General features: G+C 66.5%; 50 protein-coding genes and 1 other RNA gene (2 of these 51 only partly in view). 24 read left to right on the top strand and 27 right to left on the bottom strand.

Annotated elements, in window-relative coordinates; all coding sequences use genetic code 11:
* Positions 1-345 carry the 3' portion of an LON peptidase substrate-binding domain-containing protein gene (locus tag EDC31_RS04435; RefSeq protein WP_239641685.1) on the top strand. The gene continues 318 nt to the left of window position 1, outside the view, so only the last 345 of its 663 coding nucleotides appear in the window; the start codon falls outside the window, past its left edge; it ends in the stop codon at positions 343-345.
* The gene (locus tag EDC31_RS04430; protein WP_239641684.1) at positions 342-569 is read left to right on the top strand and encodes a Trm112 family protein; all 228 of its coding nucleotides are present in this window, start codon (positions 342-344) and stop codon (positions 567-569) included. The genes EDC31_RS04435 and EDC31_RS04430 overlap by 4 nt, the downstream gene beginning before the upstream one ends.
* A gap of 33 nt (positions 570-602) precedes the next feature.
* Here EDC31_RS04430 and EDC31_RS04425 read toward each other — a convergent pair whose 3' ends face one another.
* Together EDC31_RS04425 and hemA are read right to left on the bottom strand one after the other, a co-directional pair.
* Positions 603-3,071 carry a mechanosensitive ion channel family protein gene (locus EDC31_RS04425; RefSeq protein WP_158310328.1) on the bottom strand — a complete coding sequence of 823 codons (2,469 nt, stop codon included), beginning with the start codon at positions 3,069-3,071 and terminating at the stop codon, positions 603-605.
* Between the two features lie 182 nt (positions 3,072-3,253).
* Positions 3,254-4,477: a 5-aminolevulinate synthase gene (gene hemA / locus EDC31_RS04420; RefSeq protein ID WP_042059547.1), complete on the bottom strand. Its 1,224-nt coding sequence runs from the start codon at positions 4,475-4,477 to the stop codon at positions 3,254-3,256.
* A gap of 269 nt (positions 4,478-4,746) precedes the next feature.
* On the opposite strand from hemA, the gene EDC31_RS04415 reads away from it, so the two are divergent.
* Entirely contained in the window at positions 4,747-5,451 is a 705-nt protein-coding gene (locus tag EDC31_RS04415) for a pirin family protein (protein ID WP_042059545.1), read from the top strand.
* 26 nt (positions 5,452-5,477) lie between these two features.
* On the opposite strand, the gene EDC31_RS04410 is transcribed toward EDC31_RS04415, so the two are convergent.
* Positions 5,478-6,467, bottom strand: a complete 990-nt coding sequence (locus tag EDC31_RS04410; protein ID WP_132126922.1) for an EAL domain-containing protein — start codon at positions 6,465-6,467, stop codon at positions 5,478-5,480.
* 275 nt (positions 6,468-6,742) lie between these two features.
* On the opposite strand from EDC31_RS04410, the gene EDC31_RS04405 reads away from it, so the two are divergent.
* Together EDC31_RS04405 and EDC31_RS04400 are read left to right on the top strand one after the other, a co-directional pair.
* Positions 6,743-8,002, top strand: coding sequence for an MFS transporter (locus tag EDC31_RS04405; RefSeq protein WP_042059542.1), 1,260 nt, complete (start codon positions 6,743-6,745; stop codon positions 8,000-8,002).
* Entirely contained in the window at positions 7,999-8,811 is an 813-nt protein-coding gene (locus EDC31_RS04400) for a class I SAM-dependent methyltransferase (protein WP_042059539.1), read from the top strand. Before EDC31_RS04405 ends, EDC31_RS04400 begins: the two co-directional genes overlap by 4 nt.
* 30 nt (positions 8,812-8,841) lie before the next feature.
* Here the strand turns inward: EDC31_RS04400 and folE are convergent, their stop codons facing one another.
* The 5 genes from folE to thyX all read right to left on the bottom strand — a co-directional run bounded on the left by folE (position 8,842) and on the right by thyX (position 12,510).
* Positions 8,842-9,498 carry a GTP cyclohydrolase I FolE gene (gene folE / locus EDC31_RS04395; protein WP_042059537.1) on the bottom strand — a complete coding sequence of 219 codons (657 nt, stop codon included), beginning with the start codon at positions 9,496-9,498 and terminating at the stop codon, positions 8,842-8,844.
* Positions 9,495-10,370 (bottom strand): 2-amino-4-hydroxy-6-hydroxymethyldihydropteridine diphosphokinase, encoded by an 876-nt coding sequence (gene folK, locus EDC31_RS04390; RefSeq protein ID WP_239641683.1) that lies wholly within the window; start codon positions 10,368-10,370, stop codon positions 9,495-9,497. Before folK ends, folE begins: the two co-directional genes overlap by 4 nt.
* Positions 10,367-11,242 carry a dihydropteroate synthase gene (gene folP, locus EDC31_RS04385; protein ID WP_165920197.1) on the bottom strand — a complete coding sequence of 292 codons (876 nt, stop codon included), beginning with the start codon at positions 11,240-11,242 and terminating at the stop codon, positions 10,367-10,369. The genes folK and folP overlap by 4 nt, the downstream gene beginning before the upstream one ends.
* Positions 11,243-11,440: 198 nt before the next feature.
* The gene (locus EDC31_RS17635; protein ID WP_158310327.1) at positions 11,441-11,596 is read right to left on the bottom strand and encodes a hypothetical protein; all 156 of its coding nucleotides are present in this window, start codon (positions 11,594-11,596) and stop codon (positions 11,441-11,443) included.
* On the bottom strand, positions 11,593-12,510 hold the full coding sequence (gene thyX / locus EDC31_RS04380) for an FAD-dependent thymidylate synthase (protein ID WP_042059533.1): 918 nt from the start codon (positions 12,508-12,510) through the stop codon (positions 11,593-11,595). Before thyX ends, EDC31_RS17635 begins: the two co-directional genes overlap by 4 nt.
* 38 nt (positions 12,511-12,548) lie before the next feature.
* Here thyX and ssrA point away from each other — a divergent pair.
* The 4 genes from ssrA (at position 12,549) to EDC31_RS04360 (ending at position 15,792) form a co-directional block, all read left to right on the top strand.
* Positions 12,549-12,884: a transfer-messenger RNA gene (ssrA, locus tag EDC31_RS04375) on the top strand.
* A gap of 111 nt (positions 12,885-12,995) precedes the next feature.
* Positions 12,996-13,544, top strand: coding sequence for an SspB family protein (locus EDC31_RS04370; RefSeq protein WP_042059531.1), 549 nt, complete (start codon positions 12,996-12,998; stop codon positions 13,542-13,544).
* Positions 13,545-13,588: 44 nt separating this feature from the next.
* Positions 13,589-13,981: a VOC family protein gene (locus tag EDC31_RS04365; RefSeq protein ID WP_042059529.1), complete on the top strand. Its 393-nt coding sequence runs from the start codon at positions 13,589-13,591 to the stop codon at positions 13,979-13,981.
* Positions 13,982-14,178: 197 nt separating this feature from the next.
* Positions 14,179-15,792 carry a porin gene (locus EDC31_RS04360; RefSeq protein ID WP_042059527.1) on the top strand — a complete coding sequence of 538 codons (1,614 nt, stop codon included), beginning with the start codon at positions 14,179-14,181 and terminating at the stop codon, positions 15,790-15,792.
* 43 nt (positions 15,793-15,835) lie between these two features.
* Here the strand turns inward: EDC31_RS04360 and EDC31_RS04355 are convergent, their stop codons facing one another.
* Positions 15,836-16,060 carry a hypothetical protein gene (locus EDC31_RS04355; RefSeq protein ID WP_042059526.1) on the bottom strand — a complete coding sequence of 75 codons (225 nt, stop codon included), beginning with the start codon at positions 16,058-16,060 and terminating at the stop codon, positions 15,836-15,838.
* A gap of 122 nt (positions 16,061-16,182) precedes the next feature.
* Here EDC31_RS04355 and queA point away from each other — a divergent pair, with 122 nt between their 5' ends.
* The 4 genes from queA (at position 16,183) to EDC31_RS04335 (ending at position 19,622) form a co-directional block, all read left to right on the top strand.
* On the top strand, positions 16,183-17,238 hold the full coding sequence (queA, locus tag EDC31_RS04350) for a tRNA preQ1(34) S-adenosylmethionine ribosyltransferase-isomerase QueA (RefSeq protein WP_042059524.1): 1,056 nt from the start codon (positions 16,183-16,185) through the stop codon (positions 17,236-17,238).
* Positions 17,235-18,395 (top strand): tRNA guanosine(34) transglycosylase Tgt, encoded by a 1,161-nt coding sequence (gene tgt, locus EDC31_RS04345; RefSeq protein ID WP_042059522.1) that lies wholly within the window; start codon positions 17,235-17,237, stop codon positions 18,393-18,395. The genes queA and tgt overlap by 4 nt, the downstream gene beginning before the upstream one ends.
* Positions 18,392-18,634 carry a ribbon-helix-helix domain-containing protein gene (locus tag EDC31_RS04340; RefSeq protein WP_042059519.1) on the top strand — a complete coding sequence of 81 codons (243 nt, stop codon included), beginning with the start codon at positions 18,392-18,394 and terminating at the stop codon, positions 18,632-18,634. Before tgt ends, EDC31_RS04340 begins: the two co-directional genes overlap by 4 nt.
* A 208-nt stretch (positions 18,635-18,842) precedes the next feature.
* The gene (locus tag EDC31_RS04335) at positions 18,843-19,622 is read left to right on the top strand and encodes a hypothetical protein (protein ID WP_052511959.1); all 780 of its coding nucleotides are present in this window, start codon (positions 18,843-18,845) and stop codon (positions 19,620-19,622) included.
* 302 nt (positions 19,623-19,924) lie between these two features.
* Here EDC31_RS04335 and EDC31_RS04330 read toward each other — a convergent pair whose 3' ends face one another.
* Positions 19,925-20,119, bottom strand: a complete 195-nt coding sequence (locus EDC31_RS04330) for a hypothetical protein (protein ID WP_132126921.1) — start codon at positions 20,117-20,119, stop codon at positions 19,925-19,927.
* 47 nt (positions 20,120-20,166) lie between these two features.
* Entirely contained in the window at positions 20,167-22,599 is a 2,433-nt protein-coding gene (gene glgP, locus EDC31_RS04325) for an alpha-glucan family phosphorylase (protein WP_186819983.1), read from the bottom strand.
* Between glgP and EDC31_RS04320 the strand changes: the two genes are divergently transcribed.
* On the top strand, positions 22,598-23,074 hold the full coding sequence (locus tag EDC31_RS04320; protein WP_204366667.1) for a group II truncated hemoglobin: 477 nt from the start codon (positions 22,598-22,600) through the stop codon (positions 23,072-23,074). The two genes, glgP and EDC31_RS04320, sit on opposite strands and share 2 nt — an antisense overlap.
* A gap of 46 nt (positions 23,075-23,120) precedes the next feature.
* Here EDC31_RS04320 and ilvC read toward each other — a convergent pair whose 3' ends face one another.
* The 4 genes from ilvC to miaA are packed head-to-tail and all read right to left on the bottom strand — an operon-like array spanning position 23,121 to position 27,481.
* Positions 23,121-24,140 carry a ketol-acid reductoisomerase gene (gene ilvC, locus EDC31_RS04315; RefSeq protein WP_042059509.1) on the bottom strand — a complete coding sequence of 340 codons (1,020 nt, stop codon included), beginning with the start codon at positions 24,138-24,140 and terminating at the stop codon, positions 23,121-23,123.
* Positions 24,141-24,668 (bottom strand): acetolactate synthase small subunit, encoded by a 528-nt coding sequence (gene ilvN, locus EDC31_RS04310; RefSeq protein ID WP_042059507.1) that lies wholly within the window; start codon positions 24,666-24,668, stop codon positions 24,141-24,143. It abuts the gene before it with no gap.
* Positions 24,668-26,461 carry a biosynthetic-type acetolactate synthase large subunit gene (ilvB, locus tag EDC31_RS04305; protein WP_042059504.1) on the bottom strand — a complete coding sequence of 598 codons (1,794 nt, stop codon included), beginning with the start codon at positions 26,459-26,461 and terminating at the stop codon, positions 24,668-24,670. Before ilvB ends, ilvN begins: the two co-directional genes overlap by 1 nt.
* A 48-nt stretch (positions 26,462-26,509) precedes the next feature.
* On the bottom strand, positions 26,510-27,481 hold the full coding sequence (gene miaA, locus EDC31_RS04300) for a tRNA (adenosine(37)-N6)-dimethylallyltransferase MiaA (RefSeq protein ID WP_132126920.1): 972 nt from the start codon (positions 27,479-27,481) through the stop codon (positions 26,510-26,512).
* An 86-nt stretch (positions 27,482-27,567) separates the two neighbouring features.
* Between miaA and serB the strand changes: the two genes are divergently transcribed.
* Positions 27,568-28,458, top strand: a complete 891-nt coding sequence (gene serB, locus EDC31_RS04295) for a phosphoserine phosphatase SerB (RefSeq protein WP_042061502.1) — start codon at positions 27,568-27,570, stop codon at positions 28,456-28,458.
* A gap of 30 nt (positions 28,459-28,488) precedes the next feature.
* Here serB and fbaA read toward each other — a convergent pair whose 3' ends face one another.
* Complete coding sequence (fbaA, locus tag EDC31_RS04290; RefSeq protein WP_042061501.1) at positions 28,489-29,589, bottom strand: class II fructose-bisphosphate aldolase; 1,101 nt, start codon at positions 29,587-29,589, stop codon at positions 28,489-28,491.
* Positions 29,590-29,840: 251 nt separating this feature from the next.
* Between fbaA and EDC31_RS04285 the strand changes: the two genes are divergently transcribed.
* Positions 29,841-30,494, top strand: coding sequence for a TetR/AcrR family transcriptional regulator (locus EDC31_RS04285; RefSeq protein WP_042061499.1), 654 nt, complete (start codon positions 29,841-29,843; stop codon positions 30,492-30,494).
* On the opposite strand, the gene EDC31_RS04280 is transcribed toward EDC31_RS04285, so the two are convergent.
* On the bottom strand, positions 30,476-31,033 hold the full coding sequence (locus tag EDC31_RS04280; protein WP_042061497.1) for a hypothetical protein: 558 nt from the start codon (positions 31,031-31,033) through the stop codon (positions 30,476-30,478). The two genes, EDC31_RS04285 and EDC31_RS04280, sit on opposite strands and share 19 nt — an antisense overlap.
* Before the next feature lie 147 nt (positions 31,034-31,180).
* On the bottom strand, positions 31,181-34,747 hold the full coding sequence (gene putA, locus EDC31_RS04275) for a bifunctional proline dehydrogenase/L-glutamate gamma-semialdehyde dehydrogenase PutA (RefSeq protein WP_042061495.1): 3,567 nt from the start codon (positions 34,745-34,747) through the stop codon (positions 31,181-31,183).
* Positions 34,748-34,890: 143 nt separating this feature from the next.
* Here putA and EDC31_RS04270 point away from each other — a divergent pair, with 143 nt between their 5' ends.
* A complete protein-coding gene (locus EDC31_RS04270; RefSeq protein ID WP_042061493.1) occupies positions 34,891-35,343 on the top strand; it encodes an Lrp/AsnC ligand binding domain-containing protein in 453 nt (150 codons plus the stop codon).
* Here the strand turns inward: EDC31_RS04270 and EDC31_RS04265 are convergent.
* Together EDC31_RS04265 and EDC31_RS04260 are read right to left on the bottom strand one after the other, a co-directional pair.
* Entirely contained in the window at positions 35,320-36,381 is a 1,062-nt protein-coding gene (locus EDC31_RS04265; protein ID WP_042061491.1) for a threonine aldolase family protein, read from the bottom strand. The genes EDC31_RS04270 and EDC31_RS04265 overlap by 24 nt on opposite strands.
* A 23-nt stretch (positions 36,382-36,404) precedes the next feature.
* Positions 36,405-38,117 carry a M28 family metallopeptidase gene (locus tag EDC31_RS04260; RefSeq protein ID WP_081797872.1) on the bottom strand — a complete coding sequence of 571 codons (1,713 nt, stop codon included), beginning with the start codon at positions 38,115-38,117 and terminating at the stop codon, positions 36,405-36,407.
* 206 nt (positions 38,118-38,323) lie between these two features.
* On the opposite strand from EDC31_RS04260, the gene EDC31_RS04255 reads away from it, so the two are divergent.
* Positions 38,324-40,774: a TonB-dependent receptor gene (locus tag EDC31_RS04255; protein ID WP_042061488.1), complete on the top strand. Its 2,451-nt coding sequence runs from the start codon at positions 38,324-38,326 to the stop codon at positions 40,772-40,774.
* Between the two features lie 119 nt (positions 40,775-40,893).
* Positions 40,894-41,817 carry a LysR family transcriptional regulator gene (locus EDC31_RS04250; protein WP_042061486.1) on the top strand — a complete coding sequence of 308 codons (924 nt, stop codon included), beginning with the start codon at positions 40,894-40,896 and terminating at the stop codon, positions 41,815-41,817.
* Positions 41,818-41,866: 49 nt separating this feature from the next.
* Here EDC31_RS04250 and wrbA read toward each other — a convergent pair whose 3' ends face one another.
* The 3 genes from wrbA to ppdK all read right to left on the bottom strand — a co-directional run bounded on the left by wrbA (position 41,867) and on the right by ppdK (position 46,123).
* A complete protein-coding gene (gene wrbA, locus EDC31_RS04245; RefSeq protein ID WP_042061484.1) occupies positions 41,867-42,466 on the bottom strand; it encodes an NAD(P)H:quinone oxidoreductase in 600 nt (199 codons plus the stop codon).
* Between the two features lie 125 nt (positions 42,467-42,591).
* Complete coding sequence (locus EDC31_RS04240; RefSeq protein WP_042061482.1) at positions 42,592-43,452, bottom strand: pyruvate, water dikinase regulatory protein; 861 nt, start codon at positions 43,450-43,452, stop codon at positions 42,592-42,594.
* A gap of 4 nt (positions 43,453-43,456) precedes the next feature.
* Positions 43,457-46,123 carry a pyruvate, phosphate dikinase gene (ppdK, locus tag EDC31_RS04235; protein ID WP_042061512.1) on the bottom strand — a complete coding sequence of 889 codons (2,667 nt, stop codon included), beginning with the start codon at positions 46,121-46,123 and terminating at the stop codon, positions 43,457-43,459.
* An 88-nt stretch (positions 46,124-46,211) separates the two neighbouring features.
* Between ppdK and EDC31_RS04230 the strand changes: the two genes are divergently transcribed.
* Both EDC31_RS04230 and EDC31_RS04225 read left to right on the top strand, forming a co-directional pair.
* Positions 46,212-46,709 carry a UPF0262 family protein gene (locus EDC31_RS04230; protein ID WP_042061480.1) on the top strand — a complete coding sequence of 166 codons (498 nt, stop codon included), beginning with the start codon at positions 46,212-46,214 and terminating at the stop codon, positions 46,707-46,709.
* Between the two features lie 7 nt (positions 46,710-46,716).
* Positions 46,717-47,478, top strand: a complete 762-nt coding sequence (locus EDC31_RS04225) for a YoaK family protein (RefSeq protein WP_042061478.1) — start codon at positions 46,717-46,719, stop codon at positions 47,476-47,478.
* Between the two features lie 40 nt (positions 47,479-47,518).
* Here the strand turns inward: EDC31_RS04225 and EDC31_RS04220 are convergent, their stop codons facing one another.
* Both EDC31_RS04220 and EDC31_RS04215 read right to left on the bottom strand, forming a co-directional pair.
* Positions 47,519-48,910, bottom strand: coding sequence for an NAD-dependent succinate-semialdehyde dehydrogenase (locus EDC31_RS04220; protein WP_042061476.1), 1,392 nt, complete (start codon positions 48,908-48,910; stop codon positions 47,519-47,521).
* 44 nt (positions 48,911-48,954) lie between these two features.
* Positions 48,955-50,013 carry a zinc-dependent alcohol dehydrogenase gene (locus EDC31_RS04215; RefSeq protein WP_132126919.1) on the bottom strand — a complete coding sequence of 353 codons (1,059 nt, stop codon included), beginning with the start codon at positions 50,011-50,013 and terminating at the stop codon, positions 48,955-48,957.
* A gap of 301 nt (positions 50,014-50,314) precedes the next feature.
* On the opposite strand from EDC31_RS04215, the gene EDC31_RS04210 reads away from it, so the two are divergent.
* From EDC31_RS04210 to EDC31_RS04200, 3 genes are all read left to right on the top strand, one after another.
* Entirely contained in the window at positions 50,315-51,361 is a 1,047-nt protein-coding gene (locus EDC31_RS04210) for an SMP-30/gluconolactonase/LRE family protein (RefSeq protein ID WP_042061474.1), read from the top strand.
* Between the two features lie 20 nt (positions 51,362-51,381).
* Positions 51,382-53,130, top strand: coding sequence for a c-type cytochrome (locus EDC31_RS04205; RefSeq protein ID WP_042061473.1), 1,749 nt, complete (start codon positions 51,382-51,384; stop codon positions 53,128-53,130).
* A gap of 120 nt (positions 53,131-53,250) precedes the next feature.
* Entirely contained in the window at positions 53,251-53,880 is a 630-nt protein-coding gene (locus EDC31_RS04200) for a MarC family protein (protein ID WP_042061471.1), read from the top strand.
* A gap of 64 nt (positions 53,881-53,944) precedes the next feature.
* Here EDC31_RS04200 and EDC31_RS04195 read toward each other — a convergent pair whose 3' ends face one another.
* Positions 53,945-56,338 (bottom strand): plasma-membrane proton-efflux P-type ATPase, encoded by a 2,394-nt coding sequence (locus EDC31_RS04195; protein WP_042061469.1) that lies wholly within the window; start codon positions 56,336-56,338, stop codon positions 53,945-53,947.
* A 234-nt stretch (positions 56,339-56,572) separates the two neighbouring features.
* Positions 56,573-57,126, bottom strand: partial view of a phytanoyl-CoA dioxygenase family protein gene (locus EDC31_RS04190; RefSeq protein ID WP_081797871.1) — the 3' portion only. The gene runs 511 nt beyond the window's last position; the window shows 554 of its 1,065 coding nt (coding positions 512-1,065); the start codon falls outside the window, past its right edge — the gene reads right to left on this strand; the stop codon is at positions 56,573-56,575.

The raw sequence follows: 57,126 nt of genomic DNA, 5'->3' as shown, positions 1-57,126 counted from the left end.
CGCGAAACGGGGCTGACGCGCGGATATCGCCGCGCGCGCATCGACTGCTCCGCCTTCTCCGCCGATCTGACGGAAGGCGGGAACGTGTCTCTCGACCGCACACGGCTGATCGACTCCCTGCGCCGCTATCTGGACGCGCACCATCTGCGGACAAGCTGGTCCGCCATCGAGGAGATGGAGGACGACACGCTCCTCATCGTCCTGCCGATGCTGGTCCCCTTCACGTCGGACGAAAAACAGAGCCTGCTCGAAGCCGAAACCATGGGCGTCCGCGCCGCCCTCCTTCTCACCCTCCTCGACGACACGCCCGAGGACGACGACGATTTCGACACCGACGAAGAATGAGACGTCAAAACCTTACGGAAACCGCTTTCATGACAACTGATCTCGACCCCCGCCTGCTTTCGATGCTCGTCTGCCCGCTCACCAAGGGACCGCTGGAATACGACCGCGACGCGCAGGAACTCCGCAGCCCCCGCGCCCGCCTCGCCTACCCGATCCGCGACGGCATCCCCATCATGCTGCCCGAGGAAGCCCGTCCGCTGGACACGTCGGCCCAGAACGGCTGACATCTAACGACGGACGCCGCGCCGTCATCCCCCTTACGAGGGCGGCGACGGCAACGCCGCGACGTGCGACGAATCGTCAGGCTTCGGCGTCTCCTGTTGCGTCTGACGGACGTCGATGAGTTCGTCCAACCCGTCGATCTGCACCGTGCGCGTCGGGAAGGGCATGTCGATCCCGCGCGCGTCGAAGCATTTTTTCATCCGGCGATTGAACTCCCGGAACACCGGCCAACGCGCGCTCGTGAGGGTCTTGATCGCCCCTTTCACCGTGATCGACGAATCATTGAACGAATCGACCCCCCAGAGTTCGAAATCGCCGAGGATGACATCCCGGAACGCCTCGTCTTCCCTCATCTCGGCCGTAATATCCGCCAGGGCCCGGGCGACATCGTCGGTATTCGTGTCATAGGAGACTTCGGCCGCGATCAGCGCCTTGGCGTAATCACGGTTGAAATTCGTGATCAGGCTCAGGGAACTGAAGGGGAAAATATTCATCGACCCGTCTGAGCCACGCACATGAACGGTGCGGACGGAAAGCCGTTCCACCACACCGCCGACGCCATTCAGCGTCACGGCGTCACCCACGGTCAGAGCATTTTCCATCAGCAGGAAAATGCCGTTGATGAAGTCCTGGACAAGCTTCTGCGAACCGAAACCCAGCGCCACGCCGAAAATGGAAGCCCCCGCCAGAAGCGGCGCGACATTGACGCCGATTTCGCTCAGGATGGTCAGGATCAGCACCGAAGCGAGCACGAAGAGCAGCAGGATTCGCATCATCGGCTGTAGGGTGCGGATTCTGGCCACCTTGACCACACCGTCTTCCTGATCGCTGACGCGCTTCACCTGCCGTTCGATCGCGATATTGACGATCTCCCAGACGACCGTCGCGATCACCAGCGTCACCAGTACGGTCAACAAGGAAACGAAGAGCCGCCTTCCGAGCCTGTCCTGCCCGAATATCTGGTCGATCGGCGCGCCCCAGGCCAGGGCGAATGCGAAAACGCCGAGAAGAAAGATCACGACGCCGACGATCCGGCGCAGAATCGGATAATACACCCCGAAGCGCGCGGAAATTTCCTCGCTGACGATTCCCAGTTCCGGCGCCTTGCGAAACCCGCGCTCCAGCAGACCATAGGCGGCGATGGCGATCAACCTCACGATGACCAGCGCGATCACCGAGCGCAGGAAGAAGGTCCATATCTCCTCATACCCGTCGCGTATCCCCGCCGCCCAGACGAGCCACAGACCGAGATCGAAGAACAGTGCCACAATCCACCAGACGCGCGCGAAAACCGCGAGCGCCCGCGTGGCATATTCCCCTTTCGCCACCCGCACGCAAAACGCCGCGACGGGCGCCCGGGCGTATATGATCATCGCCGCAATCAGCAGGTGAACCGCCAGGGCAAGGATTTTCAACAAGGCGGCGATCACATGATCCGGGAGGAAACACTCCTTCAGCAGCACGATGACCGCCGTCCCGACCCCGCTCACGGTCACGATGCGGCAAATCCACCGATAAAGAAATTTCGCCGCCCAGTCGGTGAGATTGATCAATCTCATCCACGGCTGCCTTGGCGCGATCACTATACCTGCCAGCGCCAGGAGACCTGTCGTTATGACGCCGCACGTCGCCAGCGCGCGCACGATCTCTTCAGTGCCGCGATCCCCGGCGGGATCCACCGCGATCAATCCGGTCGCCGCGAGGAAGATCATGGCGATCGGAATCAGGTCGAGCAGCAGGCACCCCGCCGCAAAGGGCGTCCGCCGGATGGAGACGAGAAGCCGCGACAGCGCGCCTTGATGGCGAATCCGCGCCGCCTTCTCGTCCGCGACCTCGGCGCGCACCTTGTCTACCTCGATCGCGGCATCCTGCGCGTTCGAGGCCATGCCTTCCGCACTACCCTGCGCGATGACGGCCTGGGTGGTGCGCTCCCGCGCATCGCGCTGGGCCGCATTCTCCGCCTCGCGCTGATCGCGGGCGACAGTAGCGCGTTCCGCTTCCCAGCGACGCTGCGCCGCGCGCGACAATCCCGATTTCGGCCGCCGGATGCAGAGCGCCGCCAGCAGGTAAAGCCCCGTCGCCACCGCGATGAAGACCACGGCGCGGAGAAGGATCTTGAGCACCTCGGCCCGCTTCGCGTCATCCGTCGTGATCTGACGGCTCCAGCCGCGCACCTCACGAAAATCGAGAATGGTGCGGGCGATTTCCGATGATCTGCGCGCCACGACCGTCCCGACCGTCGTGGCGCCGCCAAGAAGCTGGATGCCAAGGCTGTTCGGTTCGAGAGGCTTCGCGACGGCCGCGGCGGAACTTGTCGCAGGCGAGGTCGAAACCGCCCCGCTCTGAGCCTGCACGAGATTCTGCAACGTTTCGACGAATTGCTTCCGCTTCGTGGCGTCGTTCAGCACGCCGAGAAGCTGCTGCGCCTGCGCATCCGAAAGTTGCGGCGCGGCCTTCCCGGCCCCCGCCTGCGCGAAAGCCGGGCACGCAAGTGCCGTCGGCAAGAGTGCCAGTCCCAGCAGGAGGAGAATTCGAGAAAGGAAATGGCGACCGCATATCGGCATGCCCGCGCCTCGACGCATACGGCTTTACCCCTGATCTGTCATAGTATTCGGATAGGGCCGACCTCGCCCGCCCATTCGGGACTTACGCGCGAAAGCCTCGGTCGTTGCCAAACACCCGGCCCTCAGGCGGCGGCGGCCGCCATGCCCTGTTCTTTCCACAGCGTCGCCAGAGCGCCGACGAGATCATCAATATCCGCGCGGCTATGCAGCGGGCCGGGGGTGATGCGCAGGCGCTCGGTCCCACGCGCGACGGTGGGATAATTGATCGGCTGAATATAATGCCCGAACCGTGCCAGCAGCTCATCGGACAACCCGCGGCACCGCACCGCCTCACCCACCATGACCGGCACGATATGCGACGGGTTGACGAGATGCGGAATGCCCGCCTCGTCGAGCCGCGCGCGCAGATAGGCCACGCGATCCTTGTGCAGGCGGCGTTCTTCCTGGCTGGCGCGCAGATACCGGATGCTGGCGAGCGCGCCAGCCGCCACCATCGGCGGCAGGGCGGTGGAAAAGATGAAGCCCGAGGCGAAGGAGCGCACGAAGTCGCACAACGCCGCCGAGCCCGAGATATAACCGCCCACCACGCCGAAGCCCTTGCCCAGCGTGCCCTCGATCACCGTCAGCCGATGGGCCAGGCCGAGCTGCTCGGCCACGCCGCCCCCCTGATGACCGTACAGCCCCACGGCATGCACCTCGTCGAGATAGGTCATCGCCCCGTATTTGTCGGCCAGATCGCAGAACGCCTCGATCGGCGCGATATCGCCATCCATGGAATAGACCGATTCGAAGGCGACGATCTTGGGCGCGTCCAGCGGCAGCGCCTTCAGCCGCGCTTCGAGATCGACCGGATCGTTATGCCGGAAAACCTGCTTCTCCGCCCGGGAATGGCGGATGCCCTCGATCATCGACGCGTGATTCGCTTCGTCGGACAACACGACGCACCCCTTGATGCGCGCCGCGATCGTGCCGAGAGTCGCCCAGTTGGACAGATAGCCGGAATTGAACAGAAGCGCCGCTTCCTTGCCATGCAGGTCGGCCAGTTCGCGCTCGAGCGCCACATGCTCGTGATTGGTGCCGGAAATATTGCGCGTGCCGCCCGCTCCGGCCCCGCTCCGGTCCAGACTCTCATGCATGGCCGCCAGAACGGCCGGATGCTGGCCCATGCCCAGATAATCATTCGAACACCAGACCGTGACCTCGCGCCCCAGCCCGTGATGGAACGCCCTCGGGAAATGCCCGGCCCGCCGTTCGAGGTCCGCGAAGTGACGGTAGCTGCCATCTGCTTTCAGGCCGTCCAGCGCCTGCTGAAACAGGGCGTCGTAATCATAGGAAGAAGCAGTCATTCTTTTCCAGTCCTCAGGGCAGCCGGCGCCGCAGATGGAGCGTTCCAACCATGAGCGCAAGGGTCGCCACGTTACACCCAGCCTCGCACGGCGGCAAACAGTCGCATGTCCCGGTCGTGTCCCGGCTTGACTCTCATGCAGGGTAACGCCCCGCCAAGGGGCAAAACCGGGAAACGATTGCTTTATAATGTTTCCTCTTGTTGAGATATTCATCCCTCACGATCTCATCAGCTCCACGATTGACCGGGTCGCAAGAAAAGGAGCCCATTATGATTGAGATTCGCCGCTTCGAGACGCTGGGCCATGCCGATCACGGCTGGTTGAACGCGCGTCACCATTTTTCATTTGCCGATTACCATGATCCCCGCCGCGTCCATTGGGGGCGGCTGCGGGTCTGGAACGACGACGAGATCGCGCCCGATACCGGCTTCGGCGCACATCCGCATCGGGACATGGAAATCGTCACCTATGTGCGCAAGGGCGCCATCACCCACCAGGACAGCCTCGGCAACCAGGGCCGCACCGAAGCGGGGGACGTGCAGGTCATGTCCGCCGGGACGGGAATCGTCCACAGCGAATATAATCGCGAAGCCGAGACCACGACCCTGTTCCAGATCTGGCTGCTGCCGGATCGCCGTGGCGACACCCCCCGCTGGGACAGCCGGCGCTTCCCCGCCGGCGATCGCGCGAACCGGCTGACCGTGCTCGCCTCGGGAGATCCGGAGGACGGGGAGGCGCTGCCGATCCGGTCGGACGCGAAAATCGCCGCCGGCACCCTCAAGGCCGGCGAAACCGTGACCTACAAGCTGGGGCGCGACCGGCTGGCCTATGTGGTGCCCGCGAGCGGCGCGATCGAAATCGAAGGACATCGGCTGAACGCCCGCGACGGAGGCGCCATCAGCGACACCGAGACGCTTTCGATCAGCGCCCTGAGCGACAGCGAAATCCTGCTGGTCGACAGCGCGCCGCTGTAACCGCGACATCTCCTCCCCGGCCCGCCTCATGTCCCGCCGGCAAGAGCCGGCGGCGCAACCCTTCGCCCCGCTTTCCTGCGTTCGGCCCCCTCGCGCGGGGCCGAAAGCAACTCGTCGAGTGCGGCGGTGCCGAAGACCGTCCCGGACATTTCCCGGCACCCCACCTCCCTGCCCTGTCGCAGGAGGGCGGGGCTGTTCACATTGTCAAGATGGGCCACCAATCCGAGCGACATAACGGCTGTGACGGCCCCATTCAGAAAATTGAACGCCTCTGCGGCCAGCCCCTCCGCCGCGCCCTCGCTCTCATGGCACCAGGCCGGACCCGCCAGCATCTGCGCATCGATGGACACGCCTTTCAGCAAGCCGCTTCCCGTGAGATCGTGCAGAAGGGTCAGGCTCGACGTGCCGCTGCCGAAATGCGACAGCCAGAATCCGATGCCGGAATCCCTCATCACCGCGAGCGTATAAGCCGTCTCGACCGAAAACGCCTCGAAAGCGGTTTCCCTCATGGCGATTTCGAGCCGTCCGGCCGGGAAGTGCGCGGCGGCGAGAATCTCCTCGACCTGACCGAGCAGGGGCGCGGCGGCATGAACCTCCTCCCCGAAGGGGACGAAAAGCCGAAGCGGCCTGTCCCATCGCCCCGCCTCGACGCAGGCCTGCCGCAAACGCATGAAATCCTGCATCCCGGCCTGGCGACGCGTGCCCCGCCGCCCGAAGGCGGACCGACCGGAAACGGATCGACCCTCCGCGCCGAGCGGATCGGCGACGGCGACGTAAGGCGGCTCGATGGCGGCGCCCACAAATTCCGGCTCCTTGTCCCGGCCGGGCACATGCCAACGCCCTTGCCATCGGAGGAAAGGAGGGCTGACATGCTGGCGCGCTCGCCGCCGTCTCAGAGTCCCGGCGAAAGACTCCTGCAACAACACCGCCTCGGACGGTTCCTCCGCCAGGCCGACAGGCGAAAACTCCGGCGCATGAACGCCGGGAGAAAGGAGATGAATGTCATGGTCGGCCAAAATCACGCCCTCATATGATGAATGCGGGCAGTCTGCCTTCCAAACCTCTAACGACTCCCTAACGCCGTTCGTTTTATGGCGACCGGGGATACCGGCACGACAAACACCTCGACGCCAGCTGAACCATGCGGCAAGCTGGAGCGATCCGACCCCCCGCACGCAGGACGTCGGGCGACACAGCTCTCATTCACCGCAACAGGCCCCGCACAGGATGTTCCGCCGCTTCCCGGCGGGCGTCGTGCGCCGGGGACGGGAACCCGGACTCCCTCAAGTCAATGACATCACCTCGGACAGCCTCCACGCCGCTCCAGTCCCTGCGCCCGTACTGGCGGGTCACGCTCGCCGCGTTTCTCGGCTGGTTCCTGGATGCGTTCGATCAGACGTCTCTCCTGCTGACGCTGCCCGACATCGCCCGCAGCCTCTCCTGCTCTCTCACGCTGATGGGCACCGTTCTTCTCGTGCAGAGCTTCGGCCGCGCCATCGGCAATACCGGCTGGGGATGGCTGGCCGACCGCTATGGCCGCAAACCCGCCTTCATGCTCGGGGTGCTCTGGTTCGCCGTCTTCTCCGCCTGCGCGGGGCTGGCCTGGAACGTCACGGTCATGATGCTCGTGCAGTTCTGCTTCGGCATCGGCTTCGGCGGAGAATGGACAGCCTCCGCCACCCTGCTGATGGAAAGCGTGCCCGCCATCTCGCGCCCGCTCGCCTCCGCCCTCATGATGGCCGGATATGAAATGGGCTTCCTCGTCGCCGCCGGGGCGCAGGCGCTGATCCTGCCGCATTACTCCTGGCGCGTGCTGTTCTTCATCGGGCTCGCGCCCGCCCTGCTCACCCTGTTCATCCGGCGCAACGTTCCGGAAAGCCCGGTCTGGCTCAAGATGCGCGGCGCGCGACCCGCGCGGGTCGCGCGCGCCCCGTTCAGCCTGCGTCCGCTCCTGAACGCCGCGGCCATCCAGGCCGTGGCCCTGATGTCCTTCCTCGAATTCCAGAAGGCCGCCGTCTACAGCTTCTATCCGACCATCCTGCGCGACCTGCATCACTTCACGCCGGGCCAGGTCTTCCTGCCCATCAGCCTGTTCTGCATCGGCTCGCTCATCGGCAAGCTGATCTGCGGCTGGCTCGCCTCCCGCTTCGGCGACGTGAAGGTCATGCTGGCCACTATCCTCATCGTGATGCTGCTGATCGTCCCCTTCCTCAGCGCGGAGTCGCGTCCGGTGCTGTTCGCCTCCGCCGTGGCGATGGGGATGGCGGCGTCGGGCATCTTCGCCCTCGTGCCGCATTATCTCGCCAAGCGCTTCCCGTCGGATATCCGCAGCTTCGGCATGGGGCTGAGCTACGCCATCGGCTCGCTCGGACAGGGCCTCGCGGGCCAGCTCGTGCCCCTGTTCGGCGGCGCCGGCGCGGGGCTGGCCCGCTCCGCCGAAGCCTTCGTCCTCAGCTCCAGCCTCGTGGTCGGCGGCCTGACCGTCGCCGAGCCACGCCATCTTCCCGGCGAACATATGGAAAACGACCCGCATCCCTCGGAGGCCACATGACCCCTCTTCGCGCCCTCGCCGCGCTGTTCGCGGCACTTCTCCCTCTCGCCGCTCATGCGCAGGACACGCTCGATGCCTTGCACGCGGCCGTCACGTCACCCACGCGCACGCCGACACTCGCCGCCCGCGACGCCGCGCGCCATCCCTTCGAGGAGTTGAGCTTCTTCGGCGTGAAGCCCGATTCGACCGTCGTCGAGATCTGGCCCGGCAGCGGCTACTGGACGGAAATCCTCGCTCCCTATCTTCATGACCACGGCACATATTACGTCGCCATGGGCACGCCGGACGGCACGCCGGTCGAACGGGAATATGTCGGCTTCCCCGCGGCCGAACAGGCCCGGTTCGACGCCGACCCGGCACGGTACGGGCGCATCCGCCGCACCGTTCTCGCACAGGGCCATGACGAGATCGCCCCGCCGGGGAGCGTCGACGTCGTGCTGACCTTCCGCAACTTCCATAACTGGCTGACGCAGGGCGACGCGCCGGAAATGCTGGCGGCCATCCGCCGCGCCCTCAAGCCCGGCGGCATTCTCGGCATCGAGGACCACCGCTCGCACCCCGCCACGCCGCAGGACCCCATCTTCCGCGACGGTTACGTCCGGCAGGATCTCGCGATCGGGATGGTGGAGAAGGCTGGCTTCACTTTCGTCGGTTCCTCCGAGATCGACGCCAACCCGCGCGACACCACCTACTGGCCCAAGGGCGTCTGGACGCTCCCGCCCACCTATGCCCTCGGCGACAAGGACCGGGCGAAATACCAGGCGATCGGCGAGGCGGATAATTTCGTGCTGAAATTCCGGAAGAACTGACCCCGACCGCCCCGAGTCAGCGCCGGGGCGTCACCCCCTGAGCAGCGCGAGAATCTCCGCCCGCGCGGCGGAATCACGCTGCCAGAGCCCGCGCGTCACCGTGGTGACGGTGGTGCTGCCGGGGCTGCGCACCCCGCGCATCGCCATGCACATATGCTCCGCCTCGACCAGCACCATCACCGCCTTGGGGTCCAGCACCTCGGCGATCGCATCGGCGATCTGGTCCGTCAGACGTTCCTGAAGCTGCGGCCGCCGCGCCAGCACGCCGACCGTGCGCGCCAGCTTGCTCAGCCCCGTCAGACGGCCGCCATCCGGCAGATAGGCGACATGCGCCCGGCCGAAGAACGGCAGGAGATGATGCTCGCACATCGAATGGAAGCGGATGTCGCGGACGATCACGGCGCCCTCGTGCCGGTCCGCCGAGAACTGCTTGCGCAGATGGATGCGCGGGTCCTCGTGCAGGCCGCCCAGCACGTCGAGATACATGCGCGCCACGCGATCCGGCGTTTCGAGCAGCCCCTCCCGATCCGGGTTCTCGCCCAGCGCGACCAGGATGTCCCGCACCGCGCGGGCGATCCGTCCGGCGGCGTCCTCCGGGCAGGAGTGCGGGCCGATCGGGCACGACTCTTCGATCGCCTTTCCCCGGATCGTCTCCAGCGGCACCAGATCAGCGGTCAGCTTGCTCATTCTCTCTCCTCTCGCACCGCCCCGGCCTCTCGCGCGGTCAGGGCGATCACGTCTCCCGGGCTGCGGGAGAGGTCATTCAATAGATCGCGCACCGTCCGCCCCGCAATGCGCAACTCCGGCGCAATCTCCGCCAGCGGCGCCAACACGAAGGCCCGTTCGGTCAGACGCGGATGCGGCAGGGTCAGGACATGGTCATGCCAGCGCCTCTCGCCAAGGCACAGCAGATCGACATCGACCACCCGCGGCCCCCAGCGCCGTCCCGCCACGCGCCCCAGTTCCAGCTCGATATCCTTGGCGGCGCGCAACAGGGCGAGCGGCGCCAGGGACGTCCGGCCGACGACGCAGAGATTGAGGAAATCCGGCTGGTCCTCCACCCCCTGGGGCGCCGTGCGGTACAGGCCGGAGACGGCGTCGATCCGCACTCCCACGATCGTGGACAGCCGGTTGACCGCCAGCGCCAGCACCGCCTCGCTCTCGCCCTGATTGCTTCCCAGCGCGAAGGCCACGGGCAACATCCGGTCCCGCGTAACGGTGACGGACACGTTCCCCGTCGGCAGCGCGATGGGCGCGGCGGGCTTGTGGACCGTCACCCGCACATGGCGGGCGGGAGCGAACCGCTCCAGCGCCGCCTCCGCCACATGTGCCGCCAGCGTCTCGATCAGGCGGAACCGCTCCGTCGAAACGATCTCCACCACCATCTCACAGAGCGCGCCGTAACAGACCGCCTGCGCGTAATCGTCAGCCGCGATCGCCGCCGCGAGATCCGCCTCGACATGCAGGTCGAGCACGAAACGCTGGCCCAGCCGCGATTCTTCCGGATGCACGCCGTGCCGCGCGAAGACGGTCAGTCCGGTGACGTCGATGGAAGTCATCCGCATCGCGCCGCCAGCGCCTGCTGAATCCGCAACGCATCCACATGCGCCGCCACATCATGCACGCGCAGGATCGCCGCGCCCCGCGCCGCGCCGAACAGATTTGCCCCCAGCGTGCCGCCCAGACGCTCATTCACCTCCCGTCCCAGCTCCCGCCCGAGAAAGGATTTCCGCGAAAGCCCCAGCAGCACGGGCAGTTCATAGGCCGCCCGCAACCGGTCGAGATGGGCGATGCAGTCGAGATTCTGCCCATGCGTCTTGCCGAACCCGATTCCGGGGTCCAGCACCATGCGCTCCCTCACGATTCCCGCCTCCCGGCCCCGCGCCAGCGCCGCGTCAAACACTCGCCGCAGATCGTCGAAGATATCGATCTGCTCGTCAGCCTCATGACGATTATGCATGAGCACGGCCAGAGCGCCGCTTTCCGCGATGACCTCCGCCATGCCGGGATCGCCGAGCAGACCCCCTATGTCATTGACCATCACCGCGCCGCGCGCCACCGCCGCGCGCGCCGTTCCCGCCTTGTAGGTGTCGATCGAGACAGGCACGTCGGAGAGAGGGATTTCCAAACCCGGCGCGCCGCCCCCGGCGATCGTTTCCAGAACGGGTTCGATCCGGCGGCGCTCCTCCGCCTCGTCCAGCCGCTGCGATCCGGGCCGGGTGGACTCGCCTCCGACGTCGATGATGGCGGCTCCTTCCGCGGCAAGCCGCGCGGCCTGATGCGCAGCCGCCTCTCCCATGAACCGGCCCCCGTCGGAGAAGGAATCCGGCGTGACGTTGAGAATGCCCATCACCAGCGGCGCGCGCGTGCGATGCGCCTGCCAGATCCGCTGCCACAGCAGATCGCGCCGCTCCTCCCACATCGCGCTCATGCTGGAAGAGGTGGGGTCCGTCGTCGTCTTTGAAGCAGAAACTCGCATGGCCGATGCCGGAAACCGTCCTCGTGCGGCAGGATGAAGATTTGCCCGCGCCAGAAAAAGCCTCGCCACAGGGCGTGCTTCATAGACGGTACGGCGTGCCCGGTCCAGCGAAACACGGCGCCCGCGCGCCGGTTTGCGCCCTGCCCCTTGTCACATCCGCACCTTCACATGCAGCGGCCAGAACAGCGCGATCCCGACGGAAAGCGCGACCAGCCCGGCCGCCACCCAGAGGAAGGGCGTGAAACGCGGAAGCTGATCCTCCCGCAGCCGCGGCCGCGGCGCACCACGCTCCTCTCCCACGCTCACCCGTTCGGGCCTCCCGCCAGCACGGCCTGCATCTCGTCCCATTCTCGGCGGCTGAGGCCCGAGTCCTCTGCCGTCACCATTTCCCCGGCGAGCTGCCGCCGGATCACGCGCAGCATCCCGGCGGAGAAGGTGAAGGCCCCAAGGCGATACTCCTCGAAAGCCGCCGCCGTGACGGGCACCCAGTCGCGCAGCACGTCCAGCATCGCCTCGGCATAGACCCGGATCTCATATTGCGCATGAGGATCGGCACGCAGGGAGATGAAATGCAGCAGGTTATGGAGGTCGATCTTCCAGTACCACTGCGTATAGGTGTTCAGCGTCAGGTTCATCCGCGCCAGCTCACGCGCCAGCCCGTAACGCTCGGGATCGAGCAGCGTCTCGTAATCGTCATAGCAGCGCGCCGCGTCCCGCCGCAGCAGTTCCAGCACCTCCGCCGCCTTCCCGGCGGGAAGCGCCTCGGCGCGCCCCTGACGGTTGCTCACGCTCTGCACCGCCACATGCTCGGGCGACGGGATGTAGAATTCACGATCGAGAATCGAATAGCGCGCGGAATATTCGTTCACATTCGCCATGCGATGCCGAATCCACTGCCGCGCGACGAAAACGGGAAGCTTCACGTGAAACTTCATCTCGCACATCTCGAACGGCGTCGAGTGACGATGCCGCATGAGATAGCGGATCAGACCGGCGTCTTCCGACACCTTGCGCGTTCCGCGCCCATAGGAGACGCGCGCGGCCTGCACGATCGCCCCGTCATCGCCCATATAATCGACGACGCGGAGAAAACCGTGATCGAGCAGGTCGATCGGCGTGAAAAGTCGCGCCTCCAGCGCCGCCACGGTCGGGCGGAGGGTCGTGGAGGGAGAAAGGCGCGGCGCCTCGATTTCGGCGCGTTGGTCGTCGGTCAGGGCCATGGCCGTTCCCTAGCACGCGCCGCCAGCGCCCGCGAGCCCCTCTTGCGCGTATCGACCCGCCATTCTATATCTGCCATCGCCGGAGTGTTCACGCACTTGGCTATGGCGATAAACGGCTCGTGGAATAAACGTTGTGGACCCGGGGGCAGTGCCCGGCGTCTCCACCATTCTCTCTCCCGGCTTCCGTCAGGACCGGGAACCGATGGGGACGAAACAGGCTCGACACGCGCAGTAAAGACCAGTCTTTTGCCCGGCATTGTACCGCCGTTATCGGGCTGACCTACAAGTGCCAACGACAATTCGAAGGTGCTCGCTGTCGCTGCATAAGCGATAAGCGCGGTTCGGGAGGGCACCGGGCAACAGAAGCCCTCCCACCTCGTCTCCACATCCCGTATGCGCCGACGCTGGGCACTTGCCTTGACACTTATTCTGGCGCATCCCTCTGAACTCGTGTTGATTTCGACGGACGAAGCGGACCGCAACGTATGAGCGAGAACGATGACGGGGGGTTCGACGGCGAACTGCCCGAAAGCCTGCTGCCTTATGACGACTGGGTGGAAGACGCCTATCGCGAGGTCATGCTCCGCGCCATTGAGCATGTCGCCGCCGAGGGGCTGCCCGGCGACCATCATTTCTATCTGACCTTCCTGACCACCTATCCCGGCGTCGAGATTTCCGCCCGGCTGCGCGCGCAGTATCCGCACGACATGACCATCGTTCTCCAGCACCAGTTCTGGGATCTGACGGTCGATCGGGAGCGTCAGATCGTCTCCGTGGGCCTCTCCTTCGGCGGGGTCGGCAGCACGCTCGTGATCCCCGTCGCCGCCATCACCGCCTTCGCCGACCCGCAGGTGCGCCTCGCCCTGCGTTTCCATGTCGCAGAGACGGCGGCGGAAGAGATCGAGGAACCGGCGCCGGAACCCCCGACGGCCGCCATCGGCGCGCCCGAGGAGACGGACTCCGCCTCGGGCGAGGCGCAGGTGGTCAGTCTCGACGCGTTCCGCCGCCGGACGCCGCCCGGCGAGCGCGGCTGAACACCGTTCCATTCTCCCACTCGCGCCATAGGAGGCCCGCATCCATGCGCTTCACCGTCGATCGGCTGGATCATATCGTCCTGACGGTGCGGGACCACTCGATCGCGGCGTCATGGTACCAACGCGTCCTGGGGATGGATATCGAGGAATACGGGCGCAACAACCGTGTGGCCCTGCGGTTCGGCGGGCAGAAAATCAATCTTCGTCCCATGGATGCCGCCGGATGGGAAACGGCCTCCAACGCCACGCCAGGCGGGGGCGATCTCTGCTTCACCACGGCGCTCAACAGTGAAAACGTCATCCGCCATCTGGAAGCGTGCGGCGTACATATTGTGGAGGGGCCCGTGGCGCGGCTGGGCGCCCTGGGACCCGTCACCTCGATCTATATTCACGACCCGGATGAGAATCTGATCGAGATCGCCTCATATCATGGGTAGATATTGCTCAAAAATCATATACTTATATATCCATTTTTTATTTCACTCACGCGAATGTGCATTAAACGCCGCAGGCTTCACGCAACTATAGAGTAGGATAAAGTTCCAGGTTTGCTAAAAAGTCACCCGTAAGTAATCTCGTTCGCAGCCGTTTCATTTAAGGCGTGCGGACGTGCCATCAGCTTGGGGTGAATTCAATGCGACTCCTTCGTTCGCGCACATCGGCCTTTGCCATCACTTTGCTCGCCAGTTCAGCCACGGGCATTCTTGCCCCCGTAGCCCGCGCGGATGACTACAGCGATCTGCTCGACATTCTCCGTGCCAAGGGCAGTCTGACGAAGTCGGAATATTCCACCTTGCTGTCCAGGCACCACCATCATGTCGCTGTGGAGTCGCCGGAGGAAGCGCCGAGCCGCGGGCGCCGCCACAAGCTCACCCGCGCCGCAGCGACCTCCGAAGACAGCGCCGTCGCCCGCGCGCAGGACGCCGCGACGCGCGCAGAAGCCAGCGCCGAGGCGGCGCGCCAGGCCCTGCTCTCGACGAATAATGCGATGAACAATCCGTTGATCGTCCATACGACGCCCTATGTGCCGGGCAAGGGAATCACCTTCCAGGCCGGTCCGGTCGCCATCAAGTTCTCGGGCTTCATCAACGGCTTCTACACCTTCAACAGCCCGGCCGGGGGCGTGCCGATCGCAGGCGGCCTCTCCTCGGGCAGTTCCGGCTTCGACTCGTCCGCCGTGCGCAACGGTCTGCTGCCCGCCGGCTTCCTGGTCAGCCTGACGACGCATCAGGCGGGTCTCGACCTGTCCGCGAATCTCGGCGTCTATCCGGGTGACAACAGCTCGCAGAACGGTGCGTTCAATGCCAATTCCGGCGGCAAACCCGTCGCCCTCGGCACATCCGGCATCGATTTTCGTCAGGTGTACGTGACCGCCGGCAACTCCAACATCGGCACCTTCACCGTCGGCCGCAATCTCGGCTTCTTCGGCGGCGAAGCCATCTTGAACGACGCGACCCTGCTCAGCGTCGGCTCGACGGGCAGCAACGCCGCGCCGGGCAACACCTCTTTGGGTCGTATCGGCTACGGCTACGTGTATGCCGACTGGCTCCCGCAGATTTCCTACGCGACGCCGACATGGAAGGGCCTGCAGGGCAAGATCGGTATTTTCCAGCCCATGGACGAATTCAATTATGCCGGCTACGGCTATTCCGCCACGTCGACGCAACACAGTTCGCCGATGATCCAGGGCGAAGCGCTGTATGATTTCGCGACCAAAGGCGGCCTCAAGGGCCATCTCTGGTCCAGCTTCATGATCCAGCACATGCAGAACATCCAGGGCGCGGGGATTGTCGCCGGCAACAATTCGCACCGCGGCGCGACGGTTGAGGCTGTCGATGTCGGCGGCAAGCTGAGCTACAGCAAATTCGAAGCCCTCGCCTATTACTATTACGGCAGCGGCCTCGGCACGACCGGCCTGATGTTCGACGGCCTCGCCGCGAACGGCCACAAGCGCGACTCCGAGGGTTATTACTTCCAGGGTGTCTATCACATCACCCCCAAGCTCCGCCTCGTCGGCAGCTACGGCGCGTCCAACCTCTATCATGCGACCGGCGATAACATGTACATCGCCGGCGCGCCGCCGCTCGCCCGCCGCAACTCCTCGGAAATCGGCGCGCTCTTCTACCAGCTCACGCCGTGGATGCAGGTCCTCGCGGAATATGCCCACTCCCAGTCCTACGGCCATGGCGGACCGTGGGCGAAGGAGAGCGACAACACCATGTCGGTCGGCACGTTCCTGGCGTTCTGAGGGCCGCCCGCTGCCGGGGGACGTTCCCCCGGCAGCGAATCGACTACCAATTCCGGCTGATCAGCCAGAACTCCTCGGAGGTCAGGGTCACGAGCCCGCCTCCGGGCAGGGCCGTTTCCGCCGCCGCGGCGGCGAGCGCCTGAATGCGCTCGACCATGATGACCTTGCGCATATGCGCCTCGTTCTTTTCCTCCACCTGCTCCAGCGCCCTCAAGGCGGACTGGGAGGCGCGCGCCACGCGGGCGGCGTCAAGGGCGGCGTAAGACATTTCGACTTTCCTTTCGATCCATCAAGTCCGTTTCAATATGGCCGGCGACAGGCGAATTTGCGAGCCCTCCCCCCGGCACGCTGGCCATACGCCACGGTTCTGGCCTAATGTCCGGCCCTCCGATGACCGACCTCCCCGACCTTCCCCTCGCGGCCTTCGATTTCGACCTGCCGCCCGACCGCATCGCACGCGAGCCCGCCCGACCGCGCGACAGCGCGCGCCTGCTCCGCGTCACGCCCGGCGCGCCGCCGTCCGAGACCACGGTCCGCGCACTCCCCTCGCTCCTGCGCGCGGGCGACCTGCTGATCGTCAACGACACCGCCGTGATCCCGGCCCAACTCGCGGCGCAACGCGGCGAGGCGGCGATCGGCGTCACGCTGGACCGCCTCCTGCCCGACGGCGACTGGCACGCCCTGGCCCGCAACGCCCGCAAGCTGCACAAGGGCGACACGCTGCGGTTCGGCGACGATCCCGTCACGGCGATCGTCACTGAGAATGAGGGCGACGGCGCGATCCGCCTGCGCTTCTCCGCCGAAGGCGCGGCTTTCGACGCCTTCCTCCAGCGCGCCGCCGCCCTGGCCCTGCCGCCCTATATCGAGCGCCCCGACGGCCCGACCGAACAGGACGCGGAGGATTATCGCACCATTTTCTCGCGCCATCGCGGCGCGGTCGCGGCCCCGACCGCTGGGCTTCATTTCACGCCGGACCTGCTGGCCGCCCTCGATTCCGCCGGAATCGCCCGCCGCACCCTGACGCTGCATGTCGGCGCAGGCACTTTCCTGCCCGTGCGCGACAGTATCGCCACGCACAGGATGCATGCCGAATGGGGCCGGATCGACGCGGAAACGGCGGACACAATCAACGCGACGCGCGCACGCGGCGGCCGCGTCGTCGCCGTCGGCACCACCTCGCTGCGCCTTCTGGAAAGCGCCGCCGACGAGCGCGGCGTCATCCGCCCGTGGCAGGGCGAAACCTCGATCTTCATCCGGCCCGGCTATCAGTTCCGCGCCGTGGACCTGCTGATGACCAATTTCCACCTGCCGAAATCGACGCTCTTCATGCTCGTCAGCGCCTTCAGCGGCGTGGAGACCATGCGCGCCGCCTATGCCCATGCCGTCGCGGCGGGCTTCCGCTTCTACTCCTACGGCGATGCCTGCCTTCTGGAGCGCGCGCCATGAGCGGCCTGCGCTGGATCGCCGAGGCAAGCTGCGGCCGCGCCCGGGCCGGGCATCTGCACACCGCCCATGGCGTCGTCCCCACCCCGACCTTCATGCCGGTCGGCACTGTCGGCACGGTCAAGGGCATGACGATGGACGCTGTGCGCTCCACCGGCGCGGGGATCGTGCTGGGCAACACCTATCACCTCATGCTCCGCCCCGGCGCGGAACGGGTGCGGAAGATGGGCGGGCTCCACCGGATGATGGACTGGCCCGGCCCGATCCTCACCGATTCCGGCGGGTTCCAGGTGATGTCGCTCGGCGCGCTCCGCAAGCTCGACGCCGACGGGGTGACGTTCAACTCCCATATTGACGGCAGCACGCACCGGCTCACGCCCGAAAGCAGCACGCGGATCCAGCATGCGCTGAATGCGACGATCACCATGTGTTTCGACGAATGCCCCGCACTCCCCGCGACGCCTGAGCGGCTGGCGGAATCCATGGAACTCTCCATGCGCTGGGCCGCCCGCTCGCGCGAGGCGTTCGTCCCGCGCGAGGGATACGGCCAGTTCGGCATCGTGCAGGGCGGCACGGAGCGCGATCTGCGCGCCCGCTCCGTCAGGGCGCTGACGGAGATCGGCTTCGAGGGCTATGCGATCGGCGGCCTCGCCGTCGGCGAGGGGCAGGAGCTGATGTTCGCCACCCTCGATTTCACCACGCCGCTCCTGCCCGAACGTCAGGCCCGCTATCTCATGGGCGTCGGCACGCCGGACGATCTGCTCGGCGGCGTGGAACGCGGCGTGGACATGTTCGATTGCGTGATGCCGACCCGCGCCGGACGCACCGCCCGCGCCTATACGGAGCGCGGGACGCTGAACCTCCGCAATGCGCGCCACGCCGACGATCTGCGCCCGCTCAGCCCCCATTGCGACTGCCTCGCCTGCACGCGCCACAGCCGCGCCTATCTCCATCACCTGTTCCGCGCCGAGGAGATGCTGGGGCCGACCCTGCTGACCTGGCACAACCTCGCCTATTACCAGCGGCTGATGCGCACGATCCGCGCCGCCATCCTCGATGGCACATTGCCCGACCTCGCCCCGCGCCTGCGCGCGCACTGGGCGGCAGGTGACTGGACGGAGGACGAATTTCCGCAACCGATCCCGCCGCCCGTGCCGTGAGCGACCTTGTCAAGCGCTCCTTCACCCTCTCCGGGCATCGCACCAGCGTCGCGCTGGAACCGGAATTCTGGACCGTGCTGGAGCGCATGGCCGCCGACGTCCCGCTCGCTTCCCTCGTCGCCCGTCTCGACGCCAGCCGCCCCGCCAACCGCCCCCTGGCCTCGGCCCTGCGTGTGGCGGCGCTCCAGTTCGTGAAGCACGATCGCGACCGGCAAGGAAATCTTGCCCCGCAAGCCTGACCACCTGACGCTTCCCTTCGCGCTCCTGTCTGGTATGTTCATACTCCCGCTGCTCAATGGAAGACCGCCATAAGGGAGGATGCGATGAGCATCGTGCCGGTCGGGGATTGTGAAATCATCGTCCTGTCGCCCGAGCAATTCGGCGCGCTGATGAACGAGGACCGCAAAGCCTTCCGCCCGGCGGGCCGGCCCCTGCTCCGCGCCCTCCATGCTCAGCACGTCGCTGCCCTGGAACCGCGGCACGGCCTCTCCGCGCCCCCGGCCCGATCCGATCACCGAAGTCAATCCGCTGAAGCCGATCGACCGGACCAACGAATGGCTGAAGGACAACACCTATGTCGACATGTTCGGGTGGAAGGACGTGGTCTCGGACGGGCGCTCGGCCGTCAAGCAGGTGATGCTGCTCGGCATCATGGGGGACGCCTATCTGGCCCGCACGCGAGCGGGGAAGGAAACCGTGATCTTCAGAGGCCGCCCTGGCCTGCGGGCGCGGCTGCCCGGCACGCGCTATCTGAGGGAGCACCCGATCGTGAAGGAGGCGGGGTTCGTCATTGGCCGCAAGGAGGCGCTGGAGGAGGCCGGGCGGGCGGTGAGGATCGCGGCCACCTGCTTCGTCGCCTGGGACATCGCCCATGAACTGCTTCAGGACAAGCCCAGCATGACCCGCCTGGGCGTCTCGATCGTCAGCGATATCTTTCAGGCCGTGGCAGCGACCTATATCGGATGGGCTGTGGGAACGGGGTTTGCCATGGTGTTTAGCGGTGGCATCGTGATGACGTTTGCTTACGTGGCCACTGCAACATTTGCATCGGGATGGCTTCTTTCTTACCTAGATAACAACCTTAAATTAACCCAAATAGCGGTTGAGAAAGCCAAATCCATAGAAAATTCCGATGCAATTTCTGGATTTGTCAAATTTTCAGAGAGATTAGGAGGGATTTATGTGAAGAGGCTTTCGCGACCTCTGGCTGGCATTTCATGCCCATGAAGAAATTTTCTCTTAATAACATCGTTCTATATAGAACACCAAGAAAACATCAAATTATTGGACTTTTTATGTTTGGATCTATAGCACTTTTGTGCCTATGGGCTGATCATTTCACGCTGAACGACCTGCAATCGTTTAATGGAGTCAATAAATTTACGCGAATAGACAATTTTTCACTCAAAATTCTGGCCAATATGTTTTTTATTTTTTCTTTTCTTTCTATGACAGTAACAGTCATTAGAAATAATACAAAATATCAGCCCCTAGAGGCAATCCTATTCTTCATGGGCATTTTCTTTTTTTTATTTTTTGCCTTCTTCTCCACACCCCTCCTCTTCTTCTGGGCGCATATCCACCACTATCATCTCGATCACTTCGAGCCCGCGCACAGAGGAGGGTGGTATATCTTCAAGCTGGACGGCAGCCCATGAACCGGCCTTTGACCTGATCGAGAAATAGAACCGGTATGGAGCCAGCGTAGCGGCAGTTTCGCTCACGCAAAGCCGCCGCTCGGTGACGCACCAGGAGCATCTTTCCGGGGAGTCTAATGCTCCCAGAGAATGAAATTGGCCTCCAGCGGCACCATGACCTCCGAATGAAAGGGCACGACCCGCACAGTATATTCCGAAGCCGGGCGCTTCAGCGCCACGGACAGTTCATAGCGCAACGCGCCCGATGAGACGGTCTTCGACACGGCGGGCACGTCGATCACTTCAGCCTCCGCGCCCGAACGCGGATCGGCATAAAGCTCCAGCCGCACATCTCCGGCTTCGAGACGTCCGAGCTCCACCGTCACGGCCACATGATGCAACCCGTCCGCGTCATTCCGGGAGACGGCGGCGAAGCGCAGATCCCCCCATTGCGCCGCCAGCCTGTCGCGCCATGCGGCGAGATCGCGCGCCTCCTGCGCGCCGCCGTCCAGCCGCCGGCGATAACGCGCCGCGGCGGGAATATAGTAGCGCGTCGTGTAATCCTGCACCGCGCGTTCCGCCGAGAAGGCGGGCGTCAGACTCGTCATGCTCGCCCGCATCCGCTTCACCCAGGCCGTCGGGACATTCTCCGTGTCGCGCGCGTAGAAGGCGCCGGCAATCTCCGTCTCCAGCATATGATACAGCGCCTCGGCCTCCGCCGCATCCGTCGCCGGGTCTTCGCCATGCTCCTTGCCGTCGCCCAGCGCCCAGCCGACCTCCGGCGTGAACGCCTCGGCCCACCAGCCGTCCAGCTCGGAAAAATTCAGGCCGCCATTGGCCAGAACCTTCATACCGCTGGTGCCGCAGGCTTCCCAGGGACGGCGCGGCGTGTTGATCCAGAGATCAACGCCCCGCACGAGAATCCGCGCCAGCTCCATGTCGTAATCCGCGAGGAACACAACACGCCCCAGCACGTCCTCCCGGCGCGAGAAGGCGATCCAGCGCGTGATCAGCGCCTGGCCCACCACATCCGCCGGATGCGCCTTGCCTGCCAGAACGAGCTGCATCGGACGCGTCGGATCGGCCAGCAGCCGCGCCAGACGGTCGGGATCGGTCAGTAGCAGATCGGGGCGCTTGTAGCTGGCGAAGCGCCGCGCGAAACCCAGCGTCAGCACGTCGGGCCGCAGCGCCGGGACGGGGAAACACTCCAGCCCCCCTTCGCCGATGAAGCACTGACGGGACGCGTGCTGGTCGGCGATCTTCCGCACGAAGCGCGTCCGCGCGGCGCAGCGATGCGACCAGAGCGTCGCGTCGTCCTGCTCCGGCCTGCCGCGGTCCGGCGCGGCCCATGTCGCCACATGGACGCCGTTCGTCACATGGCCGACCGGCACCTCGGCCTCAGGCCAGCGGGGAAAGAGCGGCGCGAACAGGGCCCGGCTCACCTCGCCATGAAGGGCGGAAACGCCGTTCACCGCGCCGCTGACACGGATCGCCAGCCACGCCATGTTGAACGGCTCGGCCTCGTTTCCCGGCGTCTCGCGGCCCAGCGCGATGAACTCCTCGACGGGCATATCGAGTCCGGCGATCACATATTCCGCCAGATATCCGGCCACGAGCCCGGGGGGAAAGCGATCGAACCCGGCCGGGACGGCGGTATGGGTGGTGAAGACCGTCCCCGCCCGGGCGATCATCAACGCCTCCCTGAAGGAAACGCCGAGTTCGAGCCTCAGGACGCGCGCGCGCTCCACCGCCGCCAGCGCCGCATGGCCCTCATTCAGATGGCAGACCTCCGGCTGGTAACCGAGACGCATCAGCAGCCGCCACCCCGCGATGCCCAGCACGATTTCCTGACGCAGGCGCAACCCCGCATCCCCACCGTAAAGCTGGGTCGTGATGCAACGCACGCTGGACGGATTGGCGGGGTCGTTGGTGTCGAGCAGATAGAGCGTCGCCCGGCCCACCTGCACCTGCCACGCGCGAATCCAGATCGTGCCGGCGGGCACGTCGAGGGCCAGACGCAGCCAGTCGCCGTTTTCGTCCAGCACCGGACGCACGGGAAGCTGGGAGGGATCGTTGAACGGGTAGAGCGCGCGCTGCTGCCCGTCCGGCGTGAATTCCTGACGGAAATACCCTTGCGCGAAAAGCAGCCCGACCGCCACGACGGGCACGTTGAGGTCGCTGGCGGCCTTCAACTGGTCGCCCGCGACATTCCCCAAACCCCCGGAATAGATGGGCAGCGATTCGCTGAGCATGTATTCCATGCTGAAATAGGCGATGCAGCCCGGGCGCTTGCCTTCGGGCAGACCGTCGAACCAGCCGGGGGCACGGCGCGCCGCCTCACGGGCGGCGGCGATCTCGGCGATCTTTCCCCTGAACGCCGCATCCGCCAGCAACCCGCGCACATGGACGCGCGACGCACGCGCGAGCGTGGTCCATGGATTATGCGTCTCCGCCCAGATCGCCGGATCGATCGCGTTCCATAGCGCGTCTTCCTCGCCCGTGGCGCCGAGACCGAGCGCCAGCCCGGTCAGCACCTCGCCTGCCTGCTCCGCCGTCTGAAGTGTCATGCCGCTCATCCGCACCGCCCTCTCCGAACCTTCGTTACAGGAGATTGCGCAGAATGGCGATCCGGCGGAAAATGAATTCGCCATGACCATGCTCTATGACGCCCTGGGCGGCGAACAGAAACTCCGGCGCTTCACCCGCCGCTTCTACGAGTTGATGGACAGCCTGCCGGAGGCCCGCGCCTGCCGCGCCATCCACCCGGCCGATCTCGGCCCGGCGGAGGAAAAGCTGTTCGAATATCTCTCCGGCTGGTTCGGCGGTCCGCCCCTCTTCACCGACAAATACGGCCCGCCGATGCTCCGCGCCCGCCATCTCCCCGCCCCCATCGGCGAGGAGGAGGCCGAGGGCTGGCTCCGCTGCTTCCGCACCGCCTGGGGCGAGACGATCGGCCGGCCGGAGATCGCCGCCATCGTCTTCCCCCGCGTCAGCGCGCTGGCCTATCACATGATCAACCGCGCGCCCGGGGAACGCGCCTGACGGGGCCGAGCCCGGCCTGAACTCCGGGCTCTGCCGGGATGCGCCTTCAGTTCCGCGCCTTGTCCACCAGCTTGCCCTTGGCGATCCAGGGCATCATGGCCCGCAGCTTCTCGCCGGTCTTCTCGATCTGGTGCGCGTCGTTGCGCGCGCGGATCGCCTTGAAGCCGACGCCGCCGGACTGGTTTTCCAGGATGAAGTTGCGCACGAACGTCCCGTCCTGGATGTCGTTCAGCACGCGCTTCATCTCGGCCTTGGTCTCCGGCGTGACGATGCGCGGCCCGGTGACGTATTCGCCATATTCCGCCGTGTTGGAGATCGAGTAGTTCATGTTCGCGATGCCGCCCTCGTAGATCAGGTCCACGATCAGCTTCATCTCGTGCAGACACTCGAAATACGCCATCTCCGGCGCGTAGCCCGCCTCGACCAGCGTCTCGAACCCGGCGCGGATCAGCTCGACCAGACCGCCGCACAGCACCGCCTGCTCGCCGAACAGATCGGTCTCGACCTCTTCCTTGAACGTCGTCTCGATGATCCCCGCGCGGCCGCCGCCATTGGCCGAGGCGTAGGAAAGCGCGATCTCCAGCGCGTTGCCCGAGGCGTTCTGCGCCACGGCCACGAGCGAGGGCACGCCGCCGCCCTTGAGATATTCGGAGCGGACGGTGTGGCCCGGCCCCTTCGGCGCGATCAGGAACACGTCGAGATCCGGCCGCGCCTCGATGATGCGGAAATGGATCGACAGCCCATGCGCGAAGGCGAGCGCCGCGCCCTGCCTCAGGTTCTTCTCCAGATGCTCCTTGTAGAGCGCACCCTGGCCCTCGTCGGGCGTCAGCACCATGACCACGTCGGCCCAGGCCGCCGCCTCGCCGGGAGGAAGCACCTTGAACCCCGCCTCCTCGGCCTTCTTCACCGCCGAAGAGTCCGGACGCAGCCCGATGACGATCTCGGGGACGCCGCTGTCCTTGAGGTTGTTGGCGTGCGCGTGGCCCTGGCTGCCATAACCGATGATCGCGACCTTCTTGCTCTTGATCAGGCCCAGATCGGCGTCGCGATCGTAATAGACACGCATTCAGTAAGACTCCTGCTTGGATTTGAAGGTTTGCGGCCCGCGCATGATCGCCGCGACACCTGTGCGCGACACTTCCGCAAGGCCGAGCGGGCGCATGAGATCGACGAAAGCATCGACCTTTTCCGGCGCGCCCGTCAATTCGAAGACAAAGGAACCAGCCGTCGTATCGACGATCCGGGCGCGGAACGCTTCGGCGATCCGCATCCCCTCGGTGCGGGCGTCGCCGGTGCTCACGACCTTGATGAGCGCCATCTCCCGCGCGACGTAAGGGCCGCTGGCCGTGAGATCCGTCACGCTGTGAACCGGGATCAGCCGCGCGAGCTGCGCCTTGATCTGCTCGATCACCATGGGCGTACCGGAGGTGACGACCGTGATGCGCGACAGACCGTCCTCCCGCTCGACCACCGCCACCGTCAGGCTCTCGACATTGTAGCCGCGCGCGGAAAACAGTCCGACCACGCGGCCGAGCGCGCCCGCCTCGTTCTCGATCAGGACCGAGATGACCGCCGTTTGAATCTCGTTCGACATCAGACCAGCGCCATCCCTTCCGCCGTCACCTTCGCCGCATTGGCCTCCGCATCGGGGCCGAGCAGCATCTCGTTATGCGGCGCGCCGGACGGAATCATCGGGAAGCAGTTTTCGTCCTGCGCCACGCAGATATCGGCCACCACCAGCCCGTCATGGGCCAGCATCCGCTCGATGACGGAGTCAAGCTCGCCCACGCGGGTCGCGCGCATCCCCGTCCCGTGGAACGCCTCCGCCAGACGCACGAAATCCGGCAGCGCCTCGCTGTAGGATTGCGAATAGCGCGAACCGTGCAGCAATTCCTGCCACTGGCGCACCATGCCCATGTAGCGGTTATTGAGGATGAAGAGCTTCACCGGCAGGCGATACTGCGCGATCGTCCCCAGTTCCTGGATGTTCATCAGCGTCGAGGCCTCGCCCGCGACGTCGATGACCAGCGCGTCCGGATGGGCGATCTGCGCGCCGACGGCCGCCGGCAGCCCATACCCCATCGTGCCGAGCCCGCCCGAGGTCAGCCAGCGATTGGGCTTGTCGAAATGGAAATGCTGGGCCGCCCACATCTGATGCTGCCCGACCTCGGTCGAGACATACGTCTCCCGCCCGAGCGCCTGCGTCGCCTCGTACAGACGGCGGATCGCATGTTGCGGACGGATGATCGCATCCGGCGCCATGTCCTGCTCGAAGCCGAAGCTGTCCAGCGCGCGCCACGCATCGATCTGCGCCCACCACCGGGTGAGATCCTGCCCCTCGCCGTCCCAGGCCGAGAGCAATCTCTCGATCGTACGGCCGACATCCCCCTGCAGGGCCACGTCGACGCGGACGATCTTGTTGATCTGGGACGGGTCGATATCCGCATGCACCTTGAAGGAATGCGGCGAAAAACCCGAGACCCGCCCCGTCACGCGGTCGTCGAAGCGGGAGCCGAGCGCGATCAGCAGGTCGCAGCCATGCGTCGCCAGATTCGCCTCATAGCTGCCATGCATCCCCAGCATTCCGAGGAACTGCCTGTCCGTGGTCGGGAAAGCGCCCAGTCCCATCAGCGTGGACGTCACCGGGAAGCCGGTGCGCCGCGCCAGTTCCCGCAACCCCTCGGAGGCCTCGGGCCCTGAATTGATGACGCCGCCGCCCGTATAGAAGAGCGGCCGCTTCGCCTGCTTCATCGCGGCGATCGTCCGGCGGATCGCCTCCTCATCCGCGTCGACGCGCGGAGCGTAGACGCGATGCAGCCGCCCCTCGCCCGGCGCGGGAAGCGGCGCGGGGCTGACGACCACGTCCTTCGGCAGGTCGATCAGCACGGGGCCGGGCCGTCCGCGCATCGCCACCTCGAACGCCTCGCGCACGATCGGCGCAATATGTTCGGGTTTCTTGACGAGGTAGTTATGCTTCGTCGCCGGGCGGGTGATGCCCACCGTGTCGGCCTCCTGAAAGGCGTCATTGCCGATCAGCGCCGTCGGCACCTGCCCCGACAGGCAGACGACCGGAATCGAATCCATCAGCGCGTCCACCAGCCCGGTCACGGCGTTGGTCGCGCCGGGGCCGCTCGTCACCAGCACCACGCCGGGCCGGCCGGTCGAGCGCGCATAGGCCTCCGCCGCATGGACCGCCGCCTGCTCGTGCCGCACGAGAATGTGGCGGATCGCGTTCTGCTTGAAGAGCGCGTCGTAAATGGGCAGCACCGCGCCGCCCGGATAGCCGAAAACGACCTCGACTCCCTGTTCGACGAGCACGCGCAGGAGCACCTCGGCGCCGTTCAGCACCATCGTTCCGTTTTCACCCGGCTGTCCCGACGCGTCCATGTGCACGCACCTTCCTCTCTGGTTGAGGTGGGCGGGTTTAGGCCGGGCTCAGCCGCGCGTCAATTGTGTTTGTATGAAAATTTCATATTTTTCCGATTCCCTTTCCAAAAGTTGCGCGGACGGGTCGAACCGCGCGGTGACGCACATCTCGTCCTCCGGCGCGGCGAGGCGGTGATGGTTGAACCATGTCGCCTGCCGCCGCGTGTAACGCCCGGTATTGAGAATCGCCCGCTCCAGCGCCGCCTCCCGCCCCATCTCGCCGCGCAGAAGCGCCGCCAGCTCGGGCACGCCATGGGCGCGCATGGCCGGAAGATCGGGCGACAGCCGCCGCGCCATGAGCGCCGCGACCTCTTCCGGCGCGCCTTGCTCCATCATGGCGTGAAACCGCCTTGCGATCGCCGCGCGAAGATCCGGGCGCGGCGGATCGAGCCGGATCGCCAGGAAACGACAGGCGGCCGGCGGCAATCCCGGCCGCGCGCGCCACCAGGCCAGCCCGTGCCCGGTGCCCCGCCAGACCTCCCAGGCCCGCGCCAGACGCTGCCCGTCCGTCGGGCGCAGGTCGCGCGCCGTCTCCGGGTCCGCCGCCAGAAGACGCGCATGCAGCGCCGCCGCGCCCTCCGCCTCCAGCACCGCCCGCGCCTCCTGCCGCGCGGCGTCGCCGGGGTCCGGCACCTCCACCAGCCCCTCGATCAGCGCACGCAGATACATGCCCGTCCCACCACAGAGAATCGGCAACTCCCCCGCCGCCCAGGCCGCCCGCATCTCATCCAGCGCCGCCGCGCGCCACCACGCCACGCTTCCCGTCACCGCCGCGTCCAGCACGCCGTAAAGACGATGCGGCGCGAGCGCCTCCTCCTCCGGCGTCGGGCGCGCGGTCAGCACGCGCAGATCGCGATAGACCTGCATGGAATCCGCATTGAGCACGCGGCCGCGGAAGTACTTCGCCAGGGCGAGAGCGAGCGCCGACTTGCCCGAGCAGGTCGGCCCCGCCACAATGATCGCGGTCGGAAGGGGTGCCATGGCCTCTCCCTGCCACAACTCCTTCCTCCAGGTAACCGTCCCGAGCGAAGCCGCCTCGGGCGAAGCGCAAAGACACGTCCCGAACTATGTCCCTGCCCTATGTTCTCGTCCTCGTCGCCGACCGCGCCAGCGGCGTGCTCCCTCCCGCCCTGATCGACATCGCCCGCGGCATGGTGCAGGGCGACGCGGCCGTCACTCTCTCGCCCGGCGAGGCGGTGGAGATTCCCTGCCCCGCCCCCGGTCCCGGCCAGCCGACCATCGAGACGATCCGCGCCGTCTGCGCGCGCGAGCGGATCGACGCCCTGCTGGTCAAGGCGCGCGGCCGCCGGAAAGCCGTGCTGGTGGCGGACATGGACAGTACCATCCTCGTCAACGAGACGCTGGACGATCTCGCCGATCTGCTGGGACTCGGGCCGGAAATCCGCGCGATCACGGAAGCCTCGATGAACGGCGAACTCGATTTCGCCGCCGCGCTGCACGCCCGCGTCGCCCTGCTCGAAGGCAAGCCGGCGTCGCGTCTGGAGGAGGTTCTGAACGGGCTCGCCGTCCATGACGGCGCGGAAACCCTCGTGCACACCATGAAGGCGCACAACGCCCGCACAGCGCTCGTCTCCGGCGGATTCACCTTCTTCACACGCCGCGTCGCGGAGCGCATCGGCTTCGATGAGCATCATGGCAACGAGTTGGCCGTTCGGAACGGCATTCTGACCGGCCAGCTCGCCGCGCCGGTTCTCGGACCGGAGACGAAGCTGGTCCAGCTCGAGCGCATCGCCGCCGAGCGCGGCGTCAAACGCGCCGCCACCCTGGCAACCGGCGACGGCGCGAACGACCTCCCGATGCTGCGCGCCGCCGGTCTGGGGATCGCCTATCACGCCAAGCCACGCGTGCGCGCCGAAATCGCCATGCAGGTGAATTTCGCCACGCTCCGCGCGCATCTCTTCGCGCAGGGCTACCCGGCTTCCGCCTTCGTCGCGTAAGGGTTCACCGCCGCACGGTTCACGTGCGGGTCACTTGCGGGCGATCGAGCGTCCGGCCGAGCCCAGCACGGCGAACGAGTCACGCAGGCGATGCACGATGCCCTTCTCGCCGACGCGCAGCCATTTGCGGGGGTCGTAGAATTTCTTGTACGGCGCGCCCGACTCGGGGTCGATCTGGAATCGGAAGGCCTTGGGATGCTCGCTGACGAATCCTCCGACCGCCTCGGCGAAGGCGAACTGGACATCCGTATCGATGTTCATCTTGAAGACGCCGTAGGAGACGGCGGCGGTGATGTCCTCGCGGGTCGAACCCGATCCGCCATGGAAAACGAGACTCAGCGGCCGCTCGCCCTGGCCCGCCGGCAGTCCCGTCGCCTCGGCGACGCAGTCCTGCGCATGCAGCAGGATGTCCGGTCGCAGTTGCACGTTGCCCGGCTTGTAGACGCCATGGACATTGCCGAACGACGCCGCGACCGTGATATGCCCGAGCGGCGAGAGACGCTCCCACGCCACGAGCACATCCTCCGGCTGGGTGTAGAGATGCGCGTTATCGGCGTCATCCTCCAGATCCTCGCCGATTCCGTCCTCCTCGCCGCCCGTCACGCCGAGTTCGATCTCCAGGCTGATGCCCAGCTTCGCCATGCGGGGCAGCAGCCGTTCGCATTCCGCGAGATTCGCCTCCAGAGGCTCGGCCGACAGGTCGATCATATGCGAGGAAAAAAGCGGCGGCCGTCCGGCGGCGACCTCCTGCTCGCTGAGGGCGATCAGCCCTTCGATCCAGGGAAGATGCTTGCGGTCGGCGTGATCGGTGTGAAGGATGACGCAGACGCCATATTCCTTCGCCATCATGTGCACATGCCGCGCCATCGAGGCGGCGCCCAGCACGCGCGCGCGCTCCGCATCCGCCATGCCCTCGCCCGCATAGAAGCGCGCGCCGCCGTTCGAGCACTGGATGATGACGTCGGAGTTGTTGGCCGCCGCCGCCTCCAGCACCGCGTTCACGCTGTTCGTTCCCGCGACGTTGATCGCGGGCAGCGCGTACCGGCCCGCCTTGCAGGCATCGAGGAGGGTCAGATAGTCCTTTCCGGTCACCACACCCGGAGCGAGGGAAAAAGCGGAGTTTGCAGACATGGTCTCATCCCTTGGCAAAAAACGTGACGACGTTCGCACAGACTATCACATAACTGTGTTTTCCATAACATGTTCTCGATTATACGGCTATTGTTCTCACATACACCACCGGCCGCACTCATGTTGGGTTACAATCAGCTACGAAGCTTGAACTGACCGGCCCGTTCGGTCAGCATAGAGGACTTCGTACCCAAAGCACCGCCCTTCATTCCCGCGGCCCCGCTCCCCGGGCCTCAACAGATCGAGCCGACATGACCTCCCCCGTTCTCTCTCTCGCCTCCTCGTCGCGCAGCACCTGTCCGGTCAGCCATGCGAAGCGCGAACAGGTTCTGGCCGGGGCCGAGGCCGTCTTTCTCGAATGCGGCTATGAAGGCGCGTCGATGTCGCAGATCGCCGCGCGCGCCCGCGTCTCGAAAGGGACGCTCTACAATCACTTCGAGAACAAGGCCGAACTCTTCCGCGCCCTCGTGGACAAGCTGGCGCGGGAAAAGCTCGCGGCCATGTTCCAGCCCCTCTCCGCAGGGGAGGAGGATTGTCTCACGCTGCTGATCCGCGTGGCGGAGGAATTCATCCGGGTCATGATCTCCCCCATCGCGCTGGGGCTCTACCGGATCATCGTCTCGGAGGCGCCGCAATTCCCGGAATTGTCGGACATGTTCTGGCAGAAGGGCCCCGCCTGCGCGCGCGGCTTCCTGACGGACTGGCTGCGCCGGCAGGACGAGAATCGCGTGCTGGAGGTCGAGGACTCGGTTTTCGCCGCCGACCAGTTCTTCGCCCTCTGCCAGGCGCGCATCGTCCATTTCCGGCGACTGGAACTGCCGGTCGATTGCAGTGACGAGGCGATCGGCGACCTGGCGCGGCGCACCGGCCGCGCCTTCCTCAAGATTTACGGCCGCGACCGGTAGACCTCGGCCAGAATCGTTTCCGCCCTGTCCTGCGGCAGCCCCCGCCACGCGACGGTATAGGTCACGCCGCCATCCCGCCACTGGATCTGCGCGGGGAAAGTATCGCCCATCGCGTGTTCGGGCGTGAACCAGAGATTCGGGCCGACCCGCCGCGTCAGCACACGGCCCCGCATGTCCTTCAATATCTCCGGGAACGTCCCCGGCGTTTCGGCCCGGCGCATGAAGCTTCCATACGCGCAGTACTGCGCCCCGCCGCACGACGCCGTCGCGTCAAAGCTGATCATGCCGGACTCGGGGTCGGCATGGGCATAGAGCGGTCCGCCGCGCCTCGGAATCGCGTGTGGAAAAGCCGGAGGCGGCGCGCCCAGCCGGGCCAGCGCCGCCGCATAGCCCCGCGCCGTTTCCACCGGCGCCACGTCCCGGGAGACCGGCTTGGCCAAGGCAACCGGGGCCATGGCAATCGGGGCCAGGGCAACCGGAGCGAGAAACACCCCCTGAGCCACCGCCCCCAGCACATACGCGCAAATCGCTCTCTTCATGCCACGCTTTCCTTCCTCTCCTCCCCTATAGATCCGTCTGGCGGCGTCAGGAACCCTGCGCGGGCGGACCCGGCATGAAGGACGATCTCGCCGGGAAGCATGACGGCCATTCGGCGGAAAAAGACGCGCCGCCGTCGAAGCGGGACGCTACTGCATCATGAGCGCGGCGTTCCCCCCGGCGGCGGCGGTGTTCACGCTCTTCGTCCGCTCCAGCACCAGCCCGTCGAGCGGGTAGGACCCGTCCGCCCCGGCGACATGCAGCGCCACGAGGGGGCCGGAACGGGCGGCGAGTTCCGCCTCCAGCGCGCGCGCCGCCTCCGGCTCCCGCGCCACCAGCGCCGCATCCACCACGTCGCTCGCCCCCGGCACGTCGAACCATGCCAGCAACGCGCCCGGCAAGGCGGCAAAGAGCGGCATGGACCCCACGGGCACCCTCACGCGGTTCCCCGTCGCCAGCGCGGCGCAGATCTGCGCGCCGAGCGCCTCCCGGCCCGGCCCGGCGCAGAACACCGTCCCACGCGGAACGATCATATAGCTGTTGTCCTCCCCCACCGGCCCCGGCAGGTCCAGCCGCGTGCCGAGCGGCGTGCGTTCCGGCGGCGGCGCGGCGAGGCCTCGTCCCTGCGCGCGCCACCATGCGGCGAATTCGCGTGCCGGAGCCGGGGGATCTTGCGCGAAAGCCGCGCCCGGAGGCGGCGCATCCGCCAGAAGCCGCCGCAGATAGAGCGGGCCGCCCGCCTTCGGCCCCGTGCCGGAGAGCCCATGGCCGCCGAAAGGCTGCACGCCCACCACCGCGCCGACCAGATTGCGGTTCACATAGACATTCCCCGCCGCCGAAAGCGCCGCCGCGTCCTCGATCGCCGCATCGATCCGCGTATGAACGCCGAAGGTCAGCGCATAGCCCGTCGCGTTCACCGCCTCGATCGCCGCCCGCAGCCCGGCGCGCGGCGTGCGCAGCACATGCAGCACCGGCCCGAACACCTCGCGGTCCAGCGCCGCGATGCTTTCGATCTCGATCAGCGTCGGCGGGACGAAGACACCCGCCGCCGTCTCCTCCGCCAGCGGCGCCTGATGCACCGGGCAGCCCCGCGCGCGCATCGCCGCGACATGGGACAGAATCCCCGCCCGCGCGCCTTCGGAAATCACCGGCCCGACATCCGTGTCGAGCCGCGCCGGATCGCCCGTCCGCAATTCGTCCATCGCGCCCCTGAGCATGGTCAGGAGTCGGTCCGCGCACTCCTCCTGCACGCAGAGAATCCGCAGCGCGCTGCATCGCTGCCCCGCGCTGTCGAAGGCCGAGGACAGCACATCGGCCACCACCTGCTCCGCCAGCGCGGAACTGTCCACCACCAGCGCATTCTGTCCGCCCGTCTCGGCGATCAGCGGTACCGGCGCGCCATCAGGATTCAGCCGTTCCGCCAACCGGCGGCGGATGGCCCGCGCCACCTCCGTCGAGCCGGTGAACACCACGCCGCGCACCGCCGCACTGGCGACCAGCCGTGCGCCGACATCGCCCGCGCCGGGAACGAGCTGCACCGCCTCCTTCGGCACGCCCGCCTCGTGCAGCACTGCGACCGCGGCGCGCGCGACCAGCGGCGTCTCCTCGGCGGGCTTGGCGAGAACCGTGTTCCCCGCCGCCAGAGCCGCCGAGACCTGCCCCAGAAAAATCGCTAGCGGAAAATTCCACGGGCTGATGCACGCCACCGGCCCGAGCGGACGATGCGTCGCGTTGTCGAACCCGTCCCGCACCGCCGCGCCGTAATAGCGCAGGAAATCCACCGCCTCACGGAGTTCGGACACCGCGTTGGGCCAGGATTTCCCCGCCTCCCGCACCAGCAGCGCCATCAGCCCCTCGCGCCGCTCTTCCAGCAGGTCGGCGGCGCGGAACAGCCGGGCCGCGCGCTCGCGGGCGGGCGTTCCGCTCCAGCCCGGAAACGCCGCCACGGCGCGCGCGACGGCCGCATCCGCGTCGGCACAGGTCGCGAAGACGATCCGCCCGACCACATCGCCCCGGTCGGCGGGATTGCGGATCGCCTCGCCGTCGCCTTCCGGCGCGACATCCTCCGGCGGCTCACCGCCGAGGCACGCCAGCACATCCTCCGCCGCCAGATCGAGCCCGGCGGAATTCCGACGCTCCGGCGCGAAGAGATCCGGCGGCAGGACCACGCGCGATGTCGTTCCCTTCGCGAGGAACAGCGCCGCCGGTTCGGCAACCAGTTCGTCGATGCCGATCGACTCGTCCTGAATCCGGTTGACGAAGGACGAATTCGCGCCGTTCTCCAGCAGACGCCGCACGAGATAGGCCAGCAACGTCTCATGCGTGCCCACCGGCGCATAGACGCGCACCGGACGCCCCAGCTTCTCCGGCCCCGCGACCTCGCTGTAAAGCGCCTCGCCCATGCCGTGCAGGCACTGGAATTCATAGCGGTCGTCGCTGAACTCCGGCCCCGCGATGGCGTGAATCGCCGCGAGAGTCTGCGCGTTATGCGTCGCGAATTGCGGGAAGATCGCGTCCGGCGCGTCCAGCAACTTCCGCGCGCAGGCGATATAGGAGATGTCCGTATGCGCCTTGACGGTGAAGACCGGATAATCCGCCAGCCCGTCCACCTGCGCGCGCTTGATCTCGCTGTCCCAATACGCGCCCTTCACCAGCCGCACCATCATCCGCCGCCCCGCGCGGCGCGCGAGATCGACGATCCAGTCCAGCACGAAGGGCGCCCGCTTCTGATAGGCCTGCACGACGAAGCCCAGCCCGTTCCACCCCGCCAGCGCCGGATCGAAGGCCAGCGCCTCCAGCAGATCGAGCGAAAGCTCCAGCCGGTCGGCCTCCTCCGCGTCGATGTTGAAGCCGATGTCATAGCGCGCCGCCAGAGCCGCCAGCGCCGCCAGCCGGGGCAGCAGTTCCGCCATCACCCGCTCGCGCTGGGCAAAGGCGTAGCGAGGATGCAGCGCCGACAGCTTCACCGAGATCCCCGGCCCGCGATAGACGCCCGCCCGCGCCGATTCCCGCCCGATGGCGTGGATGGCGCGCTCGTACTCGTCACGATACCGCGCCGCATCGTCCCTGGTAGCCGCCGCCTCGCCGAGCATGTCGTAGGAATGGCGGAAGCCCTTCCTTTCCAGGCGGCGGCTGTTCCGCAGCGCCTCGTCGATCGTCTCGCCCGCGACGAACTGCTCGCCCATCATCCGCATCGCCATGTCCATGCCGCGCCGGATGACCGGCTCGCCGCAGCGGCCCAGCACCTGGCTCAGCGCTCCGGCCAGCCCCTTGCGCTCCGCCCCGGACAGCAGCCGCCCGGAGAGGACGAGCCCCCAGGTCGCGGCGTTGACGAAGAGCGGCGTGTCCCCGCCCACATGGCTTTCCCAGTCGCCGCCGCCCAGCTTGTCGCGGATCAGCGCGTCGCGCGTCGGCAGATCGGGAATCCGCAGCAGCGCCTCGGCCAGACACATCAGCGCCACGCCCTCGCGGGTGGACAGGTCATATTCCCGCACGAGGCTCTGTACCAGCCCCGTCCGCTTCCCCGCGCGCAACGCCGTGACCAGCCGCCGCGCCGTCGTCTCCGCCTGAGCGCGTTCCGTCTCCGAAAGACGCGCCGCAGCAGCGAGCGCCTCCACGCGCGGCATTTCCGCCCCGCGCGTGTGTTCGGTGATCGCCCGCCTCAGGGCGTCGCGCGGCGGCGCCATGGCGCGAAGTCGGGCATAGGGATCGGGCATCGAAACGACTCCGGCGAGAGGAAGGGCGATCCGTCCCCATATCCGGAGTTCGGGAGAATTAATGACGGTATTTGTCTCGACCCGACGAATTCCATTCGGATAAACGCGGCGCTATCCTCACATCATTCTGAAGGATTTGGCCGATGGACGAACTCGACCGCAGGATTCTGCGGATTCTGCAACGGGACGGGCGCATCTCGAACGTCGATCTCGCCCGCGCGATCCATCTCAGCCCGCCCGCCACGCTGGAACGGGTGCGCCGCCTCGAACAGACCGGCACGATCCGGGCTTACGGCGCGCGCGTCACGCCGGAGGCCGTCCAGCTCGGCCTGCTCGTCTTCGTCCAGATCACGCTGGACCGCACCTCGCCCGATCTCTTCGAGCAATTCGCCCAGGCCGTGCAGGCCCTGCCGCAGATCAGCGAATGCCACATGGTGGCCGGCGGATTCGATTACCTCATCAAGGCGCGGGTGAAGGACATGACCGCCTATCGCCATTTCCTCGGCAAGACGCTCGCCCGCCTCCCCGGCATCCGCCAGACGCACACCTACGCGGTGATGGAGGAAGTGAAATCAGACCCTGTCCTGCCGATATGACGCCGCACCGGACCGCGCCTCGGCCGCAATATCCGCCGCCAGCGCGTCCACCCGCGCGACCTCCGCGTCCCAGGCGAACATGAACCGCGCCGCGCCGCCGATGAACTCGTAGAACACCCAGCCCCGGCCCCGCAGCGCGGCCGTCACCTCCGGCGCCATCCGCAGGAACACCGCGTTCGCCTGCACGGGAAAGACCGTCTCCACCCCCGGCACGCCCGCGACGGCCTCCGCCAGACGCCGCGCCGCCGCATTGGCGTGGCCCGCATAGTCGAGCCATGCCCCGCTCTCCAGCACGCCCGCCCAGGGCGCGGCCAGGAACCGCATCTTGGAAGCGAGCTGCCCCGCCTGCTTGCAGCGGTAATCGAACCCGTCGGACAAGGCGCGGTCGAAGAACACCACCGCCTCGCCCACGGCCATGCCGCCCTTCGTCCCGCCGAAGCACAGCACGTCCACCCCGGCGCGCCACGTCATGTCCGCCGGGCTGCACCCCAGCGCGGCGACGGCGTTGGCGAAGCGCGCGCCGTCCATGTGCAGCTTCAGGCCGAGGTCACGGCACACCGCGCTGATCGCCCGGATTTCCTCCAGACTATAAAGCTGGCCCGTCTCCGTCGGCTGGGTGATCGTCACCACGGCGGGGCGCGGGAAATGGATGTCGTCGCGCGTGGTCGCGATCCTGCGGATGGCGGCCGGCGTCAGCTTGCCGCCCTCCGTCGGCACGGTCAGCAGCTTGGCGCCGTTCGAGAAGAATTCCGGCGCGCCGCACTCATCCGTCTCGATATGCGCCACATCCGCCGCGATGATGCTCTCATAGGACCGGCAGAGACTGGCCAGCGCCAGCGAATTCGCCGCCGTTCCGTTGAAGACGAAGAACACGTCCGCGTCATGCGCGAAAACCGCGCGCATGGCGTCGGCGGCCCGGAACGTCCAGTCGTCGCGCCCATAGGCCACGGCGGACCCCTCATTCGCCGCGCGCATCGCCTCCCAGGCCGCGGGGCAGATTCCGGCATAATTGTCACTGGCGAATTGCTGGGCGGTCATATCCCGACAGATCTCCGAAAGTCTCAAAGAGGCGCGCGCGCCGCGGCGCTGTTCTCACGCACGGCCCGGAATTCCGAGTCAGCCTCCCAATACGGCCAATCATGCGAGAAAGCGACACCGCGCCCCACCGCCAGCACCGCCGCCGCGTCCTGCGCCGCGCCGCGCAGATCCCAGTCCGCATGCCACGCATCGCAGGGCTGGTGATAGCAGGCCATGTAGTCCTTGAGCCACCGCGCCCCCGCCGCCTCGCCGCCATTCACGAGATCGAACGCCCCTGCCATGTCCATGACGGCCAGCACCGGCACGCCCGCCCGCGCGAAAGGCAGGTGATCGGCGCGATAGAACGCCCCGCGCTCCGGCATCGCTTCCGGTCGGGTGGTGCGTCCCTGCGCCGCCGCCGCGCGGGCGAAATCCTGCTGCAGACTGTCCTGCCCCGCCCCGACGACGTAGGCGTTGCGCGCGGCACCCCCCATCTGCAACACGTCCATCGTCAGATTGGCCGCCGTCTTCTCCAGCGGCGCCAGCGGATGGGCGACGTACCAGGACGAGCCGAGCAACCCGCGCTCCTCCCCCGTCCATGCGGCGAACCGCACCGTGCGATCCGGCGTCGGCCCCGCGCGCAGCGCACGGGCGATCTCCAGCACGGCGGCGATGCCCGAGCCGTCATCGACCGCCCCGCGCCGGATCACCGTCCCGCCATCCGGCCCCTTGCTCTCGCCGAACGCATCCCAGTGCGCGCCGAACATCACGCTTTCCTCCGGAAACCGCGCGCCCGTGATCTTCGCCAGCACGTTCCGGCTGACGAGACGATCCAGCGTCACCGGCATGTCCACGCTCAGCCGCGTGCCCCGCAACGCGACCGGGCGGAAATCCGGCGCGCGCGCCTTCTCCCGCAGCGCCGCCAGATCGAGCCCCGCCTGCGCGAAGAGCCGCGCCGCCGCGCCGCCCTCCAGCCAGCCCTGAACCGGCACCGGCTTCGCGCCATTCCCGTCCCGCGCGATGTCATAGGCCACGCCGCCCGGCGCGACGACCGTGCTCCACGGGTAGGACGCGCCCGGCGTGTCATGCACGACCAGCGCCGCAACGGCGCCGCGCCGCGCGGCCTCCTCGAATTTATAGGTCCAGCGCCCGTAATAGGTCATGGCCCGGCCGCCGAACTTCCCGGCCACCGCCTCGCCCGGCTTCGCGTCGAAATCCGGATCGTTGACGAGGAAGATGGCCACCTTGCCGCGCAGGTCCACGCCCTTGAAATCGTCCCAGCCGCGCTCCGGCGCGCTCACGCCATATCCCACGAAGACCATCGGCGCGTCCGTCACGCGGATGCGCCGCTCCGGCAGCAATGTGGACAGGCAGATATCGCGCAGCTGCACCAGCCGCATCGTCCGCCCGCCTGTCCGCGCCGTCACCGCGCCGTCCACCGACGGCCGGGTGCGGATCATCGGCACGTCCTGCGTCCAGCCGCCATTCTCGCCGCCCGGCTCCAGCCCCAGCGCCTTGAACTGTTCGATCAGCCACGCGACCGTCACCTTCTCCCCTTCAGTTCCCGGCGCACGGCCCTGAAAGGGATCGGAGGCGAGCGTGCGGATATCCTCCGACATGCGCTCGGGGCTGATCGGCGCGTAGCTCCGCGGCGACGCCGGATCGGCGGGATGCGATGCGGGAGTGGCGGCGCATCCGGCGAATGCCAGGAGAGCGGGCATCAGGAAAGCGGGCGAAAAGGCGGGAGATCGTTTCATACGCGCATTCTAACGCGATCGAAGCGGAATTGTCATGAGCGACATGACCCGAGAGTGTGACGAAAGGACATGAATTGCCTGTAACTATTACATTTTCATGACGTTCTGTCACGAAAACATAACACGACACAACGCGAGATCATTGACTATGGGAACACGCAGAAAAACGACCGGCCTCCCCTGTCGCTGCAAGGAAAATGCGCTCGATGAAGCCCCTCCGCCTTCTTCTCGCGACCACCTGTCTGGGTTGCGTTACGTCACACCCGGCTGCCGCCGCCGCAACGCATCGTCACACACATACGCGCACTCATTCGCGCACGTCCGCATCCCAGGCGACCGTCCCCCGGACGTCCTCCGCCGCACACGGCACGACGGCTGTGGCGCCTGCCGCCGTGACGCGCCCGCAGGCCGTCGAAGCCGCGCAGTCGGAGGCTATCGTGGTCCTCGGCGCAGGCGCCGCGCGCGAGACCCAGACGATCTCCCATCAGGCCATCCAGGAATACGTTCCCGGAACGAGCCCCTTCAAGGCGCTCTCCAAGCTCCCCGGCGTGATGTTCACCAGCTCGGACCCGCTGGGCGCCTATGAATGGTCGCAGCAGATCATCATCCGCGGCTTCGACCAGAGCCGTCTCGGCTTCACAATGGACGGCATTCCCCTCGGCAACATGGCCTACGGCAACGACAACGGACTTTCCATCGGCCGGGCATTGCAGACCGAGAATAACGGCCGCGCGACCCTCACCCAGGGCGCGGGCTCGGTCGGCGTCGCCGCGTCGAACGATCTCGGCGGCGCGCTGGAGTTCACGTCGATCGACCCGTCGGACAAGTTCGGCGTCGACGTCGCCGGAACGATCGGCTCTGCCAGCACCTGGCGCACCTTCATGCGCGTCAATAGCGGTCGCCTGCGCGGTGGCGGAAAATTCTATGCCTCGTACAGCTACCAGGACGCCAACAAATGGAAAGGCGACGGGCAGCAGATGCAGCAGCAGGCGAACGCCAAGTTCGTCCAGCCGCTCGGAGACAATCTGAAGCTCACGTTTTTCGGAGACTGGTCTCAGCACAAAGAAAACGACTATCAGGATCTGTCTCTTTCGACGATCAATAAATACGGATACAATATCGACAACATCACCGGCAATTACGCACTCGCGAAGCAGGTCGCCGGGGCTTATCAGAACTACCTGAAGACCGGCAATACGACTGGCGTCACTCATGATTGCGCGGGCGGATTCGGCACGACGAATTATGGAGATTGCCAGGATTTCGCCTATTGGAATTCGGGCGGCTTCCGTGAGGACGTGCTCGGATATGGTCGTCTTGATTTCAGGATCAACAGCCGCCTGAAAGGCTACGCCACCGTTTACGGCCACACGAGCCAGACGCAAGACCCCTGGGCCAGCCCGGATGTCGCCACCCCGGACTCGGTCGGCGGTTCTCCGCTCTCGATCCGTACGACCGAATACGACATTCACCGTGAAGGGTTCATCAGCAGCCTGAGCTATCATATCGCCAATCATACGATTGAAGGTGGCTTCTGGTTCGAGAACAACAATTTCGAGCAGGCGCGGCGGTTCTATCCGCTGCCGCTGGAGAATCCTCCCGGCAGCCTCCACTCGTATTCGGGGGCCTTCGAGACTCAATGGGCAGGCGCCTTCAACACGAAGACATATCAGGTGCATTTGCAGGATACGTGGCAGATCACCCACGCGCTCAAGCTCAATTACGGCTTCAAATCGCTGATCGCGGACAATACCGCCCGTGCGCAGTCCGGTTATTATCTGAACAATACGCTCCCACCTTCCTATCCTTCGGGAAGTATCGAATCCTCCAACGGCTTTCTGCCGCAAATCGGCGCCAATTACCGCCTGAACCGGCATAACGAGGTCTTCGCGGATTTCGCGCGCAACATGTCGGTCTTCGACAACTCCTATATCGGCGCGACCAGCCCCTTCGCGACCTCGATCGCCGGATATAACGCCATCAAGGGCAAGATCCATCCGGAAATGTCCTATACCGAAGAACTCGGCTATCGCTATCACGACAATAACATCCAGGCCTCGCTGACCGGATATTACGTCGAATTCGAGAACCGTCTGCTCCAGATCACCCAGGGCACCGGCATCCAAGGCAACCCGTCCGTCCTCACCAATGTCGGCGGCGTGACGGCGCGCGGCGTCGACGCGGCCTTCACCTACGAGTTCGCGCCGAACTGGTCGATCTATGCGTCCTATTCCTTCAACAACTCGTTCTACAACGACAACGTCAGCACCGGCACGACGGTCTATGACACGAAAGGCAAGAACGTGGTGGCGATGCCCCGCAACCTCGCCAACGTGCAGCTCAGCTACGACAACGGCTCGCTCTGGGGCAACGTGCTGATGCAGTTCCAGGACCGCCGCACCTATACCTACCTCAACGACTCCTGGGTTCCGGCGAACGACGTGTTCAACCTGAATGTCGGCTATCGCTTTCACAGTCACAACTGGCTCCTGCGCGGGATGGACGCGCAGATCAACGTGACCAACCTGTTCGACAAGCGGTACGTCGCCTCCGTCGGCACGAACGGGTTCGAGTTCTCCGACCCGAACCACGTCTTCGCCACGCTCCAGGCGGCGTCGCCGCGCATGGTGTTCTTCACCTTGCGCAAGCATTTCTGACACGCCATCCTCCGGGCCTCGCCGTCGTTCCAGTCCGAGGCCCCATGATCCGTCCAGACGCGCCAGGCTTTCCCGTATCCGACTTTCCCGCCGTCGGCGCGCCGGGCGGAGCCTGACCCATGCCGCTTCCGGATTTCGAAGCCTGGGCCATTTTCGCGAGGGTGGCCGAATTCGGCTCCTTCGCCCGCGCCGCCGACGCGCTGCATCTTTCCAAGCCGACCGTCTCCAAAGCCGTTGCCCGGCTGGAACTGAGCCTTGCCGGATCGCTGTTCAACCGCACCTCCCGCAAGCTGAGCCTCACGGAATTCGGACGCGAGGCGCTCGCCCACGCCAACCGCATCCTGTCGGCCGGGGAAAACGCCGAGGCGGAACTGCGCGATACCGTGCGCCGTCCGCAGGGTCTGATCCGGGTGGCCGCGCCGATGAGCTTCGGCATCACGCATCTCGCCCCTGTCCTGCCGCGTTTTCTCCAGGACTTTCCGGAAATTTCGGTGAACGTGCAGTTCAGCGACGCGCTGGTCGATCTGGTGGCCGACGGCTACGACCTCGCCGTCCGCATCGCCTCGCTTCCCGATTCGTCCCTGCGCAGCAGGCGGCTCTGCACCATTCCGCTGCTGCTCGTCGCCGCCCCCGAGTTGCTGCTTCGCGAGGGCGCGCCGGATCATCCGCGCGACCTCGCCGGGTTCGACGCCGCGATCTACACCAACAGCCGCGACATCGGCGCGATCACCCTGCGCCACAGGGGCGGAGAGGAATTCATCTGGCGTCAGCGCGGACGGCTCAGCGCCAATAACGCGGAAGGGCTGCTGCCCGCCCTGCGCGCGGGGCTGGGCATCGGCGTCGTCCCGGCCTTCCTCGGCGAGGAGGATCTGCGGGCGGGACGGCTCGTCCGCGTGCTGGACGGCTGGGAGGCGGGGCCGGTCTCGCTCCATCTCGTCACGCCGCCCAGCCCGCTGCGCCCGGCCCGTGTCTCGGCCCTGATGGCCTATCTCGCCGACCAGTTCAAATCCTCGCCCTGGTCGCGGGAGGGGGACGAGGGATAGGGAACGGAAGGCTTCATCATTCTTCTTCGGAATAGAGAGGAAATCCCTCTCACTCCGCGAGCTTCGCCGCCAGCTTCGCCACGCGCGCGCCGAGGAACCGGCCGCCCTCGCGCTCCGTCTCGCTCACGGCGCGGGACCCGTCGCCACCTGCGATCGTCGTCGCCCCGTACGGCGCGCCGCCCTCGACCTCGTCGATCCGCAACTGACCCTGGAAGCTGTACGGCAGCCCGGCGATGACCATGCCGTGATGCAGCAGGTTGGACATCAGGGAGAACAGCGTCAGTTCCTGCCCGCCATGCTGCGACGCGGTGGAGGTGAAGACCGCGCCGACCTTGCCGATGAGAGCGCCTTTCAGCCACAGTCCGCCCGTCTGGTCCCAGAAACTCGCCATCTGCGAAGGCAGACGGCCGAAGCGCGTCGGCGCGCCGAGGATGATTGCGTCATACTCCGGCAGTTCCTGCGGATCGGCGACCGGCGCGGCCTGCTCGGTCTTGAAATGATGCGCCTTCGCGATCTCCTCCGGCACCAGCTCCGGCACGCGCTTGACGACCGCCTCGGCCCCGACGCTCCGCACGCCCTCCGCGATCGCTCCGGCCAACGTCTCCACATGGCCGTAACTCGAATAATACAGCACCAGAACCTTGGTCATGGAACAATCTCCCTTCTCTATCCGCCCGCCCCGGCGGTCGGAAGAATGGTAGGCCATTCCGGCTGGACATAAATCCGAAATCGTCGCAACGGATCAGTTCCCGATTTTTACTCCCGATCCGCCCGCTATGACCCGACGGGCAGGGCCGCCGCATGCTTCTCCGCCCATTCATCGGCGCGCGCCATGACCTCGGCCGCCGTTTCCTCGATGGACCGATGCGTCACGTCGATCATCGGCCAGCCCTGGGCGCGACACAGCCGCCGCGCCCAGAGCGCCTCCGCCGCCACCTGATCGTAATCGATATAGGGAGACTCCCGCTCGATCTCCCGGATCGTCCGGCTGGCGCTGTCCGCCTTGAGCCTGTGCCGCCGGATATCCACCAGCCGGCGCGCGTCGATCGTCAGCGCCACCACCGGCCGGTCGATGGTCAGCAATTCGGGCGGCAACGGCGCCTCGCGGATCAGCGGCACGTTCGCCACCTTCACCGCGCGATTATTGGCGAGATAGAAGGCCGTCGGCGTCTTGGAACAGCGCGACAGCCCGACGAGCACGAGATCCGCCTCCCTGAGCCCGCCGACGGCCTGGCCGTCATCATGGGACAGAACGAAATCGATCGCCGCGATCCGGCGGAAATAGGCCTCGTCCAGCACATATTGCGACCCGGCGCGGCAGACCGCCTTCTCGCCCAGCGCCTCCTGCAACAGGCCGATCACAGGGTCGAGCGGCTGCTGGAGCCGCAGCCCGAGCCGCTCGCACTGACGCTCCAGCTCCCGCCGGAGCGTCGCGTCCATGATGGAGGCGAAGACCACACCCCCCGTCGTCTCAAGCCCCCGCACCACGCGGAGCAGCGCCGCCCGCGTCCGCACCAGCGTCCAGGAATGCCAGCTCACATGCGGATGGGCGAACTGCGCCACCGCGGCGCGAAGGGTGGCGTGAAGCATCTCCCCCGTGGCGTCGGAGACCAGATGGATGTCGAGCGCCGGCATCCCTTCACGCCTCGGCGGACAGGCGCGCCTTCAGGGCCGCCTGCGCGGCGGCGAGCCGCGCGACGGGGACGCGATAGGGCGAGCAGGAGACGTAATCGAGGCCGATCTTTTCGCAGAAGGCGATGGAGGCCGGATCGCCCCCATGCTCGCCGCAAATGCCCATCTTCAGCGTCGGCTTCACCTGCCGCCCCTTGCGCGCGGCGATGGCGACGATCTCGCCGACCCCTTCGAAATCGATGCTGACGAACGGATCTTTCGGCAGCAGACCCTTCTCGACATAAGTCGGCAGGAAGCTCCCCGCATCGTCGCGCGACAGGCCGAAGACCGTCTGGGTCAGGTCGTTGGTGCCGAAGGAGAAGAAATCCGCATGGGCCGCGATGCGATCCGCCGTCAGCGCGGCGCGCGGCAGTTCGATCATGGTGCCGATGCTGTAGTCGACATGCCCGTCCAGCCCTTCCACGCCCGCCGCGACCTTCTCGGCCTCGCCGCGCGTATAGGCGAGTTCCGTCTCCATCCCGACGAGCGGGATCATGATCTCCGGCCGCACGATCTCCCCCGTCTCCCGCGCCACCGCCACCGCCGCCTCCAGCACGGCGCGCACCTGCATCGCATAGATTTCCGGCGCGGTGACGCCCAGACGGCATCCGCGATGGCCGAGCATGGGATTGCTCTCCGACAGCGCCGCCACCCGCGCGCGCGCCTCCTCCAGCGACAGGGACAGCCCCCGCGCCACCTCGGCCAGCTCTGCGTCCCCATGCGGCAGGAACTCGTGCAGCGGCGGATCGAGCAGACGCACCGTGACCGGCAGCCCCGCCATGATGCGGAACAGCGCCGCGAAATCCGCGCGCTGGAACGGCATGAGATCATCCAGCGCCGCGCGCCGCCCGGCCGCGTCCGGCGCCAGAATCATCCGGCGCACCGCGCCGATGCGATCCGGGGCGAAGAACATATGCTCCGTGCGGCACAGGCCGATCCCCTCCGCGCCGAAGCGCCGCGCCGTCGCCGCGTCGTCGGGCGTCTCGGCGTTCGCGCGCACGCCCAGCCGCCGCACGGAATCCGCCCAGCCCATCAGCGTCGCGAAATCGCCGGAAAGCCGCGGCTCGACCGTCGCCACCCTGCCGAGGAACACCTCGCCCGTGCCGCCATCGAGCGTGATCCAGTCGCCCCGCCGCAGCACATGTCCGTCCGCGGTCAACGTCCCGGCCTTGTAGTCGATCCGGATATCGCCCGCCCCGGCGACGCAGACGCGCCCCATTCCGCGCGCCACGACCGCCGCATGACTCGTCATGCCGCCACGGGTCGTCAGCACGCCGCGCGCCGCATGCATCCCGTGCACGTCCTCCGGACTGGTCTCGACCCGCGCGAGAATGACGTCCTCACCCTTCAGCGCGCGCGCCTCCACCTCCTCGGCGGTGAAGACCAGCGCGCCCGACGCCGCGCCCGGCGAGGCCGGCAGCCCCCGCGCGATCCGCACGCGCTCGGCCTCGGGGTCGAGCGCCGGATGCAGCAACTGGTCGAGCGACGCGGGCGGCACGCGCAGGATCGCCTCCTCGTGCGAAATCTGTCCCGCCTCGGCCATGTCCACCGCGATCCGCAACGCCGCCGCCGCCGTGCGCTTCCCGGTGCGGGTCTGCAACATGTAGAGCGTGTTGCGCTGGACGGTGAACTCGATGTCCTGCATGTCGCGGTAATGCGCTTCCAGCATCTCGCGCACATGCAGAAGCTCGGCATAGGCGCCCGGCAGCGCCTTTTCCATCGAGATCTCGCCCGGCTTGGCCCGCGCCTCGGACATGGGTTGCGGCGTGCGGATTCCCGCCACCACGTCCTCGCCCTGCGCATTGACCAGATATTCGCCGTAGAACACGTTCTCGCCGGTGGACGGGTCGCGGGTGAAGCACACGCCGGTCGCGCAATCCTCGCCCATATTGCCGAAGACCATGGCCTGCACGTTGACGGCCGTGCCCCATTCGGCGGGAATGTCGTGCAGGCGGCGATAGGTGATGGCGCGCGGATTCATCCAGGAGCCGAACACCGCCCCGATCGCTCCCCAGAGCTGGTCGCGCGGCGTCTGCGGGAAAGCCTGGCCCGTCTCCTGCCGCACGATATCCTGATAGAAACTGACGACCTCCCGCCAGTCTGCGGCGGAAAGCTCCGTGTCCTCCGTGAGGTCGAGCGCGGATTTGCGCGCCTCGATCACGTCCTCGAAGAGATGATGCGAGATGCCCAGCACCACCGAGCCGTACATCTGGATGAAGCGGCGATAGCTGTCCCAGGCGAAGCGCTCGTCGCCCGACTGCACCGCCAGACCCCGCACCGTCTCGTCGTTCAGTCCGAGATTCAGCACCGTATCCATCATGCCCGGCATGGAGACCTGCGCGCCGGAGCGCACCGAGACGAGGAGCGGGCCGGAGGGATCGCCGAACCGCGCGCCGACCTGCGACTCGACCTGCGCCAGCGCGTCCTCCACCTGCGTCCGCAGCCCGTCAGGATAGCGCCGCCCGTCGCGGTAATAGGCCACGCAGACATCGGTCGTGAGCGTGAAGCCGGGCGGAACGGGCAGCCCGATCCCCGCCATCTCGGCCAGATTCGCCCCCTTCCCGCCCAGCAGAGCCTTCATCCCGGCATGGCCCTCGTTCACCTGCGAACCGAAACCGTAGACCCACTTCGTCATGCTCTTCTCCATCCACCCTCTTCCGGGCAAGGCTTCTCCTGACCTGAAGCCTTGTGTAAATGCGCCATCGGCCTAATCTCGCGCCGCGATGGCTGACACGATCTCACCCCGACCCTCACGAACAGACGCGTTGCTCGACGTCGTGCTGGACGCCATGTCAGGCGACATGCCGGTGCTTGAAGAACGTCGGCGCGACCGGCAACAGGCCGTCAGGGATCTCATCTCCACCGGCTCGTTCCAGCCGGGCGGCCTTGACGGCCCATTCATCCTCCACCTCGCCCGTCAGGCGGGAAAGCTGGTCTTCGACGTCCGGGACGCCGAGGACGCGCCCCGCCTGCGCCTGCCGATTTCCCTCGCACCGTTGCGGCGCCTGATCAAGGACTACAATCTCACGGTCGAATCATACGCGGAGGCGATCGCGGAGGGGAATCCCATCCGTATCCGCGCGATGGATTTCGGCCGCCGCGCCCTGCATGACGAGGCGGCGGCCGAACTCCGCGCCATGCTGGAGGGGCAGGTCGCCATGGATTTCGACACGGCCCGCCGCCTCTTTTCCCTGATCTGCGTCATGGCCGCCCGGGACTGAACGCGTCATGCTGCGACAGGAAGGCGCCGGACGGAGCTTCGCAGCGGACTGGAAACTCGGCTGCTCCCTCGCCGCCGTGGCCGGCGCCGTGAACGCCGCGGGCTTCTTCGCCGTCGGCTATTATTCGGCCAACATGACCGGCAACCTCTCGGCGCTCAGCACCTCGGTCCATGACGGGGCGCTGGCCGTCGCCCTGTCCTATGCCGGTCTTCTCGCCGCTTTCGTGTCCGGCGCCGTCGTGGCGACGGTTCTCGTCAATCTCGGCCGCCGCCGCAACGCGGCCTCGATCTATGCCTGGGACATTCTGCTCGAAGCCGCCCTGCTCGCCCTGCTCGGCGCGTTCGACCTCGCGCTCCCCGCCATCGAGCGCCAGGACACGCTGGCCTTCGGGCTGAGCTTTCTCATGGGATTGCAGAACGCCACCGTCACCCGCATTTCCGGCGCGCGGGTGCGGACGACGCATATGACGGGCATGCTCACCGATGTCGGCATCGCCCTCGCCGACTGGCTCGCCATCCGCGGCGACCCGACGGCGCGGGAACGCCGCGCGCAGCTTGCCGAACGCCTGCGCCTGCATCTCGGCATCGTCTGCGCCTTCGCCCTCGGCGGAATCGCGGGCGCGTTCAGCTATGCCCGGCTGGGCCCGACCTTCCTGCTGGGCGTGGCCGCCCTGCTCGTCGCCCTGGCCTTGCCGACCGCGAAATCCCCGAAGCGGGACGCCGCGTCGCCCCCCGCGCCTCCTGCGGAGAACACGACGAAGCCCGTCTGAGGACGGCTGGAAGGAGGGGGACCAAGCCCCCTCCCATCCGTCAGAACGGCGCATCGATGTCCACCACATCGATCAGCTTGGCATTGACGAATTCCTTGATGCCGAGCCCGATCAGTTCGCGCCCGAAACCGGACCGCTTCACGCCGCCGAACGGCAGGTCCGCCTTCACCATGGTCGGATGGTTGACATAGACCATGCCCGTGTCGATCCGCCGCGCGACCTCCACGCCCTTCTCCGTGTCCCTGGTGAACACCGAGCCGCCGAGGCCGTAGGGCGTGTCATTGGCGATGCGGACGGCGTCCTCCAGATCCGCCGCGCGGAACAGCATCGAGACCGGACCGAAGAACTCCATGTGCCGCGCCGGATTCTGCCCGTCGATCCCGGTCAGGATGGTCGGCTGCGCGAAGCTGCCCTGTTCCGGCATGTCGAGGGCGATCGTCTCCGCCTGCGCGCCATGGCCGATCGCTTCCCCGAGCTGCTTCTTCAGATCGGCGGCGGCACCGGCCGAGGACAGCGGCGCGAGCGAGGTCTCGGCCGCCATCGGATCGCCCATCCGCAATTCCCGCACGCCCTTGCGATAGAGATCGAGGAAGTCGTCATAGACCCCGTCCTCGATGATCATGCGCTTGGACGAGACACAGACCTGACCGGCATTCCAGTGCCGCCCGAACACGGCCCATTTCACGGTCTTTTCCAGATCGGCGTCGTTCAGCACCACGAAGGCGTCGGCCCCGCCGAGTTCCATCGTCGTCTTCTTCAGCGCCTGCCCGGCCTGCGACGCGACCGTCGCCCCGGCGCCCTCCGACCCCGTCAGCGCCACGCCGCGCACGCGCGGATCGGCGATGATCCGGGCCAACTGGCCGCGGGTCGGAAAGATGTTGCGGAACCCGCCCTCCGGCAGCCCCGCCTCGACCATCAGACTCTCCATGGCCAGGGCGCATTGCGGCACGTTCGAGGCGTGCTTGAGCAACACCGTGTTCCCCGCCGAGAGCTGCGGCGCGATGATGCGGGCGACCTGATAGAAGGGGAAGTTCCACGGCTCGATGGCGAGGATCACGCCCTCGGGCTCATAGACGATGCGCGCGCGCCCTTCGTCCCTCGAGGCGACGGGCAGGATGTCAGGCACGAGCAGCGCCTCGGCATTCAGCGCGTAATACTCGAAGATCGCCGCCGAAAGCTCGGTCTCCGCCTTCGCCTCGGCGAAGAGCTTGCCCATCTCCAGCGTCAGCAGCCGGGCGTAACGGTCGATGTCGCGCCGCAGAATGGCGGCCGCATTGTGCATGACTTCAGCGCGCCGGGCGAAGGCGCTGTGCCTCCAGGACCGGAAGGCGCGATCGGTCTGCTCGAGAGCCAGATCGATCTCCTGATCCGTCGCATCCGCGAATACCTTGATCGTCTCGCCGGTGAACGGCGTGGTCGTTGCATAAGCCATAGTGAGATGGATCTCTTGCTGATGATGTTTAGGTTCGGCCCGTTTCAGGCCGTGTCTGACGTCTTCCCGCGGAAATCGAGGACGATGCGCCCCTCGACCTTACCCTCGTCGAGAGCTGTGAAAATCCGGTTGATGTTCTCCAGCCTGTCCGGTTTGACGACGGCCCTGATCTTGCCTTCCGCGAAAAACGACAGCGCCTCGATCATGTCGAGACGGGTTCCCACGATGGAGCCGCGTATCGTGACGCCGGCCATCACCATGTCGAAGACCGAGATCGGGAATTCGCCCGGCGGCAAACCCGTCAGCACGATCGTGCCCCCGCGACGGACATAACACATCGTCTGTGAAAAAGCACGCAGGGAAACAGCCGTCACCAACACGCCATGCGCGCCGCCGACGCGCTTCCGGATCTCCGCCCCCGGGTCCTGCGTCTCCGCGTTGATGCAATGCGCGGCTCCGAGCGCTCTGGCCGTGGCGAGCTTGCCGTCGTCGATATCGAGGGCGATCACATTCCGCCCCATGGCGACGCCGAACTGCACCGCCATCTGCCCCAGGCCGCCCACACCCGCCACGACCACCCAGTCGCCCGGCTTGGTGTCGGTCATCTTCAACCCCTTGTAGACCGTCACCCCGGCGCAGAGCACCGGCGCGATCTCCAGCAGATCGACACCCGGCGGAATCCGCGCCACATAATCCGCCTCCGCGACGACATATTCGGCGAAGCAGCCATTCACAGAATACCCCGTATCCTGCTGCCCCTCGCACAGCGTCTCCCACCCGCCGAGACAATGCGGACAATGCCCGCAGGCGGCGTGCAGCCAGGGCACGCCCACGATATCGCCGGGCTTCACCCAGCGCACGTCGTCGCCCGCCGCGACGATCTCGCCGACACCTTCATGACCGGGGATGAAGGGCAGACCCGGCTTGACCGGCCAGTCCCCCCGCGCGGCGTGCAGATCCGTATGACAGACGCCACACGTCATCATGCGCACCAGAACCTGATGCCGGCCGATGGACGGGACAGGCACCGTCTCGATACTCAAGGGCGCGCCAAACGCCTTGACGACCGCCGCTTTCATCATGGTGGGAACAGGCGCGACCATAGGAAAAGCCCTTTCTTCATCGCCGCCCTCAATCGGGCGGCCTCTTCGTCCAATCCTCAATTCCGGTATAGAAGACCCGCCTTTCCGCTTCGTTGATACAGATCAAGAGACCCGCGCGGCCGGTCCCGGAAGCGCCGTCACGCGGGACGGGTTCGGGCGGACCCTGAAAATCAAACCAGAGCATGCCTGCTGCTGTTTTATCTGGCGCATGACGCGCGCCCGGGGGTACACTTCCGGGACGTTACGGACGCCGAAAGTTATGTTTTTCAAAAGATGTGAGAGCGGATCGGGACAATCGGAAATGAGAAAGCATCCCTTCTCGAACGGATCGGGTTTCGTCGCGGGGAGCATGCGCCCGCGCTTTCCTTGCCCCCGGACGCCTCTCCTCCGTGCGTTTTTCTTTTGCGCATCTCTCCTTTTCGCGTTTCTCGGGCCCGGCGGCGCAAGGGCGGCCGAGTCCGTCATCCTGCCCGGCCCGCTGGTCTTCCCCGAAAGCGTGACGTCCCTGTCGGATGGCACGCTCTTCGCCGGAAGCCTCGCCTCGGGCGGCATCTTCCGCGCCAAGCCGGGCGCGGCACAGGCGGAACTCTGGATCAAGCCCGGCACCTTCGGCACCCGCTCGATTTTCGGCGTGTTCGCGGATGAAAAGGCCGGTCTCCTCTGGGCCTGCTCGAACGACCTGTCCGCCCGTGGCATTTCCACGCCCGGCAACGCTACCGGAAGCTGGATCAAGGGGTTCGACCTCCATACCGGCCTCGGCCTCATCAGCGCGCGTTTTCCCGGCGACGGCAATCTCTGCAATGACAGCACCGTCGGCCCGGACGGAGCGCTCTACGTGACGAATTCGGCGAAGCCGCAGATCCTGCGACTCGACCCGGTCACGCGCAAGCTGACGATCTGGCTGACCTCCCCGCTCTTCACACCCCCCAAAACCGGCGCGGGGCTCGATGGCATCGCCTTCGGGGCCGACGGCAATCTCTATGTCGACACCTTCAACACCGCGACCCTCCTGCGCGTGGTGATGAAGGACGGCAGGCCGCTCCGCGTCGAGCGCCTGCGCCCTTCCCGGCCGCTGGTTCTGGCCGACGGGTTGCGGCGCACGAGCGGCGGCGGTTTCCTGCTCATCGAGGGCGCCGGGCGGCTCGACCGCATGGCGATCGACGGCGACGACGTCCAGATCACCACCTTGCGCGATGCGCTGCTCAACCCGACAGGCGTCACCGAGACGAACGGCACGGCCTGGGTGTCGGAGGGCCAGCTTCCCCGCCTGTTCGGGCAGTCGCCGCCCAATCCCGTCCTGCCCTTCCGCCTTGTCGCCGTTCCACTCGCGACGCAGCAGACGCCCTGAAATTCCGCAGGAAATCTTTCATGACCCGACATCTCCCGACCTTCGCCGCCATCCTGGCCGGAAGCCTCGTTCTGGTGGCCGCGTCGACCCCCGCCAGGGCGGACGACCAGTGCGCGACCGGCGGCCTCAGCCTGTCGCCCGGCTTCTGCGCGACGATCTTCGCGGATCATCTCGGCCATGTGCGCCACATGGTCATGGCCCCGAACGGCGTGCTCTACGTCAACACCTGGAGCGGCAGGTATTATCGCGATGAAGCGGTGCCGCCGGGCGGATTCCTCATCGCCCTGCAGGACACGCATCAGACCGGCCACGCCGACACGATCCAGCGTTTCGGCGACGGAATCGCCGAAGGCTCCGCCGGCGGCACGGGCATCGCCTATTACAACGGCGCGATCTACGCCGAGGAGAACGACAGGATCGTCCGCTTCCGCCTGCCGCCGGGCGCGATCGCGCCGGATGCGCGATATGACATCGTGCTCTCCGGCATGCCCCTGACGGGCGACCACCCGATGCATCCGTTCATCATCGATTCCAGGGGGACGATCTTCCTCGATTCCGGCACCGCGACGAATGCCTGCCAGGCGAAGAACCGCATGGAGGGGTCGAAGGGCCTCACCCCCTGCACCGAGGCCGAAACGCGCGGCGGCATCTGGCGCTACGATGCCAACGCCACCGGGCAGGTCTTTTCCCCGGCGGCGCGCTACGCAACCGGCCTGCGCAACGGCGAGGGCCTCGCCTTCGACGCCGACGGACAGCTCTATGCGACGCAGCACGGCCGCGACCAGCTCTGGCAGAACTGGCCGAAACTCTACACGCCGACGCAGAGCGCCGAGCTGCCCGCCGAGGAACTCGTCGCGTTGAAACAGAACGCCGATTTCGGCTGGCCGGAATGCTATTATGACGGGCTGCGCAAGCAACTCGTCCTCGGGCCGGAATATGGCGGGGATGGCGGCCACAAACAGGGCGTGTGCGCGACGAAATCTCTGCCCGTCGCCGCCTTCCCGGCGCATTGGGGCCCCAACGACCTGCTGATCGACAACGCGCCCGCCTTCCCGGCGGCCTATCGGGGCGGGGCCTTCATCGCGTTCCACGGGTCATGGAACCGCTCGCCCATGCGGCAGGGCGGCTATAACGTCGTCTTCCAGCCGCTCTCCCACGGCAAGCCCTCGGGCGACTGGATCGTGTTCGCCGACGGCTTCGCGGGACAATACATGGAACCCGGACGCGCCGCCTTCCGTCCCTCCGGCCTCGCCGCCTCGCCCGACGGCGCGCTCTTCATTTCCGACGATCTCCACGGGCGGATCTGGCGCGTGACCTATCAGGGCGCGGAACCGGCGAAAGTGGCGACGGCGCAGGGCACGAGCGCGCTGACGACTCCCACGGGCGGTCCGGTCCTGCCGCCCGAGGGGCTGCACGCCGATGCCGGGCGGCCCGACGAGACCGCCACCCTGCCCCTCGCGCCCGGCGTGACGCGTGACGAACTCGCGCTGGGAAACCGCATCTTCCACGGCGAAGCGCGGAGCGGCACCTGCTCGGGCTGCCATGGCTCGGACGGCAAGGGCTCCACGATGGGCCCCGACCTGACGGCTCTCCCGCGGATCTGGAGCGACGGCAGTGTGGCCGGGCTCGAAAAGACCATCACGGAGGGCGTGCCGAAGCCCCGGAACTATCCGGGCGCCATGCCCGCGAAGGGCGGAACGTCCCTTTCCCCCTCCGATGTCCACGCCGTCGCGGCCTATGTCTGGGCGCTGGCCGACAGGAAAAGCTGAAGAAAAAACACCCCTCCCGCGTTCCGTCTCCCGCATCCCGTATTCCGGGGGGCGGGAGGGCTCGGCCTCGCGTTGCCGCCGTGATATCAACGCGCCCACAGGCCGGAACGCAAGGACATCATGGACAAGACAGAATTCATCAAGGCGTGCGGAACGTTTCTCGCCATCGTCAACCCGTTCCTCAGCCTGCCGGTCTTTCTGGCCATGACGACGGGGATGACGCAGGCCGAACAACGGACACTCGCCTTCAGGATCACGGCCTACGCGGCCATCATGTGCGCGATCATTCTCTTCTGCGGCCAGGAGATCATCGCCTTCTTCGGAATCACGATCAATCAGTTCCGCATCGCCGGCGGCATCGTGCTGGCCCATATCGCATGGTCGATGCTCAATGGCGGGGCGATCGCCTCCCATCAGGGCAGCCCGCAGGAAAAAGCCCAGATGCAGGACCTGTCCGGCCTGGCCTTCTATCCCTTCACCTTCCCGCTCGTGGTCGGACCGGGCACCGTCGCGACCATCATCATCTATGCGGCGAACCCGGCCTACCCGGACGGAAAATTCGATGTCGGCATCATCGTGACGGCGATTCTGCTGATCCTGCTCGGCGTCCTGTTCTTCGCCGCCCGTATCGGCAAGGTCATGAGCGACACCATCCGCGGCATTACGATCCGCCTGATGGGCATGATCCTGCTCGCCATCGCCGTGGGCATGATCGCCGACGGCTTCAAGGCCATCTTCCACGCGGCGTGATCTTCGACACGGGAACGATGCGGCGGCCCCGGTCGCGTGAGGACCGCCGCATCACCGACAGGACTCAGGACGCCCGGACGACCCGGCCGAGCAGCTTGTACACGCCCCATTTGAGGAAGCTGGCCGCCACGAATTCCGCCAGCGCGAACCCCCAGACCATCGCCGCGAGCCCCCAGCCCGTCGGCGCCATGAACCAGCCGTAAACGACCGTGATCGTGCCGATCGCCTGCGCCAGTTCGCACGGCACGACCAGCTTCCAGGACGGCCACGGCCGCTCCCAGAAAGGCCCCTTGTTCCGCGTCAGGTAGATCGTCATGTGTCCCGCGACGAGCAGCTTGAGAAACACGACCGACTGCACGATCGCCGCGGGCAGGGCAAGATAGTCCCGGACGAACAGGAACACGCTGAAACTCACGATGACGCCGAAGATGCCCAGCACCGCCGCGACGGACAACACCCGCACCATGTCCCAGCGCACCGCCTTCGGCGCGCTCGGCGCGTTGTCATAGGCGATCATCATGATCGGCACGTCGTTCAGCAGCGCCAGCAGCACGACCATGATCGCGGTCACGGGATAGAAATTATAGAGGAGAATGCTCGCCGTCATGAACAGCAGAACGCGGATCGTCTCGGAAATGCGATAGATCGCATATCCCGTCATGCGCTCGAAAATCCGCCGCGCCTCTTCGATGGCCCGCGTGATGACCGAAAGGCCGGGCTCCGTCAGGACGAGATCGGCCGCCGCCCGCGCCGCGTCCGTCGCGCCGGATACGGCAATGCCGACATCGGCCTGCCGCAGCGCCGGCGCGTCATTGACGCCGTCGCCCGTCATCCCGACGATATGGCCCGCCCCCTGAAGCGCCTTGACGATGGCGAATTTGTGCTCGGGAAAGACACGGGCGAACCCGTCCGCCTTCTCGATGGCCGAAAGCGTGTCCGCGGGGGCGTCCTTGCCGAAAATCGTGTCCGCGACGACGATGTTCTGGCCCAGATCGAGCTTCCCCGCGATCTGGCGGGCGATGGCCTCGTGATCGCCCGTGATCATCTTGAAATCGATGCCCATCGACCGTGCGGCGGCGATCGTCGAGGCGCTGTCGGGCCGGGGCGGGTCGAAGAGGGTCAGCATGCCGAGATAGTGCCAGCCCTGCCCGTCGTTCCGCGCGACGCCGAGCGCGCGATAGCCCTTCGTTCCGGCCGCGTCGATCGCGGCCGAGACACCGTCCCGCGCCGCTCCCGTCAACCCGCAGAGATCGACGATGACCTGCGGCGCGCCCTTGGCGACGCTGAAGGTCTTGCCGTCGCGCTCCACCGTCGCTTCCGTCCGTTTCACGACGGGGTCGAACGGGGTGAATTTCACCAGATGCGCCGGCGCGGGCGACGTGCCCGCCGCCGTGATCACCGCGCTGTCGATCGCATCGGGAGAGGCGGTGTTGCTGGCCAGCGCCGCCGCCTCCAGCAACATCGCCGCGTCCACGCCCGCCACGGGCTCCGCCTCGCCCAGCGTCAGCTGGTTGAGCGTCAGCGTGCCCGTCTTGTCGGTGCAGAGAAGATCCATGCCCGCCATCTCCTCGATGGCGACGAGATGCGACACGACGGCCTTCATCCGCGCGAGCCGTTCCGCGCCCACGGCCATCGTCACCGACAGCACCGCGGGCAGCGCCACGGGAATGGATGCGATGGTCAGAACCATCGCGAACTGGAACGTGTCGATGATCGGATCGTGACGGAACAGCGAGACGATCGCGATAAAGCAGACCAGCGCGATCGTCACGACGATCAGGAAATTGCCGATCCGCAGGACGGCGCGCTGGAAATGCGAGACATTTCCTGCCTGCTCGACGAGATGCGCCGTCTTGCCGAAATAGGTGTTCATGCCCGTCGAGACGACAACGGCCTTCACCTCGCCCTGCCGCGCGATCGAGCCCGAATAGGCGACATCCCCCGCCTTCTTGTCCACGGGCAGCGATTCACCCGTGAGGGCGGACTGATCGACGCTCAGAATCCCGTCCCCGACGAGTTTCACATCCGCCGGAACGATATTGCCGAGGCTGAGCATGACGAGGTCGCCCGGCACGACCTGCCGGGCCGGAAGATCTTCCCACCTGCCGTCCCGGCACACCCGCGCGCCAGGCGCCAGACGCTTCTGAAGCAGGGCGATGGCGTTGTCGGCCTTCCATTCCTGCCAGAACCCGACCCCCGCATTGACGAACAGCATGGCCATGATCACGCCGAAATCCGCCCAGTGGCCGACGATGGCCGACAGCACGGCCGCCACCTCGATCATGGCCGGAATCGGCCCCAGGAAGAAGCGCAGCAGGCGTCGCAGCGTCGAGATATGATGTTCCGTGAGGGCGTTCTCGCCGAACTGCGCCAGCCGCTTCGCCGCCTCGGCGGAGGTCAGCCCCGTTTCGCTATCCGAAGGGCGCTGAGCGCCGTCCGCCTGAGAACCATCCGCCATGCTCCGCACCTCTTGCCGTCAGCGCGAAAGACAGACACCCCAATCCCGAGACTCGCACTGTATCGCCGGGAGGCGGAAACTCGCAGGTTCCATGTTTTCGCGGACCACAGTCTCGCGGCCATGTACCTCGCAAACGTCATCTCAGTCGAAAAGACGCTTCTTAGACATTAAATTCAGACTAAATTATTGATCAGATTTCAAAGACCGCCGAAATCCGACGCGCCCCGCCACCTTTTATTCCGCCGGATCGAACGCCGAAACGCCGGGACGCCGCCGCCAGACCTGCGGCTTCAGCCCGCGCCGCTCCAGCCAGTCCCCCGCCGCCCAGGCCAGCGACGCCCGGCGCAGCCCGAGCGCCTGGATTCGCCAGAGATCGAACGGCAGGGTGAAGAATGGATTCCTGCGTCCATAGGCCCAGATTTCCACGCGCATCCCCGGCCCCGCGCTCGGCCCGCGCGCATGGAAGCCGCCTGTATCCGCGACGATCAGCGAATTGGCGGGAACGGCCAGCGCCCGCGGCGGCGGGTACCCCATGCCCGCGAGATCCTCCTCCCTGACGCGGAAGGACCCGCGCCCGGTCAGACGGTCGGCGCCCCGGGAGGCGACAAGACTCATGCGTTTTTCCCACGCCTCCCGGCCCGGGGTGATGCGATGCGAGCCGGGGACATAGGTGAACGGCCCGCCATCCTCCCCCACATCCGTCAGGGCGAACCACGCCTTGACCGTCGGATGGAAGGTGTCGGCATGCAGCGCCGTCTGCGGGTCCGGATCGCCGGGAACGGCGTGGA

Source organism: Acidomonas methanolica (assembly GCF_004346035.1).
Lineage (GTDB): Bacteria > Pseudomonadota > Alphaproteobacteria > Acetobacterales > Acetobacteraceae > Acidomonas > Acidomonas methanolica.
This window is presented reverse-complemented; position numbering and strand designations above follow the sequence as displayed.

Bases quoted from the DNA above. Each gene is read 5' to 3' on its own strand.
- EDC31_RS04430 (WP_239641684.1), top strand. From the start codon at position 342: ATGAGACGTCAAAACCTTACGGAAACCGCTTTCATGACAACTGATCTC.
- hemA (WP_042059547.1), bottom strand. From the start codon at position 4,477: ATGACTGCTTCTTCCTATGATTACGACGCCCTGTTTCAGCAGGCGCTG.
- EDC31_RS04415 (WP_042059545.1), top strand. From the start codon at position 4,747: ATGATTGAGATTCGCCGCTTCGAGACGCTGGGCCATGCCGATCACGGC.
- EDC31_RS04405 (WP_042059542.1), top strand. From the start codon at position 6,743: ATGACATCACCTCGGACAGCCTCCACGCCGCTCCAGTCCCTGCGCCCG.
- EDC31_RS04400 (WP_042059539.1), top strand. From the start codon at position 7,999: ATGACCCCTCTTCGCGCCCTCGCCGCGCTGTTCGCGGCACTTCTCCCT.
- folE (WP_042059537.1), bottom strand. From the start codon at position 9,498: ATGAGCAAGCTGACCGCTGATCTGGTGCCGCTGGAGACGATCCGGGGA.
- folK (WP_239641683.1), bottom strand. From the start codon at position 10,370: ATGACTTCCATCGACGTCACCGGACTGACCGTCTTCGCGCGGCACGGC.
- folP (WP_165920197.1), bottom strand. From the start codon at position 11,242: ATGAGCGCGATGTGGGAGGAGCGGCGCGATCTGCTGTGGCAGCGGATC.
- thyX (WP_042059533.1), bottom strand. From the start codon at position 12,510: ATGGCCCTGACCGACGACCAACGCGCCGAAATCGAGGCGCCGCGCCTT.
- EDC31_RS04370 (WP_042059531.1), top strand. From the start codon at position 12,996: ATGAGCGAGAACGATGACGGGGGGTTCGACGGCGAACTGCCCGAAAGC.
- EDC31_RS04365 (WP_042059529.1), top strand. From the start codon at position 13,589: ATGCGCTTCACCGTCGATCGGCTGGATCATATCGTCCTGACGGTGCGG.
- EDC31_RS04360 (WP_042059527.1), top strand. From the start codon at position 14,179: ATGCGACTCCTTCGTTCGCGCACATCGGCCTTTGCCATCACTTTGCTC.
- EDC31_RS04355 (WP_042059526.1), bottom strand. From the start codon at position 16,060: ATGTCTTACGCCGCCCTTGACGCCGCCCGCGTGGCGCGCGCCTCCCAG.
- queA (WP_042059524.1), top strand. From the start codon at position 16,183: ATGACCGACCTCCCCGACCTTCCCCTCGCGGCCTTCGATTTCGACCTG.
- tgt (WP_042059522.1), top strand. From the start codon at position 17,235: ATGAGCGGCCTGCGCTGGATCGCCGAGGCAAGCTGCGGCCGCGCCCGG.
- EDC31_RS04335 (WP_052511959.1), top strand. From the start codon at position 18,843: ATGCTCAGCACGTCGCTGCCCTGGAACCGCGGCACGGCCTCTCCGCGC.
- EDC31_RS04320 (WP_204366667.1), top strand. From the start codon at position 22,598: ATGCCGCTCATCCGCACCGCCCTCTCCGAACCTTCGTTACAGGAGATT.
- glgP (WP_186819983.1), bottom strand. From the start codon at position 22,599: ATGACACTTCAGACGGCGGAGCAGGCAGGCGAGGTGCTGACCGGGCTG.
- ilvC (WP_042059509.1), bottom strand. From the start codon at position 24,140: ATGCGTGTCTATTACGATCGCGACGCCGATCTGGGCCTGATCAAGAGC.
- ilvN (WP_042059507.1), bottom strand. From the start codon at position 24,668: ATGTCGAACGAGATTCAAACGGCGGTCATCTCGGTCCTGATCGAGAAC.
- ilvB (WP_042059504.1), bottom strand. From the start codon at position 26,461: ATGGACGCGTCGGGACAGCCGGGTGAAAACGGAACGATGGTGCTGAAC.
- miaA (WP_132126920.1), bottom strand. From the start codon at position 27,481: ATGGCACCCCTTCCGACCGCGATCATTGTGGCGGGGCCGACCTGCTCG.
- serB (WP_042061502.1), top strand. From the start codon at position 27,568: ATGTCCCTGCCCTATGTTCTCGTCCTCGTCGCCGACCGCGCCAGCGGC.
- fbaA (WP_042061501.1), bottom strand. From the start codon at position 29,589: ATGTCTGCAAACTCCGCTTTTTCCCTCGCTCCGGGTGTGGTGACCGGA.
- EDC31_RS04285 (WP_042061499.1), top strand. From the start codon at position 29,841: ATGACCTCCCCCGTTCTCTCTCTCGCCTCCTCGTCGCGCAGCACCTGT.
- EDC31_RS04280 (WP_042061497.1), bottom strand. From the start codon at position 31,033: ATGAAGAGAGCGATTTGCGCGTATGTGCTGGGGGCGGTGGCTCAGGGG.
- putA (WP_042061495.1), bottom strand. From the start codon at position 34,747: ATGCCCGATCCCTATGCCCGACTTCGCGCCATGGCGCCGCCGCGCGAC.
- EDC31_RS04270 (WP_042061493.1), top strand. From the start codon at position 34,891: ATGGACGAACTCGACCGCAGGATTCTGCGGATTCTGCAACGGGACGGG.
- EDC31_RS04265 (WP_042061491.1), bottom strand. From the start codon at position 36,381: ATGACCGCCCAGCAATTCGCCAGTGACAATTATGCCGGAATCTGCCCC.
- EDC31_RS04260 (WP_081797872.1), bottom strand. From the start codon at position 38,117: ATGAAACGATCTCCCGCCTTTTCGCCCGCTTTCCTGATGCCCGCTCTC.
- EDC31_RS04255 (WP_042061488.1), top strand. From the start codon at position 38,324: ATGAAGCCCCTCCGCCTTCTTCTCGCGACCACCTGTCTGGGTTGCGTT.
- EDC31_RS04250 (WP_042061486.1), top strand. From the start codon at position 40,894: ATGCCGCTTCCGGATTTCGAAGCCTGGGCCATTTTCGCGAGGGTGGCC.
- wrbA (WP_042061484.1), bottom strand. From the start codon at position 42,466: ATGACCAAGGTTCTGGTGCTGTATTATTCGAGTTACGGCCATGTGGAG.
- EDC31_RS04240 (WP_042061482.1), bottom strand. From the start codon at position 43,452: ATGCCGGCGCTCGACATCCATCTGGTCTCCGACGCCACGGGGGAGATG.
- ppdK (WP_042061512.1), bottom strand. From the start codon at position 46,123: ATGACGAAGTGGGTCTACGGTTTCGGTTCGCAGGTGAACGAGGGCCAT.
- EDC31_RS04230 (WP_042061480.1), top strand. From the start codon at position 46,212: ATGGCTGACACGATCTCACCCCGACCCTCACGAACAGACGCGTTGCTC.
- EDC31_RS04225 (WP_042061478.1), top strand. From the start codon at position 46,717: ATGCTGCGACAGGAAGGCGCCGGACGGAGCTTCGCAGCGGACTGGAAA.
- EDC31_RS04220 (WP_042061476.1), bottom strand. From the start codon at position 48,910: ATGGCTTATGCAACGACCACGCCGTTCACCGGCGAGACGATCAAGGTA.
- EDC31_RS04215 (WP_132126919.1), bottom strand. From the start codon at position 50,013: ATGGTCGCGCCTGTTCCCACCATGATGAAAGCGGCGGTCGTCAAGGCG.
- EDC31_RS04210 (WP_042061474.1), top strand. From the start codon at position 50,315: ATGAGAAAGCATCCCTTCTCGAACGGATCGGGTTTCGTCGCGGGGAGC.
- EDC31_RS04205 (WP_042061473.1), top strand. From the start codon at position 51,382: ATGACCCGACATCTCCCGACCTTCGCCGCCATCCTGGCCGGAAGCCTC.
- EDC31_RS04200 (WP_042061471.1), top strand. From the start codon at position 53,251: ATGGACAAGACAGAATTCATCAAGGCGTGCGGAACGTTTCTCGCCATC.
- EDC31_RS04195 (WP_042061469.1), bottom strand. From the start codon at position 56,338: ATGGCGGATGGTTCTCAGGCGGACGGCGCTCAGCGCCCTTCGGATAGC.